Below are 57671 nucleotides of genomic sequence, written 5' to 3'. Positions count from 1 at the left end.
CAGTGATTTGATTGACCATAACGACTACCTCACCTACTTTTTATTCAACTCCTTCACAAATGGGCAATCTTCGGCCGGATCCGCGATATCGAGTTCAACCTCTGTTTGCTCCCCATTTTTAACAATTCCATCAAGTACTTCAAACCATTCTCCCAGTGCCTTAATGGTTTGTGGGGGTGCATCCTCCAACTGAATTCTCAACGCTCCACCTGCTGGTATTTTGAAATACAGATCCAGAAAATCGATCTTTGTTTTGCCGCCTTTATTATAGAGACTACCCATCCGTCGAAGAAGAGGCAATACTTTTTCGATAGCTTCATCCCCTTGAATATGGATGCGGTAGGATCGATCCTCATCAATCCACCCGTTTGCCTTTGCCTTGTCTTCGGTGACCAAAACATCCTGGGACAGCGGGACATATTGAAATGCTTTTGAACCCGCGATCAGGTTGGGCTTAGTCCCAGCATCCTCCTTATTCCGGCAGGCATAAAGCTTAGAATCCTTTAATAAGGAAACGACTGTGTCATCCAGCTCCTTGCGCGTCACTTCTCCCACACTTTCCCGGATGACCTCCTCAATCCGCTGAACACTGACGCTTCCTTCTTTATCTACTACTTCATAAATTTGTTGCTTCAACATCTCCGGATCAACCTTCCGCTCATCAAACCACCCCCGCCGTTTAGCGCCTTGAGGAGTGATGAGCGCATATGAGGCCGACATCAGGTTTACACCCATTGGTACATCATTTTTCTCGTGATAAAATTCGTCTGGTCGTGTTTGATCAGGAGAGTCCATACGAAATACACACCAGACTCCTTTTTGTACTCCACCGCGAATCAGTTGTTCCAAAATCCCCTCATTGACGAGCACTGGCCAACTTCGGATACAAGCAAAAGAATGTTTTAGCTCTTCCACAGTGACCGTGTCCCCACGTTCAAAAAACAATTTGCTGAGGTTGATAAGGTCGGACCGGTTGTTGTTTTGCTCGGTAAGTAACTCTCCGGCTTCGATGAGTGCCGCCCGAATCAGTTCGATAAAGGAAGCCCCGCTTTCTCCGCCGGTTGTTTTAATTTCCTTACGGACAATATGCCCGGCTGTAGACGGATAATACAGGCTGGTATAGATATCTGCAACAGCGGTCATGAGCGCATGCTCCCGCTCTGCCTTCCGCTTGCTAAAGCCACTCTCTTCCAGCCGCTTCGGATTAACTCCGAAGTTTTGCGGCTTCTTTATCAGATCCTGCATCGCCAGAACTTGCCGGGCAATGGCTTCCAATCGGTGACGAACATCCTGCGACTTGGCTCCCTGTCCCGGTAACAATTCCAGACTGGGGTTGGTCTCCCCGATCTTGACCGTTTCAGGAACTAGCAAGAAGATCAGATTTTGTTGCATACGCGGTTGGTTTGATCCCTTCATCGTCACCATGGCTTCAATATCAATCGTTTCCACTGTGGGCGACACAATTCCAAGAATAGGCTTTCCTTTTTCATCCGGCAGATGGTCCGGTTGGGAAACGTCATGTTCGACATGGAACAATCCGCTTTTGTCAGCCTTGATAATCCTCCGTGCCATATCTTCAAGCAAGCCTTTCACTTGCGAATGAGTCACTCCATTACGAATGCGCGCCAAGATGCTGTTAATCGTAGGTTCGTCGCTGGCGTAGTATTTTCCTTGTTCAAAGCGGAGATAGTAGGCACTTTCTGTGATCTCCTCCAAGGCGGTGCGGACCTGGGGCGGCGTCATGCCGGGGAACGAGACACTGAACAATGCCTCCGATTCCGTAATCCCGAAAATCTTGGACGAAATCCCTTCATCCCTGCCCACCAGGCTATGCAGAAATACGGTTTTCCAAGTGTACTCGAACAGCGGATGCCCCTCTGGATGAGGATTATTCCGATCTGCTCGCTCTGCGTTGCTGAGTCCTCCGTCCAACGATTCGGTGTCCACGCTGCCAATATCGGCATTAAGCACTAGTAAAAGATCGGAACTCCCCGTCCGCCCAAGAACCTCATTAACAACCCGTTCGGTCCGGAGGTCCAGATGACAGGTATGAATCATGGGAACATCAATCTGCTTTTTCCACAAACTCCGTACTGCGAGAGACAGAACGCGGAGCACTCCCCGTGTTCCTTGGAAATTTTCAGCTTCGGCCAATTTTTTATTCAGGAAATCTACCAAAGTGGGATGGAACGGGTAATTGGCAACCATCCGATCACGGAATCGCTCACTGGCAGCCTCCTCTGGAAGCAGATTACTGTTTCGGCGATACATCGCCATATACTCTTCTGCGGTTTCTCTTGCTGCCAAACGATTTACGGAGACAAACAGTCGTTTCGCTAAAACGGAAGAAATTTCAGTTGCCTGCACAGGTGTTACTTGAACCGCATCTCGTGCCACCACGCTGGTGATATCCTTGATTGCCTTTTCGCTGATTCCCACCGCGTCATCCTCTGTGATTTCTTCTCCTCGAACAACCGCAATCAATTCGGCCAGACGTTCGGTTTGTTTGGCAAATGCATCTGTGGAACTAGCAAGTGTCAAAACAATAGCGATCCCAGGATGATTTCGGACATAACCATGAAGTGTCATCAAAAATGCTGCCAATTGGTTCGCACCATCTGGTCTTGCAGCTTCCAAACGCGCGGCGTACTGAGCCAACTCATCCAGCATGAGAAGGACTTTCCTTCCACCAAATACCTTATCAAAATAGGTGCGCCCCGGTGCGGCATAAGAAGTGGCTTCTTCCTCTACTTCTTTGTAGAGAGATTCTCCACCGATTTGATATGCGATCTCACCCCAGAGCGTATAAGGAATGAGATCTTTCCCTTTTGACTTATGTACCGGGATTTCATCCCCTGCCACACCAACGACGGATACAGAGCCTGGTGCAGGAAGCAAATTCGGATCGAGAATTTCTCCTATCGATCCTTCCAGTTTTTTACCCTGATAAGCAATATGGGTACAAGCGATCAAAGTATGCGTTTTTCCTCCACCAAATGCCGTTTCCAAACGATGAATTGCAGGAACTGTCATATCCCCTGCAATTCGGCTGAAAACTTCCGTTAATGTGGTTTTCAGACCTTGCGTGGGATAGGTCGCTTCATCAAAAAACTGTTGTGCATTGGTATAAATATTATCAATTGAGCTACGTCCCGTACGATAGAAATCAATGATCGGGCTGAGCGAAGCAGTAAATACTTCCGGATTAAATGTTCCCGCCAATATCTCAGGGCGCGGTTGGCAAGTCTGTAGAACAGAAATCATATAATGTCCCCCTTGTTTGTATCTATTGGGAAAATAACTTTTGCAAGATCTTGACTTTGATCCTATTTTATCTTTTCCGTTTCTTTCTTGTCTTGTATTTTTTCTATTCTTCCAGACCAGCAAGATAAAAAGCGCCACAAGGACGCTAAGCAAAGTTCAGTATATTCTACAACTTTTTCATTCTTTCTGCCTTTAGAGATAAACCTCTCTAAAGATAAGGCTTCAACTCTTGAATCAACTCTCTTGCAAACTTTTCTTTTTCTTTGTAAAGAGCCTTGTTTTCAGGAAGCGCACAGATGAAACGATCAAGCAGCTTCTCTTCAACAATACGAATGGTTTCTTCCAGTGACTGTCCTCGCAAAGAACCTGTGATCAGCGACTTCACGATGAGAAAGGTCTTACCACCTTCAAGCAAATGAGCATCATGCAGGATTTTTCCCTCTAATGTTTCTGGAATGAAGTCTTTCTGAGATCCTTCTGCCGCTTGCAGGATCGCTTGCATTTTCTCCTTATTAACCCCTTGGGATTCAAGAAAGTTGAGGATTTGGTTTCGGTTTTCTTCCTTGTTTATGATTCCGTGAAAATAAGCACCAGCGATCAGGACTTCTTGATCGATTTGATACTGATACGGTTTGGCAATTTGACACGCCATTTTTAAAACACGATGAATATGATCCAAGTTATGCATCATATCCTTTTCCTCATAAAAGGGCCGGCAAAAATCCTCCAGCCGTTGAACATCCATCTTATTTAACCTCCCAACGTTTTTGTAATATAAGCCTAGATGTAATCTTTATACTCGTCCTCAATCCCTTCCGTTAATTGATTGAAATCAAAGTATCCGGTCAACTTTGATTAAATTACATCAGTCGGTGAGACGGAATGTTATAATTTTAAACTGCCACCAAGGCGATTTTTTATCTTTCAAATGTACCTTAACACCGTGTACAGCTTATAGTGCTCGACTTTCGAACGACAAAGGTTTATTTCTTTTAAGAGTTAAATTTTTACTATCGAAGGTTTCAGTAACAATAGGTTGGTTGTTATCATATGATAATGAGTAATCACTCTACGTTGTATAATATGTATTTAGCTTTGTTCTAGAAATCCCCCTCCATTTTTATCCTTCTCTGTGATGAAATGGATCGTACAAATATTGACACAGATTCAGCCTCACTTGTAGAATGGTATTAATCCAACTGATATTGGTCAAAATGTGAGTGAACGGTTAATTAGTTGTATAGTTAACCAAAACAACAATGATGGAGAAGAGTAAACAGGGGAAACCCTCAGAGAGAAGAATCTGCCAAACTGTAGAGCTTGGCAGCTGTGAGATTCTTCGGGTGGAATCTGTTGAAGGTAGCTCCTGAGTTGTTCCCGCCAACGCCTTCACCGGTCAGTAGTGGGAAACGTGTTCCAGCGTTAATGGAAATGAGTGAGTGGAGAAATCCATGGTTTCTTCACTAACAAAGGTGGTACCGCGAGCCCTTCGTCCTTTGAGATGAGGGGCTTTTTCGTATTGTAAGGAGGATGAAACAGATGCCAAAAGAAATTCAAATGTCCACAAAATATGATCCAAAAGCAGTCGAAAGTAAAAGATATCAATTTTGGTTGGACCATGATTTGTTCAAGCCTTCCGAGGATCAAAATAGCGAGCCTTACAGTATTGTAATGCCTCCACCCAATGTAACTGGGATGTTGCATATGGGTCATGCATTAGATTTTACGTTGCAAGATATCCTTATTCGAATGAAACGGATGCAGGGATATGACACCCTATGGCTTCCGGGTATGGATCACGCCGGGATCGCGACCCAAGCGAAGCTGGAGGAGAAACTTCGGGAAGAAGGAGTCAGCCGGCATGACCTTGGCCGGGAAAAGTTTTTAGAGAGAGCCTGGAAATGGAAAGAGCACTTTGCATCCATCATCCATGAACAATGGAAGAAAATGGGCTTCTCCATTGATTACTCAAGGGAACGCTTTACCATGGATGAAGGTTTGTCTAAAGCCGTTCGGAAGGTATTCGTCGATCTGTACAACAAAGGATTGATTTATCGCGGCAAATACATTATTAACTGGGACCCCGTTGCACGTACGGCCATATCGGACATCGAAGTCATTTATAAAGAGGTCAAAGGTGCACTTTATCATATGCGGTATCCATTAAAGGATGGTTCGGGGTATATTCAAGTCGCCACCACTCGTCCAGAAACAATGCTGGGGGATACCGCAGTTGCTGTCCATCCGGAGGATGAACGTTACCAAGGAATGATTGGTAAAACAGTGATCCTGCCCATAGTCGAACGAGAAATCCCCATCATTGCCGATGAGTATGTGGACAAAGAATTTGGTACAGGTGCGGTAAAAATCACACCCGCCCACGATCCCAACGATTTTGAAATCGGCCTTCGCCATGATTTGCCTCAAATTATCGTCATGGACGAAACCGGAAAAATGAACGAGAATGCCGGCAAATATCAGGGGCTTGATCGCTTTGAAGCTCGGAAGCAAATTGTGAAGGATCTCCAAGAAGCCGGGGTCATGGTAAACATTGAAGAACATGTTCATTCAGTCGGACACAGTGAACGTAGTGGTGCAGTAATAGAACCCTACTTGTCCACTCAATGGTTTGTAAAAATGAAACCCCTGGCTGAAAAAGCCATCGAACTCCAAAAGAGTGAAGATAAGGTAAGGTTTGTCCCCGATCGATTTGAAAAGCTCTATGTCGATTGGATTGAAAATATCCGTGATTGGTGCATCTCACGTCAGCTTTGGTGGGGTCATCGTATTCCTGCCTGGCATTGCGCAGATTGTGGAGAAATCACGGTATCCATGGAAGATCCATCTTCCTGTTCGAACTGCGGAAGCTCGAACATCACGCAAGACGAAGACGTATTGGATACATGGTTTAGCTCTGGTTTATGGCCGTTTTCAACAATGGGTTGGCCCGAGCAAACAGCCGATTTGAAACGGTACTATCCTAACAACGTCTTGATTACAGGGCATGACATCATCTATCCCTGGGTAGCACGTATGATCTTTACCGCCATCGAGTTTACGGGTACAAAGCCATTTAAAGATGTCATCATCCATGGGTTGGTTCGTGACTCAGAAGGGGTCAAAATGTCCAAGTCACTTGGAAATGGAGTCGATCCCCTGGAAGTCATTGACCAGTATGGCGCCGATGCCATGCGGTTTATGATTTCAACCGGTACAACGCCTGGTCAAGACCTGCGCTTCCGCTGGGAACGACTGGAATCAGCAAGAAACTTCATCAATAAAATTTGGAACGCTTCCCGCTTTGTCCTCATGAACCTTGATGACTTCGGGGCCGACGATATCGATCTCACTGGTTCATTGAATACGGCGGACCAATGGATTTTAACCCGCTTGCAGGAAACCATTAACTACGTCACACAGCAATTGGAAGAGTATCACTTTAACGAAGCTGGCCGGGCTTTGTATGAATTTGTGTGGGATGAATTCTGTGATTGGTACATTGAATTCGCGAAGCTATCCCTGTATGGAGAGGATGAAGAAGCGAAGAAAACAACACGCTCAGTCCTTTGTTACGTTCTCGACAAGGTCCTTCGCTTACTCCATCCATTCATGCCATTTGTGACCGAAGAAATCTGGCAAAATCTCCCCCACAAAGGAATAAGCATCATGGTTAGCAAGTGGCCGGAGCCCGAGAATCGTTTCCAATTCCCTGAAGCAGTCGAACAAATGAAGCTGTACATGGAAGTCATTCGTAGCGTTCGCAATATCCGGGCGGAAGTGAATGTACCAGTAAGCAAAAAAGTCGATATCTTCATCCGTCCAGATAATGAAAAGACATTACAATACCTGCGCCTTGGAGAGAAGTGGATTCGCCAGCAATGCAATCCCGAAAATCTCACCATCGACTCCGATCTCTCTATTTCGGAAAAAACCATGAGTGCTGTGGTAACAGGAGCCGAAATCTTACTGCCACTCGCAGGGTTAATCGATATCGATCAAGAAATCGAACGCTTGAAAAAAGAGCTCAAAACGCTGAATGCAGAAGTCGAGCGGGTGCAAAAGAAATTATCGAATCAAGGGTTTATCAGCAAAGCACCTGCCCATGTAGTCGAAGAAGAACGAAGAAAAGAAAAAGATTACCTGGAGAAACGGGAGAAAGTAAAAACACGTTTAACCGAACTGCAAAGCTAACGTTAAAAGGGATGGACTCTGGCAGAAAGTCCATCCCTATATAGTTTCTAAGGAATATTCGTCGGTTCAATGTCTGATGTTAATCGATATCCTCTTTGCTTAGCCATTTCAAGAGCAGTTTGAATATTATTTGCTGCAACGTACAGCAGATCAGTAAGTTTATCGGGTTTACTTCCCATCACCTTATCTGTAATTTCGTCAACGTTCAATCCCGGAAATGTAGATTTGAATATCTCTATATTTTGTTCAATAGTCAATTTCGTAAATTTCCTTTCACTTACATTTCTAGAGGAAATTCGACTTGGGTTATCATGAATTCGATACAAATAATAGGGTGTTTCAAAGAAATGGATTTCGTTGCCCTTGTTTTGCTTAAATCGAGCATTTAATAGTGAAACAGCAAATGACCAATCTTGCCACTTTAAAATCGACTCATTATACAGTCCTGCTTGAAAGGCATCTTCTTTCCGATAAATGATACTCGTTGCTGCATGATGTTTGTGGAGAATTTGTGTGGCCGTGACGGGGTATGCCGATATGGTGTATCCATTGAAATTTCCGAACATACATGTGATAGAGTATGTGAAGGCTACATCGGGTCTATCTTCCAAGACCTGAATCGCTCGATCTGCATACGTACCTAACTTCAATATCGTTGGGTCAGTATTTAAACAATCATCGGCATCGATCCCTAGAATGTAGTCATACATAGCTGAGCGTAAACCAACATTCCGAGCATATTGCGCTCCTTTGTTGGTTTTCATACGAACGACTTTCGTATCTCCTGCTGCCTCTATCTCCTGTAGCGCTTCTAATGTTTCTGGATCGGTTGATCCATCGTCAATTACAATACACTCATATAGACATTCGAAAGGTTGCTCATGTACGGAGCTTACAGCTTCGATAAGGTAACGCCCAGCATTAAAACATGGGATAATGATGCTTATTCCTCGTCGATTCATAAGTGACCCCCTCTCATTAAATGTTATTGGCCATAATCGTCACTCTGTTAGCTTTGAAATAAAAACTGTCCTCTTTACCTGATCGGTCTTTTTCTCGGTACTCTTCGATTTTCAGATTGACTTTCCAATTACGATAAAAATAATTAACCAAATCGACTAAATAATCCGATGTAAATCTAGCCTCGTTTTCTATTACAATCTCATTACCATCGTTTGACTTTCTCCAAATGTCAGTGAAGATGACAATATAGTGCCAGCCTTTTTTGTTTGTTTTTTCAATTAAAACATTAAGTAACTCTTCAACTTTGCTTCTTCTCAAAAAATGAAATACATCTTTGCAAACAACAACATCGTACTCTCCTTTTGGTTCAAATAAATTCAGGTCTCTTTCTATTATCGTTATATTTTCTTTTCCAGCAGTGGATTGCAGTCTCTCTTTAAAATAGTCTGGTGCAACATAGTCAACTGCCGTCACTTTAAATCCTTTTTGTGCCAGTGCTATTGAATAGTTACCATATCCATATCCCAGGTCGATTGCTCTTAACCCAATTTCACTTTCATAAGTATCCAATATTCTTTGAAAGTCTGGAGTAATACAACCCGTTAAATTTTCCTCGATAGGTATTTGGTTTTTCAAAACATGATCATAAAATGACTTCACCGAACTTTGCGGTCTAATAATACGCATAGCCTGCCCACCATTTCTTAAATAAAATCAAAAGTCACGGGATATCCTGGTTGTTGAATGGAAATGGCAAGAGCCTGTGTCAGCTTCATGGTCGGTAAATGATCCGCTAACAGGCTTCTTTCTTCTTTATCCAAGAGCCATCTCGTCATTAATTCGCGATTGCTGTCACTATGAAACAACCCGCTAAAAGTTCTGCATGTGTTATATTCGTCATTCGGAAGCAAAGATGCATTTGTTCGTGTGGAAACACGCGCAAAAGCATCGATTCGCTCCACTTCTTTGATCTTGCGAATCGGTACATCAAAACATTGGACATTAACAGAATGGAGAGTAGATAGCTGTGCTTCAAGATCGACATTCGACACTCTCCCATTTTTATTATAGACCCCCTCAGGAAAATGCCTCCAAGATCGGACCGAAGGAGTGGTTTGTTCCAGAGATATAGTTCCAAGTGTTATGGTTCTTCCTGATTGTTTCTCTTTCATACAAAACGTTGTGGTAACGTCTGTTTCGCCATATTTAGATGAATTATCTCTGATTGAAGACCATTCGGGACGATTATCCCCGAACCTTTCACTAAATATTTTTGAAATTCGGTCGTTTTGATCCGAAGGGTAGGCAACATAAGAGCTTAAGGTCAACGTAAAACCGGCGTTCGGAAAAATTAATTTGTTAAGGCTGAGAAACTGAACAGTAAGGTCTATATAATGATAACCACCATGCATAATCATCCCATAACCATATTTGTAAGGGTGATCTTCCCGAGATTCGTATTCATGATGGAGATTCCAAACACCTCCAGCATGTCGAAAGTGAAAGGATGTCAGAGGGGCCTGTAGTTCGATCATTTTTGTTTTCAACGATTCGATCACGACTTCATTGTATATTTGATGATATCGGCTTAATGTCATAACCGAATGATTAACCGGGTGTTTCTCTGATTCATCTAATAGGTATTGCATCACAGGCTCAATCAAGCGTGGCTCAAATCGGCCATTTTTCATTGGTGCCAGTATTGGTTTTTCAGTAAGGCTGGGAATTCCATTTTCCACGCAATACCTTAAGTAACCTTCATGCGCTTTCAATTCCGTGGCAATGTAAACTTTAATTGTTCCTTTTTTATCCCTCAACTCTCTAAATATGGGCTCAAAGTCTTCTCTGTTGGCCCACTGATCTTTATATTGAGGATTTGGCAGAAAAAAGGCGTTTTCCGGTTTCAACGGGATTGATTTAATCCTTTTTAAAATTTCCCCTCGTTCCGATTCCAGATCAATGACGGAATATGAATCAATCGCTCCCAGGTTAATGGCATCTTGGATACAAGATAAATATTTGTTTGAAACAATCTCATCAAAGCCAACAACAACTAAGTGAGGTACTTTTTTCAATTTGATTCCTCCCCGTTGTCCTTTTAACCAAACGGCTTCCTGTTTTTGTCACGCAAACATTCTTCCTTTATCGTTGATAAATCAATCAATGATCCCCATTCGAAATCCCAATCTTCTGGAATGAACTTTTGATATCCACTTGCATGGAAAAATGTTAATTCTCCAAATATAATCCGTTCACCTACACAATAAAAATCGACCCGAACTTCGCAAAAAGGCTCGGCCAATTTTTCTGCGATCGAGATCATTTCTTCTAAATTGACCGGTTTTTTTATTTCAAATGGAACAGGAGGATAGCGCAACCTAAACTCCATCAGATTCCAATTGATATCATATATGTTTCGGCGATGATCCCCAAATCGCTCAACATCGACTTGAATATAATAGGCTTTTCCTCCAAAGCAAAAAATCTTATAATCATGAATCGATGTGCCATCCTCATTTTGAAGGAATTTTTCACAAAGGATTTTAGGCTGGATTTTAGAGTAATTCCATTCTCCCATCCAAAGTCCACATGTTTCCTTTAGCCATCTTGTTAATTGTTTTCTTGTCTTTTTAACATCTAATTCATTTTTATTTTTACAAATAATGTTGTATCCTGAACCATGGTTACACTTTAAAACAAACTGATCTGGCAATCTTTCAAAATCAATTTCCTCGACATGATTGTATACTCCATAAAGATCGTTGAGGATGCTTCCATGGCCTTTATCTTTTACGTATTCTCTGACTAGCCATTTATCGGCACAAACTGTAAGCAAAGGATCACGCCAATTGTATTTTAGCCACTGGAGTTTTTCCGTGAATCGGACCGGATTATCCAGATTGAGAGTATAACCTGTATACCATTTGTATAAAAATTTTAGATATGCCTCATAATTGACTTTAAACAATACTGTCATGGCTTTTTTTCGGATCGAATTAAACATGAATTCTCTCCTATCTCTTCTCTTTTATCGAGATATATCGAAAAAATGGATTGAACTTAGGAACACACAGAAACACATGTTCCTATATATTTCTCTTTTTATTAGCCGTCTCCTGCGTAATAGAATTAAATTTCTGTAAATACTAGATAAAATTAAACACCTTAAATTCATTGCCATTTCGATCCACTACTATCCGCACACTATCTGTCAAACCTGCCTCGGAATCTACTGTAAACTCACACCCGAAATTCGTTACATATCTCCCAAGACAGTCCTTATAAGCTCTGGTTGCATCGAGATTAAGGTTAATAAAATCCTCGATCGACTGAACGTGACCGCACTGCGGACATTCAAAGGTCGCTTTTCTCGACTCATCTCCAGTAACCACTCATCTTCTGTTTGCTTGATAATGTTATCGTACCCTTTTCATTATTTTTCTTGCATAGTAAAAAGTCACGATTGTGTTTACAATCCCAACAACGAGAAAGAGATCGAGGAGTAGTAGCTGAATAACGTCGTCCATGTCAAATAAAAAAATCATTAGAGTCATCAAGAGTAGAAAGTAATCAAAAAATGAGGTTTTATCAGCGATTTCATATAAAAGAGGATCTTTACTTTTCCTTAGTAAGAAAATCATTTTCCCTAGAGCACATAAAACCCCAATCACACCTAAGCCAACCATCACGAGTGTTACCTCCTGGGTACATCTTCGAAGAAATACGTTGTCGTGAATCCAATGTTTTATTCCTTCAACAGACCAGCAGCGGCCCTTCCTGTTACTGAGATGATATCTCCATCCCGAATGACGTGCCCACTCAACAAATGAAAGTTTAAATACTTTCCATCCTTGGTTTGAAACGTAACGGAAATCGGTTCGTTGATTTCACTCAGCGGGATATGTCGAAAATGGCAAAGAATCTGTACCTCACCTTGTGCCAATTCATCATCTTCGTAAGGGACGGATGTAGCCAATACTTTATGTTGCGGAAGGATGGAGAAATCCTTCAAAAAAGCTCTCACTTTCTCTTCCGGTCCCTCTACCGTTAATCGCAACACCATCTAAACACCCTTTAACAGACTGGATACCCGGCATTTTGGTCCGAGTATCCAAGCCTTTTGTAATGTGTTTACCGCTTACCCATCATGACCATCCGCTTTTCCTACCACCAGAATTTCCTGAACAGCCCCAGATGATCAAAATCCCATCTAACACCCTTGCACTCTTCCAATGTGACCTGATGCACTTGCAAAAAACGTTCGATTCTTCTAGGATTTTTAATCTTTTTTCGTTTATTTCTGGAAGGACAAACAACAATAAGTTCTCGTTCTGATTCATCCCACCAGTAAATAATTTTTCCACTCTTCATTTAGGAACCTCTTTGATCTGGTTCCCTCTATCTCCCATCCATGATATAATTAGGTAAATAACTCTGCTTTGTATGAGCCATTTTTCTGGCTCTTTTTTTATCCAGAAAAAATGTCAAAGGATTTACCGGCAAGAATTGTTTTCCCTTCCTCGATTTCTGCAACAACCAAATCAAGCAGAGGCATTGTGATAATAGCTTTTCCCTCTCTCAAAAACTCAACAATTTTTACTCTACGAGATGGTTGCAGATCAATATCGCAAGTAATACAAACATGATCTTCATCCGATTGTGTCTCTTTTTGATGGAAATTAATCTTCGAATGATGATTAAGGTCAGTCATGAACGGTCCCACCTGATGCGCTTTACCTTCAACTCTCAATTTTAGCAATGATCTTCACCCCCTATAAAATTTTTAGATTCCCATTCATTCTCCCAATATTCGTGTTATTATTAAAATAACACCAACATTCTGATTTTCTTACTGGATGATCGATTACTTACATTATAAAACACAGGTGGATGTATTAGAATATTTATAATTTCGTTTCATTTTAACTCACGAATTAAAAAAACGGGCTCATTTACCCTTACAATAAGAAATACCTATATTTTCGTACTACTTTTTTAAAGAAGTGATTAAAAAACGGGAGGTAACTATGAAACGAGAGCAAGACGATATATCTTTAACCCCAGAACAGATACGTAAGGTCGGATCGGTTTTACAAAGACTTCGTCTAAAGGGTGGTCACAAATTACAAGTTTTAGCGACAATGGGTAATATATCTGTAGCAACCCTTTCAAACATCGAAAACGGAAAAGATCATGTCACCGTTGAAAAAATTGAAGTCTATTGCAAATTGCTGAATACCTCTTTGCAGTATGTCTTAGAACTCATTGAAACAGCTGAAACGCTTAACTCGAAAGACTTACGCTATTTAAACCATGTTGAACGGTTAATCGAACTCCATAGCCCTGACCGTGCAGAAGAAAAACTAATTCAACTTACATTCGACCCATACGACCCTCTTTATATCGTTCAACAACTCATCTTCGGGAAATGTCACATCTATCGTAGGAATTGGAATTCTGCTCGAAAAAAATTTGAGTATGTGCTTAATCAATTGAACAGACATTTCGAATTTGATAAGAGCAATTTAGCTGCTGTTTGTCATTTGTACTTAGCCAAAATAGCATTTTTTAAAGACAAAAACCTTATTAAGGCGTTGGACCATATACGTTTAGGAAAAGAAGTTTATCAACAAGATGGCGACCGAGCTGGTATTATATACAATTTATTGATTAGCGAGGTTATCTATTTGGAAAAACTTGATGAAGACGAGGATGCCTTAATAATTGTTCGGAAAATGCAAGAGGAAATTGGTTTAATCGATCATATTGACACCAAGTTACAAGTCTATGCCTTACACATTTTACTCCTCTTCAAAAAACGGCAATTCAAAGAAGCTCGTTCCTATGCAAATGAAGCTTTAGAAATTACACGAACCTGTAACCGTCCAGAACAAGCCTTAGAAATATATACTCTGCTTGGCGCAATCTACAAAGAGTGCGGCGATTTATATGAAGCAGAAGAATACTACCTTTATGCTCTTGACTTAGAAGAGTTAGTTAGTAATGAACATTTACTGGCTACCCCCTATATGCGTTTGGGCGAACTTTACTCTTTGAAAGAAGACTGGAACAGAGCAAAAAAAATGCTTGATAAGGCTGAAAAAATTAGCCGAGAAACGGAAGATCCATTCCGTCACATGGAAGTATTGGAATTGTACGGCGATTATTACATCCGTCGAAATGAATTACAAGAAGCGATCCCTTACTATGAACAAGTTTGGGATTATGAAGAAAGATTACATCCGGAACAGCCCTTACCTGAGGTTCGAGAAAAACTAGCCTTTTGTTATCGGGCTGTAAATGATCCTAAATTTCATAAAATCGTGGCAAGGATGCTTGAACTTGATGTACAATTGAAACTGAAAATTACAAAAGGGGTGAATAACATGCCACACCATTCAATGAAATTAGCTGGGGACCCACCGAATGACTAAGCCATATTTAAATTCCGACCTAATTCTTAAATATATTGTCGGAATCGATTTGTACTATTCACTTGAACCAGATGGCATCATTTTTATAAAGAAGGGGAGGGTATTTCCATACTCCCCCTTTTATTTATTCTATACGCTTACCTATAACTTTTTAAGGAGAATAACTTCTGCCTGCTTTTTTGTTGCTTCTAATACTATACCTACAATTTTCTCTTCATAAGCCGTGTCATAAATCACCTCCCCGTCCACCGTCACCCTATACATCGGCTTGTCCACTTTCTCTTTCAACCCAAAAGCGGCTGCCACTCCTTTCACAATGACTCTAGCCAACCCATCCAAGAACCTCTGATCCCGCAACAGCTTATTTTCCCTTGGATTATCAATAAACAAGCATTCCAGCAAAACCGCACTCATCCTCGTGTCACGCAAAACGGCGATCCGGGAATGAGCCCCTTGGGTGTCATTTTTGGCTGCATTCCCATGTGGACCAATCCTATATCCTTTCAGATATCCCAACACGCTTTCATTGATTGCCTTTTGAATCCGTTGCGTTTTGGCGGGAGCTCCTTTAGCAATATAAGACTCAAAGCCTGAACCACCCCCGGAATTGCAATGCAAAGAAAGGAACAGATCCGCGTTTTTACTATTGGCGTATTTAATCCGTTTATATAGTCCTTCTGGCGGCCCCGGATAAGAAGACGACGTGTTCCGGTTCCGCGTGAAGCTGACCACTGCGTCTGGATACTTTCCAAAGTAATCTCCCACCAATTCCGCCAAAAGCAAACTCACATCGGCTTCACGCAAACCAAAGCCGGTCGCACCGGAATCCGGCCCTCCATGTCCAGGATCAATGATGATAGTCTTCATTTTTTCTTCTCCTTTCCTCCACGTAAGATTTCAATTCCTTTTTTCAGTTCTGACGGAATCGGCAAACCCATTCGTCCTGAATTCTCCACAATAGACAAGGCTTCATTCGCCAAATAAAAAAACACCGCCCCGTCCCGGAGCAGGTGTCCATCTCCCAATAACGTATCAATTACATGGGCCACGACGACAATGGCAAAGATCATCACCTTTCTTGCAATCCCAAAGAAACCAGCATGACTGGATAGTTTCTCTTCTTTTCGGGCCGCGAGAAAACCGGTGACATAATCAATAGCAACAAAAATGAGCAACGCTTTTAAAGCATCGGACCATCCACCAAAAAGTTGAGCGACGATCCCTCCAAGTACACCCACAGTAAACTTGAGCAAAAATTCTCCCCATTCGTCGGTGGTCAACATTTGACTCCACACCTCCGTAAACAGAAAAACCGCTTTGCCTCGCATCAGCAAAACGGTTAAAGTCCCTTGGATTCCCCCAATTTCATACACCAAAAAACCGGAGAATATAGCCCCGATGCCTTAATATTCAATGTCGCTCCACTGTCATTATAAGCGGTCACATAGACATAGTCGTCCTTCTGCAAGTCAATCACCCGACGGGCAGAAACCCCCGGCCAATGCCCCACCAGAAGAAGCAAAGATCACCTTCTTGACATCCACTTTCTTGCAGATCTCAAGAACGTTGATCAGCCCCTCCACATTGATTTTCAAGTCTAAGAGCGGGTCTTCAACAGACTTTGGCACCGATTTTTGTGCAGCATGGATGTTGATCACTTCCGGCTGTTCTTCCCTCAAAACCTCTTCAAGTCGGTCGCGTTGTTCAACAATATCTAGTTCATAAAAGCGGGCATCTGGATACAGATTTTCTCGCTTTCCTGTGGATAAGTTGTCTACAACAACCACTTCATGACCTTCTGCCAAATAATGATCAACGACATGTGAAGCGATAAATCCAGCCCCACCAATTACCACGATTTTCATCTGTTTCACCCCGGAAATTTAAATTATTTGCTACTATTCTCCTCTTTTGGTGCATAGCCACTTTGACAGTTGTGAGGATGAACGTTCCCCCTGCAATAATGATACCAATCCCTTTGTAATCTTTGTGTAACAATATTTCAACAATGTAACAAAACAGACTTGTTCATTTATAAATTCTCTTATTCAGAAACACATTGACCACCCTGATATCCATGATTTCCAAAGGTCTTTTACAAGTATCTCCTCTAATGTATGATTATTCATATAATTATTAATATATTTAAGGATGGGGTTTTGCTAGCCCATACGCAAATGCCGTCGTTATTAACATTCACACGGAGTTCATCTGAACTAAACGCAAGGTTTGTGACAAAGTACGTGGCCACGAACTTATTTTGCAAAGCAATGATAAAGGAAAGGGAGGCCATTGGTGTGGCAAAGTTCATTGTTCAGTTTCGTCGCGATCGGGACTACCTTATCTGGATTGGCATGTACCTTAAACAACTGTTCCAGACCAAACGCTTTCCTGACTGGCAACGAATCAAATGCAGCCGTAGTCCCATTCAAATTCGTCTATACGATGCTCTCAAACGTGAAGGATATCGAGTCAAGGCCGAATATGAAACTTGTGGTTACCAGGTTGATTTGGTTATCAAAAAGTATCGCCTGGCCATCGAGTGTGATGGAGCCGCTTTCCACTCTAGTCCAGAACAAAAGAAACGCGACCGGAAGAAAACAGCGGTTTTGTCCAAGCATGGTTGGAAAGTGATGCGCTTCAAAGGATGGCAGATCAATAAACAAGTGGAAAAGTGTGTAGAGCGGATCAATGAGTATACTAGTATTCACCGCAAACGGTGGTGGCAAAAATAGTTAAGTATTTTTCGATGAGGATTCATTGTTTGGACCCGTTCATTTTATGTGACGTTAAGAGATGCGGCCGTAGTACCGATGAGACTAATTTTCGAGAAACATCATTCTCCTCCCCATTTCTGGCCATAACCTTTATATAAACTCCCACGATCTGCTCCAGTATTTAGTTCATTTAATCACCTATATGCTTCAAGTATTACAAGCAATCCATAATAAGAAAAACAAATCATAATCTTTGTAGTATGTTTATTAGAAAAAATCTATCTTAAAAAAGGGAGGAGAAATATAAACAATATATAGTTAGTGGAATAAATTGCAATACACACTTTGAAAGGCTCCCAGAAATGGGAGCCTTATTTTTTATGTTACTTTTCCCATGGATTTTTTTTCTTGGGGGAAAGTGAATCATCCGCTTTGGCTTGCAAATATTGGCGTGGTACGGCATCATAATCACCGTTTGGCCCCTTCACCCAAGATGACTTCGGATGTTTCGGATTGAGATCAGACTTTGCATTTTTAAACCATTCATTCAAAATTAACCATCTCCTATCCACTTAATTTCACTGAATAAAATATCAATTATGACGAAACGGGTTAAAATCCTCTTTTAATCAAAAAACTTAATGAAAACTCAATTATGCTGTCTCAAGATGATGTACAAAGGGAAGAAGATTTAACCTCTTCCTTCCCTTCTCACCAATAAATTTTAGCAGTTTCAATAAAAGGGGATTGAGGTTTTATCCCCAATCCCTTCTCTCAATTCTAATAAATTCAATTGTTCTGTGATCACTTTAGCTCCCTCAGGCAATGATGGGAACTTTTCTAACCTTTCTATCCCAACATTTGCTTGCGCTCTTCGATTTCAATTCAATTAATGAGATTTTTCTTTATTGACACTGCATTCGTCAAAAAACATACATACTAAGACAAATGCTACTGATTGCGAACAGCTCGCCATAAAAAGCCAATGTCGTCACTTCTACCAATTTAACCTCTAGAAAAAACCACCTTTTATTAAGGCTACTCAAATCTTACTCTTTTGTGGAGCAACTTAGCTTCATTAGAACCATGCCAACTGATCGCTACAAGTAAAAGCGGCGGAAAAACCTTTTCCCGATGAGCGCCTCGTCACGTGTGAAGCACATGGGAAAACGATTCCTCCGCCGCTACCTATTCCTCAGACAACCTTACTCCACTTATGACTCAGATCATCGTTCCGCTTCCATTGCGTCTGCTTTCGTTCTATGAACCGTACCAAAGGGATGCTCAGGCGGCGCATAAATGGAATAAAGCTTCAATGGTTTATTGCCTGTGTTTGTTAAATTGTGCCATTTGCCAGCAGGTACCATGATCGCATAATCATCATAAACTTCTGCTCTAAAATCCAATCGATCTTTGCTATCACCCATTTGAACCAATCCTCGCCCTTGTTCAATCCGTAAGAATTGATCCACAGTGGGATGAACCTCTAAACCAATGTCATCGCCAACACCGATACACATCAAGGTCACTTGCAAATGATCTCCTGTCCATAAGGCAGTGCGATACGTATTATTTTGCTTTGTCGCCTTTTCAATATTCACAACAAATGGTGTTTTTCCATAATCTTTTAATTCAATGCCGACTTGATTGAACGATAACGAACTTAAACGGTTAGCATGATGCATCTCGTTATGACAAGCGCTTAAAAACACCTCGCCCACTGGCGAATGTTGGGTAAGTAAATAACTATTCCAATTTTCTTTATAATCCCTCGTTGCCACTTCATAAGCTTTTTGTATTCCCTCTTCATAAGAGTCAAATGGAACTTGATCGATTTGATAAACAGGCTGTCTTCCTGTGAGCATAACATACAGATCAGTCAATTGATGCAAATAGGCTTTTTCATCTTCTAACGTTTGAAGGATCTCCCTTTTATGCTTTTGATTAGGCGCAAATTTGACTAGCCGTCCCAATAAATCAATCTCCGTCGCTTCTCTTTTTATTCCAGCAAGTATGGCATCACACACTTGGCGGTTAGGCTGTGGTAAGTTGCCGTAATAAAGGTATGGATTCATATCATGGGGATAGACCACTCTGCTCATTCCCTTCACCGTTTTTATAAAACATCCTATGCACTCTGGTCAGGGAAAATACATTACTACATTCCCGAAGCTAGTGTTTAGAACAGGTGTTCCATACTCAGCTATCCTTCATGAATACGCCTCCTCGCTGCTACTACCATGTCCGCCGCTACTTACCAGTAATGATTGTTCAACAATCCAGGCCGCATTGAGGAATATTGGGAACAATAAACTGGTTGCTTGTTCACTTCAGGGTAAAACAATAACCAGTTGGCAAATTTCGTATTCAAAGGCGGCGCCAAAGATTCCCTTAGTAAGTGGGTTGGTCATTGCTCCGTCGATTATGTTGCTCATGCTCAGTGCCATTATCTATATCTATTTTATTGCAAGAGATATTTTTAGCTGCATTTAGCATTTAATTAGGTGAGAACTGAAAAAAGCGGGAATATAATGTAGGAAGTTGTCGTAAAGGTAGGGAGGATAATGAGATCACAGAAACACTAAAAGGTAAAGTGAAAGATGTAGTTGAGAAGTCCGGTAATCTGGAAGAAGCCGATTAAGACACTAATTGGAACAATAGAATATATGGTTTACTTTATCGCAAACCATAAATTCTTATTTAAGAGGTGATTAAATTGAATTCATTTTATGTCAAGGTGGTAAGTGGTCTCGTTGTCTTTTCTGTTGCCATTGCTGGTTGTTCCACACCCGTCTCCAAGACAGAAGAGGGAGTAACAGCAGAGCAAAACAAAGAAACTAAAAAAGCGTATGCGACAGAAGTCGAAGAAATGTTAAAAGAAGGTCCCGGCAAATATGCGGGTGATGCCTATCATAAAGAAAATGCCAACAAAGAGTTAGATACGCTACCTAAAAATCTCACGGGCGAACAAGCATACCAAAAGTTAGTTGAGCTTTTTGCAGAGGATTATCAACCCTATGTGAAAAAACTGGATGCGTTTGATACTACATATACCGTTAGTGGCGACCCAGGTGACTTAAAAACGCCTTCAGGCAAGCAGTTGAATGTCATGATCCTGATCGACTCCTCAGGAAGCATGGCTGGTAAGGTTGATGGCTTTTCCAAAATGACCCTTGCGAAAAACGCGGTTTCCCGTTTTGCATCTTCACTTTCTACACATGCAAACGTCTCTTTAAGGGTGTATGGCCATAAAGGTAGCAATGCTGATAAAGATAAAGACCTCTCTTGTAAAAGCACCGAAGTCGTTTATCCTTTGGGTAAATATGATCAACAAATGTTTGGCAAGGCGTTGGACAAGTTTAAACCCACCGGATGGACACCGATTGCATTGGCCATGAAAGAAGCAGCCAATGATCTATCGAAAATAAATGGCCCCTCGGAAAATTTGGTTTATGTAGTAAGTGACGGCATTGAAACTTGTGGCGGGAACCCGGTTCAAGTGGCGCAAGAGTTGAATAAATCCAATGTCAAAGCCGTGGTAAATATTATCGGATTTGATGTGGATAATGCAGGTCAAAAAGCATTGCAGGAAGTCGCTAAGGCTGGCGGCGGCGAATATGCAACAGTCCGTAATGATGAAGGGTTGCGGCGATATTTTGATACCCAAAGAATGAAAATCTGGGAAAAATGGTTAATGTGGAAAGTTAGAAATACTAGAAGCATTATTCATCAATTTGTTCAAAAGAAAGGTGAATTGCAAAGACTTACTTTTAGTGGGCATGGAGTAGATAAACTATCTTCTACAGAGTCACGACACATGAAAGATGCCTTGAGTCATTTGGAGGATTCAGGGAAATTATCCAGTGAAGAAGCCGATAAAGTTAAAGAATTGATCACTAATCGTGCGGATAAAATTGATGAATATAGAAAGAGTCGTTATGACTCTATTATGGAACTCTTGGAAGAAAACAAAAAGAAGATAAGAGAAATCGTAGAGAAAAAAGGTAAGAACAAAATGGATGAATATGATACCAACTAATTAAGAAGACAAATCGATATTTTAGAGGTGGTTCGGACATGAAAAATTATGTAGATAGCTTATCTTTGTACAAAGATAAGCTATTGTACATCCTTCTTTTTGGATTTACCATTGCGTTTCCACTCTTTTTTATCAATCAATTTGTATACACATTTTATAATAATCTCTTTGCATCGGTAGGCGTTTCGGAATTAGGGAGTTACCCACAGTTCATCTTTTCTACCATTACTATCTTTATCAGCCAAATTCCATTTATTTTGTTAAAAGTAAGTTGATCGAAGTTTATACTTATTATGATAAGAAGAATAAAGGAGATGATGATGATTAAAGAGGAAATCAAAAAAGATTCGGCTGATAAACTTTTCGATTTTGGAGCGAATGTGATGATTGTGGCGATCGTTGTAGCTGTTGCATTAATTGGATTAGGTTTAGCACTTGAATTGATCTAAATAGGTAAAAAACGACGATGAGAGTCATCACTTTTCTCATCGTCGTTTCATAACCAAATGCCTTTATTTATTATTGCATCCTCATATGTACTCAACTTTTAAAATCGGTGATCGGCGTTACTGTTCCCTTTTCTACTCTATAAACTTCATCACACAACTTCTCGATTTCTTCCATATAATGACTTGCCAAAAGAATACTTACCCCATCTTTGCGTAAGTTTAATAGAAGTTGATGAAGCATTTCCACTCCATCCGTGTCTAATCCATTTGTAGGTTCATCCAACAAGAGGAGTTTTGGTTGTTCCATGATGGCTTGTGCAATTCCTAATCGCTGGCGCATTCCCAATGAATACTTACGGACGGCCTTTTTATCACGGGGATCAAGACCTACTTGCTCCATTACTTGTTCAATGTCGGCATCAGATATTTTATTTCTTAGTGAAGCCAACATTTTCAAATTCTTAAAGCCACTATATTCAGGAATAAACCCTGGTGTTTCGATAATCACACCTACGTCTTGCGGGAAGGTTCCATCTTTGCCTACTTCTTTATCAAAAACAAAAATGCGCCCTTCTGTTGGATAAACAAAACCACTAATCATTCGAAATAACATCGTTTTACCTGACCCATTTCTGCCGACTAAGCCGACAATTTTCCCTTCGGCAACTTCAAGATTGACTTGGCTAAGTATCTGCTTTTGATCAATGATCTTCGAAACGTTTTCTAATTTCACTGCCAATTTCGATTCCATCATGAAAACCTCCGACTACGTTTTTATTGCAAACTATCTTTATGCGCATATCCGAATATATCGGCTTTTTTCACATACAAATAACCCATATACATAGAAAGCATCAAAACAATCGCATTATAAACAAAGGACCAAGACAGGCTAAAACTGGGAACATACGGATCTACCATGGTATGCCGAAGAAACATCCCCTGATTGCCTGGGAACCATTTTATCAACTGCTTGCCAAATAAAGGACTAAAACAAGAAACGACATAAAGCACAGAAATAAAAAGAATTGGCTTAAATACACTCTTCCATTTTACAGCCAACGCTAGCTGTAGGACTGCCATCGCTAAACTGGTACTCCAGCATAATACAAATACCCATGCTAGCATGGTAAATGGATGGATACCGGTAAACTGCAATGGCCCGTCAGTTCCTTGCCATTTGCCCAAATGAGCCGCCCATGAAAATTGGCTAGATCCTATCACTAAAATCGTACAGATAGCCATGAAATAATAAACAAATGAAGTTACCCCTAATGCAAGAACCTTCTTTATCCACCATTTGTTGCGCGTAAAATAACGCGGCAAAACAAATATTGCACGCTCCACCCATTCACTGCACGTAGCGTTCCCAATTAATACAAGGAACAATAAGTTGAGAATAAGCCATTTTGACCATTCATAAAATGATACATCATCCTGAGCAATGGGTCCCCCCAATGAAACCATAACAAGATCCCATACAGTGATTAACTCTTCATGACCACCTGATGAAGAACGGAGTATAGTGGCGCTACTCCAACTGACCAAGGCGAAGAGACCACATGCAATGATCGCGTACCATCTTTTTTTCATTCTGCCACTCCTAGATTTATGTCTTCCTTCGAGATTTTAACACTACCCCATATCCATAATAGAGCGGCTACTACCATCCAGTACCCAATCGATATACCTACTTGAGACCAAGATGAGAAAAGATCATTTATATCCAATAGGTGATACACAAAATGTCGCGGAAATAAAAATGCACTCTCTACTAACGGAATCCGAAACAACAATAAGACATAGCCCAAAAATGGAATACACGAAGAGATAATAAGCCCCCACACTTCACTTCGTGTATACATGGATGCAATGAAGGTTATAAGACCAAAAGTAAATAACCCGAAATATAACAAACATCCTATTTGAAACAAGACGATACTCGGTGCCATGCTCCCTATGATCTGTGGTTGTACTGGCAAAGGGAACAAATGCTGTACCTTAGCCACGCTCCATCCCTCATCCCACGGAAGATATAAGAATCCAATCAAATATGCATACGCCATTAGAAAAAAAACATAACACAAGGTTAATAAAGCAAGAATAACCACTTTACCAAACCACCAACCCGTACGACTACCAATGCGTAACATCCACTGTTCTTTACTATCTTGATCAAACATTAAATCGCTGACCAAGAATAAAAAAAACGGAATCATAAAGATGAAAATATAGCTATAGCTGAACAAATCAAATAAGATGTCCCATATATTTAATACATGTTGTTGAATTCCCATATTGTTTAGCTGAATGATAAATCGGTTCGCTTCCTGGTAAAATAAGACAGGGCAAACTATCAAAAATACATACCACCTGACTTTCGTAAATTGACGCTTAAGTCCAATCCAAATGAAATGAGTATATGAAGCACCCCAAAAATTCATTATTCCACCTCATGACTAGATACTTTTTTCCAAACAAACACTAAACTAACCATAAATATAATTAGTAGTTCGCCAAAAGCAGTCCACCCGGTTGAAAAGTTCGCAGTGTGAGGTAAAAACGTTGATGGGGGCTTTAAAGCACTAAGCGTTTCAATTTGTGCAAACAAAAAGTTAAATACATGATAGAATATAAAGGGAATCGTTAAAATCAGGTAGCGCTTCTGTATATAGAGTGATAACCCAAAGCCAAAAGTAGCATAAACGACACCAAATACAAAATGAAGGAACACATAAACGAACATATAAAGCACGACATTCTCTGGTAACAAGCTCGAAAACGCCCCACCTATTTGGTTATCTGCATCAAACGTCTTCGGATAAATACTTAGAGTAAAAATAGTGAGCATCAATGTGGGAACACTAGTAACTACCCCACCAACCAACGCATTGATTAACAACTTTATTCTCACATAAGTACGATGTTCCATCCGCATCCGCACAAAATTTAGATACCCGCTATTACGCTCCATAGCATATGTATCCGCAAATGGCCAAACACAAATGATCGGTACCACAAACGAGTAAATCTCTAATCCAAATACCCAAGGAAAATATGCCTGTTCAGCAACGATTGGTCGTGGTAAACCAGCCATCATTATCCCAACACTGCAAAGAGCAATCGCCACAAATAAAGCTAAAAAGAAGTTTTTCCCCAAAAATGCGCGTGATAATTCTTGTCTAAAAACAGCCATCTACTCGTACACCCCTATCTAAAGATAAACCGCATTCAACGTTGAATGCGGTTTCTAATTAAAATGAATAATAGTACTTCTACATCACTTAAAAGCGGACGTAAATAGAATCAAGCGAAAGAAGGTAAACTTTACAAAGTCACCTCGCCAATTGTAAATAAAAACAACAAGTCTATATAATATAAAATTCAATCTAAAGTCAATAAAAAAACGCAATAATCATACATATTCGCGAAGACTCCTCCTCACCTCTGGAAGGGGAGAATGCAGGAAAATCCCCCTTTGTCAGCGCCGTTTTATGATTTGCGCATGCTTTGCCACTCTCGCAATGAAAAAGAGACATCCCCGCCTTTTGAGGCGACTTCTTCATCTTCCAATGTCAAAAATCTTGCAATGGTGAAATCCAAACGATCCACCTCTCTCACTGTTTCTGGGCTTACGCCATTTAAGTTAATCAACATGAAATTATCAACAGGGACATTCGGCTCAATAATCTCCGTCAAATCATCATTCGTCCAAGCGGTAAACACCTTGTCTTGGCTAATCACATTAAAGGTTCCTTCACGGAGAATGGCTTGACCCCTTATCAGTTTGAGGTGGCAAAAGGGATAATGATAACCGTTAGTGCTGTCTATTTTAAGTGGCACTTCCGTTTTGTTTTCCACTCTGTACTTGACATACAGAAAGAAATCTGTCATTTGCGGGTTGTTGTCCAACGCTCTCTTGATGCGCACGTCTCTGATGTCTGTGGCCCGCAAGAGTTTGATCTGTAGAAAAGAAACGGCCACATTGCCATCATTGAGCATGCGATCTTCCATCTTAGCATCAGTTACTTTTTGCACGGTAAAATCTCCATATGCCGGGTAGTGAATCATAGATTTGTCTTCATCAAACGGAATATTCTCATCTGTTACATAAAGTGTCTCATTGCTTCTCAACGTCCCTCCGCCTTGGTCACTTAAACATTTGGTGAACCGATTGCTAAATTGCGTCACCTTGATGGGCTTTAGGACATCCGGCTCCGGATCGCGGTTGGCGCACGAGCTTAAACACAAAGCCACTGCCACAAGCAACACAGGGAGGCCGTTCATTTTATTCCTCCTTCGGTTTCTTTAAAGGAAATGGTTCAAAGTCCATTTGCACATGATGCAAATACTTGTAATCATATTCTCTCACAACCCCGTATTTGAGCCTTAATCTCACGAATTTTATCTCTTTCTGTTTTTCCGTTCCTGCTGCGACCCGTTTGCCAGTAGCATTGGTGATAGTGATGTCCACTTTGGGGCCATCTTCTTTGATCGGCATAAGCTGATATGTGTCATCGACAGTGTAAAATTGCCTTTGCCCATATCTCGTCTTCATGGTCCGCTTTTTATTTGTCAGGTGAACGACGAGATACTGGTCCTGATAGGTACCCACAATCAATTTGTTGGTCACTTTCCCATCCTCAATGACGAATGGATAAACCTGATTATACATTGCGGCGCCTTGGCCTTGAATCACTGAATGGGAATAGGTGAGTACCAAAAAGAAAAAAAGGGAAAACAAAAATGTGAAAAAGCTGACCCAATACATGATGTGCTGTGATCGATCGGGCATGGTTCGCTTTTGGAAAAAAACATAAAGCGAAATGACAATCAATGTAATTAAGGGAATTTCATTCAAGGTGGACAAGTCTTGAATCATGAACTGCAAATCAAAATCACTTTGCGCATTACCCCAGATGGCAAACAGCCGATCAGTTTCTTTTGAGAAAATGAAATAGGCCCCAAGGAAAAGAACGAAACAGACGATCTGCGCCAGCACATGGATTCTGCGCTTTTTCCATGGCGGTGAGGTGGCAATCCCCATCTGATTGACAATATGATATGTGCAAATAGCCATAATCCCATAAATGGCAAACAGCAACATCTCGATGAAGGTGACAATCAACCAACTGCTATTTAGCATTTCAGCGATGGTCACTTCCGTATAATAATGAGGAATGCCAAAATAGGATAAATAACTGGCTTTATAAGAGTACACATACAGATACGTGAAGAGCGCGATCACAGCCAGAATAATTTCCACTGTCAAGATACGCATGATAATGGGATGTCTTTCAGAGAAGCGCACTTCTTGCGTATCCGGGCTGACGAGGTTGATTTTCAATTCGTTGTTTCCACGATACCATGAAAGAGGGCGTGTTGAGTGGCGGCTTGGTCCGTACCTTTTGTTTCGCAAACGATCCACCCCTAAGTATGCCGTTTATCATTTGTTTCCATTATATTCAGTCTTATCTTATCATTTCTTGAAAGCGGGGTCTAATATGAAGCATTGGCATATCTGGCTCCTAGTCTCCCTTCTAATCATTTCAGGTTGCACACTGTGGGGAAATGAGCCAGTACCAAGCACACAAGGGCGGCTTGTAGAACAGGGGAAAATCATCTACAAAGATCCCATCTACTATGAGAGTGGCGAATATTATGACCTAAAGCCAAGCGATCTACAACCGCTCCCTTATTCAAGGATAACAAAACCAAATCCGAGCCTGATGGAAGCCAAAAAGATTTTAAGGGATTTGACCAGCACCTACTTATACATGTATCCAGAAGTGCAAATCATCGATCTTGACAACAACAATCAACCGGAAGTGGTCGGTTTCTTTGAAAACATTGCAAACTTCGATGAAAACGGAGCCATGCGAATCTATGTAGCCAAATATAAAAACAAAAAGTGGGTTCTGGAACAAGGCTATTTGTTTGTTGATATTTTCTGCAAGAATAGACGTTTCTTCAAAGGCAAGTTAACCGCAAACAAGCATGCGATTTTCTTGGCCTGTGAAAATAACAAGCATGAAAAATGGACCTACTATATTGTCACGCTGAAAAACGGAAAGCCTGTGTTTTTAGCGGAAGATGTGCCTTCCCCTTCATGGGCGGTTAACGCTCCTCAAGCAGAGGACGAACCTTATTCCGATCTGCTTGGTAGCCATGTGCCTGTCTTCCCCAAAGACATAAACCAGGATGGGATCATGGAGATTCCCGGTCTTCACTTCCCAATGGAATACAAATCCGGCATCCCGCTCATGGAAAAAACAGATCAACCTCCGCAAGTGGCTTGGTATCAAGTCCGGCCAAATAACACATTCACATTGGTCAAAACGACGCCATATGATGTAAGCAAAGAAGTCGGCAAAATAAAACAACCATCACACCTTTTCGACCGTTATTTGCCTGAAAATCTCGTCATCAACACGCCAGCATACCAAAAGGTGCTCAGCGAATTGGCAAAGTTAAAGCAGGAACCGGTGCGGTTGGCCACATTTCAAAAAGGCCTAGAAGTGGGAAGCCATATCCTCATCGAAGGGGCATTGAAAGAAACGTCTCCCCATTTCCGAGGTTTACAGGCCGGCCAAGATTTGCTTATCATCCGCTCCGGTAAAACATACGCACTTATGCGCTTTGGCAACTACGCCTTCGCGATTGATCAGAATGGAGACACTCAATCTCTTAGCGCATTGAACAACATCAACGTCCTCAAGCCTCTAACGCAGCAAAATCCCTTTCCTTACACAGATGATCCCGGATATAATTCCTTACTTGATTCCCCTGAACTCTTTTACGCCCATCTGGAGAAATTTATCAACACCTTCTCGCAAAAAAAATTAGAAGCTTCTAACAAGGGGAATTATGAGATCGTGCAAGATCTGATTGCATGGGATTCGCCCGCGGAAAAGGAAGTGAAGAAGGCCATTACCAACACACGTGGAAAAAAAGAGGCGCCAATGAAACTGCTTAAGGCCAAGATCGATCGCCACAGCCATGTCATCCTGAACAAATCCCAACATAGCATACGGGTGTTGGAAGAATATCAACTAGCTCAACTTGGCAACACGACGAAGATAAAATTGACAAACAACTATATTTTATCTATGGATGCATTCGGATTTAAAGTGATCCAACTAGGGCGTGTCTGGTGAATCAAGTTAGTAGGGAAGAAGCGGCGAAAAGCACCAACACAGCATCCAGAGAAATAATATACTTGATATCAAGGGTGGATAAGTCTCTCTTCCTCCCTCCTATCCATAACTAGAAACTAGGTGAAACCATGATCGAATCGTATGTACAAAACGGTGTGAAAACCACCCTGATCGATCTAAGCCAATCTTTGAGCAATGATACGTCCTCCTTTGAACCCAACCCCCATCACATTCAGTACTTTGATCATCAGCATGGCACCAGCGTCTCCAATCACCTGTTAGGCCTAAACGAATCGCATTGGCCGGAAGGAAAAGCATGGGCGGTAGAAGAAGTGAAGTTGTCCACTCATGCTGGGACGCATGTGGACGCCCCATACCATTATGGACCGACTGTCGGCGACCAGCCAGCCAAAACGATTGATCAAGTACCCCTGCGCTGGTGCTACGGGGACGGGGTGGTGCTGAACATGACCCACAAAGGCAAAGGAGAAGGCATCACCATCGACGACATCCAAACTGAACTCACCCGCATCCGTTATGAGTTGAAACCTTACGACATCGTCCTCATCCGCACCGACACATCAAAACGGTACAACGAAGCGCACTATGATCTAAGCCACCCGGGCCTGCTGGCTTCTTCAACTGAATGGCTGATTGATCAAGGTGTGCGGTTGATTGGCATCGATGCTTGGGGGTTGGATCGCCCCTTTGACGTCATGGCGCAAGAAGCCAAGCAAGGGAAAACACAATTTTGGGAAGCCCACTTAGTCGGCCGGAAGAAAGAATATTGCCAGATTGAGAAATTGTGCAACTTGGACAAGATCCCCGTGTCCCATGGCTTCAAAGTAGCGGCGTTCCCAATCAACATCCAAAACGCCAGCGCCGGTTGGAGCCGTGTCGTGGCCATCTTGGAGGAAAATGTCTGAAGCGCGCCAGGAGATCATTCACCTCCGCAAATCATGGAGCTGCTTCGACGCCGCTTTGCTCCACTGTGAAGCTTGCGGGGCAAAGCGGGAACATCCCACCCTATCCGGTGTCTGACTTCCCGGCTTCTTTCACCGCTATCTGTTAAAATGATCCAGTGTTTGCCATTTGTCATAGACTTCCGTCTTACCCACACGATACAATAATGAAAGATCATTTGTTTGATTGTTACCCATCCTGCGAGGAGGGCTGGAGATGAAGCCGTCCTATTATTCAATTCGCCGTCATGTGATCCATGGAATCAACGCGTATTGCCTAGAGCAGTATCCGTATGAAGGATACGGCTTTTTGGCCGGGCGCGACTTTACGATCACCCATTTTTTCCCGATTCAAAGCCAGAATCATCGTACTTGCTCTTGGGAGTTGGAGCCAAGGTCTTACAGGGATAACATCAAGCAGATGCGCCAACTCCAGTTGGACTGGCTCGGCGTCGTTCATTCTCATCCCGTTACCCAAGCCTATCCTTCGGCCCGCGACCTGACCGGTTGGCATTTCCACGACAAAAGCTTGTGGATTATGTCGCTCAAGGATAAAGAATTCCAACTTTGCGCTTACTATATACAAGAAAAAAACATCCTTCCCATCATGTTTGAAATTATTGAATAGCACACCATAGGGAGAAGATGAATCATGTCTTTATCCATTTCCGCATTACATACTGACAAATACCAACTGACGATGATGTACGCCCACTACAAAAACGGGACGCACCAAAACCGGCGGGCTTTTGACTTGTACTTCCGCAAACTCCCTTTCGGCAACGGTTATGTCGTGTTTGCCGGCCTGGAAAGGGTGGTTCAATACCTAGAAGGCCTTCGTTTTCAAGAGGAGGACATCCGTTTTCTTGAGCGAGAGATGGCATTTGAACCGGAATTTCTGGATTTGCTCCGCTCTTTTCGCTTTACAGGCACGCTCCATGCTATGCCCGAAGGGACACTCGCGTTTCCGGGTGAACCCTTAATCCGGGTAGAGGGCAATATCATGGAACTTCAACTGATCGAAACAGCCCTCTTGAATTTCGTTGGTTACCAATCCCTGATCGCCACCAAGGCTGCCCGGGTTCGCCATGTAGCTGGACAAGATACCCTCCTCGAGTTCGGCACGCGCCGGGCGCAAGAAAAGGATGCGGCGGTTTGGGGCACGCGGGCGGCTTACATCGGCGGATTCGACGCAACATCCAATACGTACGCCAGCCAACGCTTCGGCATACCTAGTAGCGGCACGCACGCACATGCATGGGTACAAGATTTCCCCACTGAGCTGGAAGCATTCCGAGCATACGCCGCCGCCTTTCCCGAAGCCACCACGCTGTTGGTCGACACCTACGATACCCTGAAAAGCGGCGTGCCCCATGCGATTAAGGTGGGGCTAGAGCTGAAACAGCAAGGAAACAAGCTGGCTGGCATTCGTCTGGACAGCGGCGACCTCGCTTATCTGTCCAAACAAGCGCGGATCATGCTAGACGAAGCAGGACTCACCGATACCAAAATCACTGCTTCCAGCGATTTGGATGAGTTCACGATCCTCAACCTGAAGTCGCAGGGAGCCAAGATCGACGCTTGGGGTGTCGGCACCAAATTGATTACCGCGTTTGACCAACCGGCATTAGGGGCTGTCTATAAAATGGTGGCCCGCCTGGAAGATGGGGAATGGGCACCCACGATCAAAATTTCGTCCAACCCGGCAAAAATCACCACGCCGTGCCGCAAGAACGTCTACCGCATCATTGACCGCAAATCGGGCAAAGCGAGAGGCGATCTAATCACCGCCGTCGAAGAGACGATCGATGAAAGCAAACCACTTCACTTGTTCGACCCTGAACATCCATTCAGACGGAAGAAAGTGAAGCATTACCAAGCAATGCCACTATTGCAACCGATCTTCCAAAACGGCAAGCGCGTTTATCAACTGCCTCCCTTGTCGGAGATCCGCAAACACCACCAGCAACAACTCTCTTTGTTCTGGGAAGAGTATTTGCGCATTCTGAACCCTGAAGTATATCCTGTCAGCTTGTCGCGACAATTGTGGGACACCAAGCAGCAGTTGCTTAACCGCATCTACGATTCCATCAAAGCAGAAGAATGATTCATGTCTAGCTTCCTTGACCAAATACTGCCGCCTCCTTGGGAGGCGGCAGTATTTTTGCCTTGATCTCATGGGCGCATAACCCCATAATGAAATGAATCCCTACTTAAAGGAGCGTGAAAAGATGATCGTGATCCGCCCCGCCACGCTTGCCGATTTGCCATCACTCGTCGACATTTACAATTACGCCGTCTTGGAGACGACCGCCACCTTCGATTTGGAAGCACAGACCGTGGCCGAACGCCAAGCTTGGTTTGCCAGCCACTCCCCTGACGTCCATCCGCTCATCGTCGCCGAAGAAGATGGAACCGTTCTCGGTTACAGCGGGCTCTTGCCATACCGTACCAAACCAGCTTACCGCCACACAGTGGAACTCTCCATCTACGTCCATCCTGAGGCGCAAGGCCACGGACTTGGCAAACAGCTGATGCGATCCATCATTGCGCGGGCACAGGAAATTGGCCACCATGTCATCATCGCTGGCATCACTGGGGGCAACGAAAGCAGTTTTCGGTTGCATAAGCAATTTGGATTCAGAGAAGTGGGAATCCTGCGCGAAGTGGGATATAAGTTTGGCAAATGGCATGATGTCCACTTTTATCAATTGACCTTGCCTTCCCGCTAAACGATCAAGCGGTTAGAGACGATGCAAAGTACAACCCGCCTTTCCCCATCCTGTAACAGGGGAAAGGCCTCCCCGTCGCGAATACCTAAACATTGCAATCCATGCGAGAAAGGGCGAGCTGGCTTGAAATGTTACGAAGAGTATTGCGCACACATCAAAACGTTGTGGCGTGAGAAGCAGGTGATCCTGCACCTTGTTCATCCTGAGCGGCTGGAGTTGCGGTTTGACCCGTCCGCCGTTCAGTCGCTGATCCACAAGCACCAGCTGGAGGAAAAAGCATTCTACCAATGCCTTGAAGAAATTCCACGTTATTTGCTAGCCATCCTGAATCAAGACGAGGAACTCCTAATCGACATGGAGTTAAAATATTACGAAGAGGAAGGCATCCCATTGGCAGAAGGCGAGCAATTGAGCCGCGAAGTACAGGAGAAACTGAAAACGATCGAAAAGCTCTTCTACCATCCACAATTGTCGCAATCCCTCAAGATCAAGCAAACAGCCAAGACCAAATTGCTAAGCGGATTCAGCTGGGAAATCAATCAAAAGACGTTCGACCACCAACAAGGCAGGCTGGAACCGCTCTGCTATGCCCAATTAAAAATTGAAATCGCATCACCGCCCAACCACTCACGAAAACAGCCTTGGCTACGCTATATTTTGGACAACGAACCCCATAAAGATGAAGTGGCACTAACTTTGACCCCTGATGACATCGACTATCTGCTGATGGAGTTGACAAAAATGAAAAAGGTGATGTCACTTGAATAAACGCGATGGCCACTTCCCCTACCGAAGAGATAAAACGCGCACCAGCGAAGAAAAACAAATCACCGCCTTGCTCAGGTTTCTTCATCATTCCGCCGTCAAACAGGGTCTGTATCCCGGGCTGGAGGAAGAGCGGGCGCTATCCAAAGATCTGCTCACCCTCCGTCGGCAAGCGCTGTTTCCCCAGTCCCCGGCCAAACAAAATGCCAACTCGCTGTGGCGCTTCATGCATGCAGACACCTTTAGCAAGCTCCGCAAATATTTCACCCTTCTGGAAGAGCGTTTCGATGACATGCATGATCGCGTCCAAACGCTAGGCATTATCAAAGACCTCCTTCATCAGCTCAAAAACGACCTCCACCCCGATTTGCACAAATACGAGCGGCGCATCTGCCTCATCATTCACGACGCCATTCACAAGACCAAAGCGGAACGGCTGACTGCCGAGCATCTCGATGTTCTGTCCCGCTCCATCGACACGTTGTTAAACGGAAACTGCAACAAGAAAACGTTTCGGCGCGTGGATCAGTGGTTGCGTCACCACGGTCTCAATTGGATTATGGGGGATGACGGCGAATGAAAACACTTTTTTTGGACACCACCATTTTGGCGGACCGGTATTTAGCCAACACCGAGCGCCAACGGCAAATTCGGCAGCAACTAAACGGCAAATCGCTCACTACCTCCAATTATGTCATCGGCGAATTGAAAAACAGCTTTTTGAAAAACAGCATCACCCTTCATACTCTCTTGCTAGAGGAAGCGACAGTAGAAGACGCGCTGGCTCGGCTCGGACAGCGTTGCTTCAGTACGCGGCAATTTGACCGTGTGTTAAAAGTGTTCGCCTATCTAGCTAAAAAGGTGGGTTATGACAAGGAGGAATTGCTAGAGCGCCTTGACATCCTGATTGAAGATGAATTTGAAATCCTATTCATCGACGGCATTGATGAAGTGATCGACGAATGCCAATGCATTCGGGCCCATGCCACACCCGTCAAAGAAGGGAAACGGTGGATTCTAGATCTCGGTTGCCGCCAACAACCGCAACCCTCTTGCGACATTGAGGCATTTTACGCCAAATGCCGGGAAGAATTGGCCTCGCTGACGCAAATCGCAGAAGCAGAGCGCAGTATTAACGTCGACAATCTCACCGGCATGCTATCTGGTCAAAAAAGCAAATACGGGCGCAATTGTTGGAGCGTGGGCGATGCTATCATTTGCGCAGAAGTTCCTGCCGATCAGTGGATTTACACCTCCAATCTGAAAGATTACGGCCCGCTCAGCAGACACTTGGGAAAGAAATTATGGAGGGAAGGAACCGCACATCCCCCTTCATCACGAGACTCCATGTGATGCGTTCGCCACATGCAAAACGGCGCCTGTACCCAGTTGCTCAAGATGATGATTTAACTGGTCAATTCATTAAAAAAAGAAGCCGGGGCTCACCCAGCTGGCTGGTTGCAAGTGGTGCGAACAATATTGCGGGCTTTTCATTATTGAACGTTCGGTCGGTAAAGCTCTTTATTCACCTTTCGCACCCGTTTAGGCTTGTCAGCAGCCTGAAACCCGGCTCCCCAGCTTTGTTTAAAAATCAAGCTCAATGTTAATGCCATCCTCATCCGTATCAATCTCTACCTCTCTGGTTTCCCCATCCAATTCCCCATGATTCCATTCCAAATCCATCGGATCCCAATCTTTCATCATTATTCCTCCATCTCATTAATTGTCCTAATAATTTATTAAATTTACTGGTGAAAGTATTGGCTATGAATAAACAGATTCCTCCTATATCCCTGTTTTTAATTAAATATCAATTCGTCGGCAACAATGAAACATTGCATCCCCCCAGCCCCTATCTTGTTTCATTCCCTTTCTTCCACAAAAATATCTGCAATCAAACTGAAAATTGTGATTTATTCTTTAACATTTCCCCTGCACGACTTCCCATCATGAGGGCGTAAAAAACCCCCCGCTATGCACCACGGGAGGTTGTTGTTTAAGACTCTTCTTGCTTGCTCATCGCACGTAACCGCACCAGCCGGTACAGGTGGCTGACCACAACTTTCAACACCGCATAGGTCGGCACCGCCAACAACAGTCCCAAAAATCCGCCCAGGCTGCCGGCTACGAGCAATAACAATATGATGGTTAAAGGATGGACATCCAAACTTTTGCCCATCACATACGGGGAAACCAAGTTTCCCTCCAATTGCTGGGCTACAAAGGCCACCACCAACACCCAGACCACCATCATCGGTGAATCGATGAGGGCCACGATCACTGCCGGGATCGTCCCGATAAACGGACCAACAAGTGGGATCACATTGGTAAACATGGTTACTAGCGCCAAGATCAGCGAATAATCTAAACCAATGATCAAATAGCCGATATACACCAACACACCCACCAACAGGCTGACCAGCACTTGGCCCTTAATGTACGAACTGAGCGCAAAATCCATATCCCCGAGAATGCGGAGCCCCTGTTGCCGCTCTTTCTCAGGCAATAACCGCAAAAGGTACGAGGGAAACCGTTCCCCTTCTTTCAACATGTAATACAGGATGAACGGGACGGTCACGAATACGAGAATAATATTGGTGATCACTGAGAAAAAGTTGGCAATGTTAGTCCCAATCGTAGAAATGCTGCTCCGCAAATAATTGGACGCTGCCGTCGCCACTTGATTCCAGTCGATATAACTGGCCACCCAGGGATGATGGCTCCAATTGATCAGTTGCGTCTGTACGGAGTCGATCATTTGCGGAAAATTGGCCAACAAGCGGTTAAATTGCTCTTTGAGCAACGGACCGATCAGGAAGCCGACGAGCACCAACAACCCCAGCACCACTACATAAATCAGCAAAATACCCAATCCCCGCGGAATACCCCGCTTTTCCAAAAACCGCACCACCGGACGAAATAGGTAAAACAACACACCCGACACAAGGAACGGAAAAAACAGTGTTTGCACCAAAATGACCAACGGCTGGAAAATGAACTTGACCTTGTTTGCCAACAATATGATCAGCAACACCATGATCATTCCGTATCCTAACCGAAACAGCTTCGACTGCGGCATCTCCTCACCTAACTTTCTATTTGCTCTTTCGTTTTACATATGGCCGCATTCAACAGCCCTCCCAATATTAATACCATAGAAGAGAGGTAAAACCATCCTACCAATACGATAATTCCTCCCAAATTCCCATACACCAAGGAGTAATTGTTGAGGGAAACATAAAATGAAAACGCCAGTGAACTGGCTTGCCACCCCGCCATCGCAAAGAGAGCTCCTGGCAACGCTTGCCCAAAGGTGACATGGGTGTTGGGGGTGAATTTATACAAACACAAAAACACCATAAAAATAACCAGGCTACTCAACACCCAGCGAATCCATGTCCACACTTCATAAAACCATGCTGTCAAACCAAACATCCGAAATGCATATTGTCCCAACACTTTGCCGAAAATGGGCAACATCAGCGAAATCACCAGCGCTCCAAGCAAACCGAACATCAAGAATATTCCCAGCAAAACCTGCATCCAAAACGGCCTTTCTTTATGGACACGATATGCATTGTCCATGATACGAATAATTGATTGAAAAACAACTGAGGCCAGATAAATGGTGATCACCAAGCTAAGTGATAACACCCCTTCGCGTCGCTCATCCAAAATCACCGCCAGATTGGATTCCAACAATTCATAAGTGGAAGGCGGGGCGTAAGGCTGGATCATGGCCAGAATATCGGAACTGGTGAAAGGCAGAAAGCCCAACACCGTAACAGCAAGCAACAAAAAAGGGAAAATGGACATCAAGATATAATAAGCGAGTTGCGCGGACATATCAAAAACGTGCTCTTCTGCGATTCTTTTTTTTAATTCTTTCAGCACAGGAGTTAGTCTCATTGTTCCTCCTCAAGGCGCGAAAACATGGATGTCAATTATTAATGTATCCTTTTTTATACATAATTAACAACCCTTCGTCTACATAATCCTCTTCTCTTCTTTTATATTTAAGAAAATTTAAATATAATAGTTCCCAATTTTTTTAATAAGGTGTAATATAATAATAATCCACTACTTGTGAGGTGATCGGCATGAAAACATTAGCATTGCATGAGATTGGGGAAGTGATCCGCAAGGTCAGAAAAGAGCGTGGACTAAGACTAGAAGATTTGGCTGACGAGAACATATCCCCTGCCACGGTCAGTAACATCGAACGCGGTGTCGCCCACGTCAGTCCCGAAAAAATTTCATATTTATTGGAAAAATTAGATCTGCCGATGCATAAACTTCCAGAAATGCTGGTGAAAGAGCAGTCCGAGTTAAAAAAAGTAAAATTTAAGATGCTCACGGTTGCTACGCTACGGCAGATCGGTCTCGTCGACGAAGCACTCCAGCAGTTGGAAGAGTTGGTGTTGGATGAATCGCATCCGTACATCGCCCACGCCTATTATTTAAAAGGCAAATGCTATATGTCAAAGAAAAAGTGGAAACAAGCAGAACGTGCACTGTACAATGCCCTACGCCTCTCCCAACAAAACTCTTACAAAGAGCAAAATATGGAAGCGGCCAGCTACTTGCTGTTAAGTCTCAGCAGCTACTACCAGAACCAGATGGAACAAGCCCTCTCATTCACTGACAACGGGCTGGAAGCGTTTTTGGAAAACGGAACCAACCAGCACATCAAAATCCTGCTCTACAGAAACAAAGGCATCTATTTGCATCGGTTGGGTCGGATCACCGAAGGCATGCGTCTGGTTCAAGAGATCTGGAGCCAAATTCCGAATATTGCAGATGCCGCAACTTTGCTTGGTTTCTACTGGTTGCGTGCAGAATTTTCGAGATTAATCGGCTTATACGAGGAGTCGATCGAATATGCCGAAGAAGGCATTGAAATTGCAAGACGTAACAAATTGTACGACAGCATGTGCGATCTGTGGATCGTTTTAGGGAGCGCCTACACGGCGACCAAAGACTGGTCCATGGCTGAAACCTCCTTCAAAATGGCGCTGAAAGTTGAAGAAAAGCACAAGGAAGAACAGCGCATCACCAAAGTGTACAACCGCTTAGGCACTTTGTACATGAAGCAGAACAGAATGGAAGATGCCCGAAATGCCTTGCTAAAAGCGATCCAACAAGCGGAAAAATATAACGACTCCAAGCATTTGAGCACCAGCCTTCTCACCATTGGCGAGCTCTCGTACACCGCCGGCAACGTGGAGGATGCGATCGCATACTATAAAAAAGCGTTGGATTTAACCCAAAAACATGGATATAAAGAGAAAGAGTACAAAGCATGGTTTAATCTGGCCAAATGTTACGATGGCGTGGACGAGCAGGAATTTCAGAATTGCATGCGAAATATGTATAATGTAAAGAGAGACTTTACTAGGATGGAGGTAGAAGAGCATGATTTTAAAGATTAAATATCTGTCAACTGCTATGGTCGTCCTCGGGATTGCTACCTCTACCGTATTTGGGCTAACTAGCCAGGTAGAGAATATCACAACCGCGAGCCAAGAGCCCGGCTGGCCGGCTCCCGGTTTTGAGAGCCAAGAACCGGGCTGGCCCATTCCGCCTTTGGCATAACTTTGTCTGTACAACGGAACCTAGTCTCAACTTCAGCCTATAGCGGCAACGCGGGCTGATCGATAGGGCAACAAAAGCGTCGTCACAGCTCAATTCCTATTACGCATGCATGCTACTTTTCGCAGGTAGCATCTTGCGGAAAATTTTTCCCATCAGCAGGGCTCCCATCTGGAGCGCTGCTTTTGTCATGATTGCAAGCGATTACAACGCCCATGCGGCTAACACATAGATACTGTTTTCTCATTATCTGCGGCGCCGATTGCAACGGTGTTTATCTACAAGCCCTTCACTCTGCAAAAGCGGTTGTGATATACTTTCAGTGAACTTGTACCTTCCCACAGAAAGGATGCCTGTACATGAAAGAAATGAACGCTCACCAAATCATCGAGTTCATTCAAAAAAGCGAAAAGAAAACTCCGGTTAAGATACATATCAAAGGTCAATTGGATCACATTGATTTCGGGCCAAATGTCCAAACGTTCATCACTGGGCAAGTGGGCGTTGTCTTTGGAGACTGGAAAGACCTTGAACCGGTGTTGACCGCTAACAAAGAGCACATCGAAGACTATGTAGTAGAGCATGACCGTCGCAATTCGGCGATTCCGCTGTTGGACATGAAAAACATTCCGGCGCGGATTGAACCTGGCGCAATTATCCGCGACCAAGTGGAAATCGGACCGAACGCTGTCATTATGATGGGTGCTGTCATCAACATCGGCTCTGTGATCGGTGAAGGCACCATGATCGACATGAACGCGATTATCGGCGGCCGCGGCACCATCGGCAAAAACTGCCACATCGGTGCTGGTGCGGTCATTGCCGGCGTGATTGAACCGCCATCCGCTACCCCAGTTATCGTGGAAGATGATGTTGTGATCGGTGCCAACGCGGTTGTGCTGGAAGGCGTGCGCATCGGTAAAGGCTCTGTTGTAGCCGCTGGAGCGGTCGTCACCAAAGATGTACCGCCCAATGTGGTTGTTGCCGGCACGCCGGCTCGCATCATCAAAGAGATCGATGACAAAACCCGTTCCAAAACGGAGATCATCCAAGCCTTGCGCGATCTCTAAACCCTTCTCCACAGGCCCTTCGGGGCCTCCTTTTACTATCTGGCCTTCTTAGGGAGTGAACCACCATGCAAACATGGCAACAGCTGGACCAAGCTTACATCATGTCCACCGTTTCGCGTTACCCCATCGCCATCGGCAAAGCTGAAGGAAATTATCTCTACGACACGGAGGGGAAACGCTATCTAGATCTGTTCACGGGGCTGGCGGTCAACACCCTTGGCCATTCCCACCCCCGAATCTTGGAAGCGCTAGAAGAACAGGGGCGCCGCTTCCTCCACATCTCCAACCTTTTTTTAAATCCCCCGGCAATCCGACTCGCTGAGCGTTTGGTAAAGCATACGTTCGGCCAAGGCAAGGTCTATTTCTCCAATTCCGGGGCTGAAGCGACGGAAGCCGCCGTCAAACTGGTCCACAAATGGATTCAGCGCGAACAGCATGGGCGCCAAGGCATTGTCGTCTTGAATAACAGTTTCCACGGCCGCACATTGGGCGCATTGCGGCTCACCCGGCAACCTGGGGTCTACCAAGACTTCCCGCAACCAGACTTCCCCGTCTTTGAAGTAGAACCCAACCAGATTGATTCGTTGATGGAAGTTTGCCGCACGCATCGTCCAGCCGCTATTTTGGTGGAACCGATCCTAGGTGCGGGTGGGGTCGTGTCTCTGGAGCGCGCTTATTTGGAAACAATCGAGCGGTTGTGCAAAGAGGAGCAGATGTTGTTCTTGGTCGATGAGATCCAAACTGGAATCGGCCGCACCGGAAAACTATTTGCCTACCAGCACTTCGCCCTCTCTCCCGATATCATCCTCTTCGCCAAGGGAATTGGCGGTGGGTTGCCGCTGGGAGGCCTGATCGCTAGCGCGCATGTAGCGGACTTGTTCCAACCCGGAGACCACGGAACGACGTTTGCTCCCTCCCCGTTGAGCGCCGCTTTGGGCAATGCAGTGCTAGATGTCTTGTTGGAAGACGGCTTGCTGGAACAGGGGCGCCAGGTGGCCGATGCTCTTTGGGAAGAGCTTTATCGGTTGCAACAAGCACATCCCCGTGTTTTCAAAGGCGTGGATGGCCGCGGAATGATGCTAGGGATACGCACGCATCTATCCGCTGAGCAAGTGAAACGCTTGCAAAGCGAATTGCTGGAGGCGGGAATATTGGTTAATGTGACGGCCAAAACCGTTGTGCGCCTGTTACCCCCGCTTACCCTAACTCGCACGGAAGTCACATTTTTCATAGAAACATTGGAACGCTTAATCACGCAGATGGAACCTGCCTAGGAGGTAAACTGATGTCCCGGTCACAATTAGAAACGCTCATCCAGGTGCGCCGCGAATTGCATCAGATTCCCGAACCTGGCTTTCAAGAGTGGAAAACCCAACAATTTCTCTTAGATTACCTACGCACCCTACCGAACCGATTGCAGATCAAAACATGGAAAACGGGCATTTTGATCAAAATTCCCGGAACCCAACCGCAAAAATGCATCGCTTACCGGGCCGATATGGATGGATTGCCGATCACCGAGCAAACCACTTATCCGTTCCGCTCTCGGCATGAGGGCTATATGCATGCATGTGGACACGATATCCATATGACCATCGCCCTCGGCTTGATCAGCCACTTTGCGCATCAGCCGTTGCGCGATGATCTGCTCTTCCTGTTCCAGCCGGCAGAAGAGGGGCCGGGTGGTGCGCAACCGATGTTAAATAGCGAACCATTCAAGGAATGGAAACCCGACATGATCTTCGCTCTACACATCGCCCCAGAGTATCCGGTGGGCACCATCGCCACCAAACCGGGCATCTTGTTTGCCAACACCTCCGAATGCTTCATCGATCTCACCGGTACCAGCGGTCATGCAGCCCGTCCGCATCTTGCCAATGACATGGCGATTGCCGCCTCGCAGTTGGTGATGCAGTTGCAGACGATCGTCTCGCGCAATGTGGACCCGATCGACTCGGCCATCATCACCATCGGCAAAATGTCCGTCGGCACCAAACAAAACATCATCGCAGGACAAGCCCGCCTCGAAGGGACCATCCGCACACTGTCTATGGAAACGATGCACAGGGTGAAGGCACGCATCGAACAACTGGTGCAAGGCATCGAACAAGGATTTGCTTGCCAAGCTACCATCGACTGGGGCGCCAATTACTGCCAAGTAGATAATGATGAAGCCTTGACCCTTGCTTTCATGGATTGGGTCAAAACCGAGACGCCCTACACCCTGATCACCTGCCGGGAAGCGATGACAGGCGAAGACTTCGGCTATTTTCTGCGGGAGATTCCCGGCTTTATGTTCTGGCTTGGGGTGGACACTCCCTACGGGCTACACCATCCAAAAATCGAACCGCAAGAGGAGGCCATCAGCGTGGCCGTGGATGTGATGTCTCGTTACTTGACGAAGTTGGGCCAAGCATAGCCTTTAGATGAAAGGGAGCCTACCCACCTACTTGATTTGCTTGATACGCCCTACTCGAAATAACGTCCGTTTATCTTTCCCTTCGCGGCCGGATAAGCCGCAAATGCAAACAAGGCTCGTTGCCGCGCTCAGTAAGCGCGCAACGAGCCTTGTTGTCTCTCACCAGGTTCTTTTGGTCATGCCATGTCCATTTCTTTGATAAGCCCTTAATACTTTGGCGATTGCATAAACAAACACTCCCCGCCTAAACCCAGCGGGGAGTTGCACAATTTGCGATTAACCGATAGAGCCTTCCATCTCAAATTTGATCAGGCGGTTCATCTCCACAGCGTACTCCATGGGCAATTCTTTGGTAAACGGTTCGATGAAGCCCATGATAATCATCTGCGTCGCTTCGTTTTCTGACAACCCGCGGCTCATCAGGTAAAAGAGCTGCTCTTCACTCACTTTGGACACGGTCGCTTCGTGTTCAAGCGTAACATTGTCCGCTTTGATCTCGTTGTACGGAATCGTGTCCGATGTGGATTGGTCATCCAAGATCAGCGTATCGCACTTCACATTGGCTTTGGAGCCTTCCGCGTTTTTGCCAAATGCCGTCAAGCCGCGGTAAGTCACTTTACCGCCCTGTTTGCTGATCGACTTAGAAATGATCGTAGATGTGCAGTTTGGAGCCAAGGCGACCACTTTCGCACCCGCATCTTGGTGCTGCCCTTTTCCGGCTACAGCGATGGACAGAATGTCAGCTTTAGCACCTTCCCCTTTCATGATGACGGCGGGATATTTCATGGTCAATTTAGAACCGATGTTGCCATCAACCCATTCCATGTGGGCGCCTGCATGAGCTACCGCCCGCTTGGTTACCAGGTTGTAAATGTTGGGAGCCCAGTTTTGGATGGTAGTGTAACGGCAACGCGCGTTATCTTTCACCACGATCTCCACTACTGCGCTGTGCAGGGAGTCCGTGCTGTAGATCGGCGCCGTACAACCTTCCACATAATGCACAAACGCGCCCTCATCCACGATGATCAGTGTCCGCTCAAACTGCCCCATGTTCTCCGAGTTGATACGGAAGTAAGCTTGCAGCGGCACTTCGCAACGCACCCCTTTGGGGACGTAAATAAAGCTTCCACCGCTCCACACCGCACTGTTCAATGCGGCAAACTTGTTGTCCGTAATCGGAACAACCGTACCGAAGTATTCTTTCAACAGCTCTGGGTACTCGCGCAAAGCGGTATCCGTGTCGCAGAAGATAACCCCTTGCTCTTCCAACTCTTTTTGCATGTTGTGGTATACAACCTCAGACTCGTATTGCGCCGACACCCCGGCCAAAAACTTCTGTTCCGCCTCGGGAATGCCCAGCTTGTCGAAGGTTTGCTTGATCTCATCCGGCACTTCGTCCCAAGAACGGCCTTGCCGCTCAGATGGTTTGACGTAGTAGGTGATGTCGTCGAAATCCAGTTCATCGAGGTTTCCCGGCAACAGGGAGAACCATTTGCTGTTGGTTGATTCCGGCATGGGCATTTTGTAGAATTGCTCCAATGCCTTCAAACGGAATTCCAGCATCCATTCGGGTTCGCCTTTCATGCGGGAGATCTCCTCCACTACTTGGCGGCTCAGCCCTTTCTTGGACCGGAAAACCGAGACGTCCTTATCACGAAAACCGTACCTGTATTCCGATATCTCGGGAATGTTTTGTGCCACGGCCTTCTCCTCCTCTTCGTTTATCCATATGCCATCAGGAGCCGGGGCCCTTTGGCGCTGATCCAGTCGTCCTGCGCAAAAGGGCGATCCCGTTCCTTCCATCAGGTCAATGCTTTTCTTTCAAACCTTTCTCCAATGCCTTCCAGGCCAAAGTCGCACATTTGATCCGCGCGGGGAATTTGGCCACTCCTGTCAATGCCTCAATATCCTCAAGCGGAAACTGTTCCATGTCGACTTCTTCCCCTTGCATGAGGCGTGAAAAAAGGTCAACCAGCTCCAAACCTTTCTCCGGTGACAATCCGATCACCGCTTCCGTCATCATCGAAGCGGAAGCCAGGCTAATGGAGCATCCTTCTCCCAAAAACTTCGCATCTTGGATCACACCGTCTTCCACGCGCATTTGCAACGAGATGCTGTCACCGCAAGTGGGGTTGTTCAGATCAACAGTAACCGCCCCATCTTCGATCCGTCCCCGGTTGCGCGGGCGTTGGTAATGATCCATTATCACCCGGCGATACAGATCATCTAATGACATGTCCGAAGTACTCCTTTGTTTTTTGTAAACCTTTCACCAACAGGTCAATATCGGCTTCATCGTTGTATAGATAAAAACTCGCCCGGGCGGTGGCCGTCACTTGCAATTGACGCATGAGCGGCTGACAACAATGATGCCCAGCCCGCACAGCGATGCCCTCCGCATCGAGCACCGTCGCTACATCATGGGGATGAACGTCGCCCAAATTGAAGGTGACCACGCCCAACCGTCCTTCACGCGGACCAAAGATGGTCAACCCTTCAATCTGGCTTAAGCGTTCTACTGCATAGCTGGCCAACTTCCGGTCGTGCTCTTCGATCTTATCAAGTCCAATCGCTTCCAAATAGTCGATGGCTGCGCCCAAACCGATGGCGCCAGCGATGATCGGGGTTCCCCCTTCAAACTTCCAAGGCAACTCTTTCCACGTGGCATCATACAGATCCACATAATCGATCATCTCGCCACCAAATTCGATCGGTTCCATCTGCTCCAGCAACTCTTCCTTGCCGTACAGCACCCCGATTCCAGTCGGACCACACATCTTATGACCAGAGAAAGCGAAGAAGTCCACATCCAACTCCCGCACATCCACTTTCAAATGGGGAGCGCTTTGCGCACCATCGATCACGATGACGCCGCCTTGGGCATGAACGAGCTGGGCAATTTCTTTGATCGGATGTACCGTTCCCAGCACATTGGACACATGTTGCATCGCGACGATCTTGGTTTGGGGCGTGATCATCTCTTTCACTTTCCCCATCTCCAGTGTACCATCCGCTGCAAGCGGAAAATACTTCAACGTCGCGCCAGTCGCCTTGGCCACTTGTTGCCAGGGAATCAGGTTGCTGTGGTGCTCAGCCGGGGTCAAGATGATTTCATCCCCAGCTTGCAGGCGTGGTTTGGCGTAGCTTGCGGCTACCATGTTGAGCGCCGTGGTGGTGCCACGCGTGAAGACGATTTCCTTAATGGAGCGAGCGTTCACAAAGCGGCGCACTTTTTCGCGCGCCCCTTCATACGCGTCAGTCGCTTTGGACCCAAGGGTGTGAACACCCCGATGCACATTGGAATTGTATCCGCGATAATACTCTTCCAACGCTTGAATCACTTGCAAGGGCTTTTGCGAGGTAGCGGCACTGTCCAAGTAAACGAGCGGGTGCCCATTCACCTCTTGCTGCAAAATCGGGAAATCCCGTTTCAGGCCGTTCATGATTGGAGCTTCCTTTCAATCAGGCGATGGATGCTGGCTTGCAGGCTTTCAGAAGGAATCTGGGAAACCACCGCATCCAGAAACCCGCGGATGATCAACTTTTCAGCTTCGCGGCGGCTGATTCCGCGGGACATCAAATAATAAAGTTGGGTCGGATCGATCCGCCCCACACTCGCAGCGTGCCCTGCAGTCACATCATTCTCATCGATCAAGAGAATCGGGTTAGCGTCCCCCCGTGCATCTGGGCTCAACATCAGCACCTTGCCCGACTGTTGGCCGTCAGACTTACTCGCACCTTTTTCAATCTTGGTGATACTGTTCAAAATGCTGGTAGCCGAATCTTTCATCACCGAACGCGCATTGATGTCGCTGGCCGTGTGACGACCCCAATGATGAATGGACGAAGTAACGTTGGCTCTCATCTCATCCGTGCCTAACACGACGGTTTTCACATTTACCATACCGCCTTCGCCCTTTAAGTGCGTGGTGTTATCAGAAATCACGCGACCTTCACTCAAGTCGGCTACAATCCACTCCAGTTGGCCGTCACGGCTAACAAGGGAACGACGGTAAATGACATCGACGGTCTCTTTGCCAAGGCTACTCACTGTCGCCACGCGCACACGTGCCCCGTCGCTGACAAACACTTCGATTGCACTATTGTTAAACGCCGCTTCGTCACCGGGACGAGCGATGAAATTGGCTACAAAGTCGATGCGGCTGTTGGCTTCCGCCACAATGATGATATGAGGCATCATCGCCGCTTTCTCACCAGCGAGCCAGAACAATCCTTGGATCGGCACCTTCACTTCCACATTGCGCGGCACATAGAGGAACACGCCACCGCTGTTTAAAGCCGCGTGAAGCGCCGACAGGCGATGTTCATCCCGCTTGATGCCGTCAGTCATGAAAAACTTCTTCACTAGCGCTTCGTTTTCCCGCGCCGCACTAGCCAAATCAGTGAACAACACGCCTTGTTCAGCCAAGTCATCGCCTAAGCGGCGGAAAATGACACTTCCGTTTTTCTGAACCATGACATGGGCTTGCTCTTTGTCAAAGATGAACTCCTGCACATCTTCGGGCAACTCAGTAAGCGAACCAATCGCCGCTTCTTCAGTGAATGGCGTAAAGTCGGTGAAATTCCAACGGTCGATATTGGTGCGCTCCAGTTTGGGTAAAGGCAAATTAGGGACATCTTTAAATGCTTCTAGACGGGCATTGAGCATCCAAGCCGGTTCTTGCGTTTTGGCGGCAATTCCCTTCACAACGCTTTCATCAAAAAGCACGCAGGTTTCTACACTCATCTTATGCACCACCCCTTACGCCTTTTGACCGACGGTCTCGTCTTCAATGCCCAGTTCTTCTTTAACCCAATCGTAGCCTTCTGCTTCCAAACGCTCCGCCAATTCCGGTCCACCCGATTTCACGATGCGCCCTTGCATGAATACATGCACATAATCTGGCTTGATGTAGTTCAGCAAACGTTGATAGTGGGTGATCATCAACACGCCCAACTCATCGCTCAACATCGAGTTTACCCCTTTGGCTACCACTTTGAGCGCGTCGATATCCAAACCGGAGTCGATTTCGTCCATAATGGCGATGCGGGGTTGCAGCATCATCATTTGCAGAATTTCATTTCTTTTCTTTTCCCCACCGGAAAAACCTTCGTTCAGGTACCGGGTCGCGAACTTCTCATCCATTTCGAGTAGTTCCATCTTCTTATCCAGCTCGCGGATGAATTTCATCAGGGAAATCTCATTGCCTTCGCCGCGTTTAGCGTTGATCGAGCTACGCAAAAAATCGGAGTTGGTCACCCCGCTCACTTCTGCCGGGTACTGCATCGCCAAAAACAGGCCTGCACGGGCGCGCTCATCCACTTCCATCTCCAGCAGGTTTTCTCCGTCCAAGGTCACTTCCCCTTGAGTCACTTCATAACGCGGATGGCCCATCAACGCAGATGCCAGCGTACTTTTACCGGTTCCGTTCGGACCCATGATGGCATGCACTTCGCCACCTTTGACCTCGAGGTTCACCCCTTTCAAAATCTCTTTCCCATCAACGGAAGCGTGCAAGTTCTTTATCGTCAGTTTTGGTGCTTTCGACATCTTCATTCCTCCATCGTTCATTCGTTATATATCTCCTGCTGATTGGTGCGGGATTATTTTCTGGAGATATGATTTGCGAACCCATGGATGGTAAAATAAAGTGGAATAAAAACCATGGGTGTGTTATACCAGAACCACCTTCTACCACCCGCTTACTAAATTAGAGTGATTATCATGTGATTCTCATTTTATTTTACTTCACACATATCCCTATAGCAAGCGAAGTTTCGCACGTTCCGTGGAAATCCTTGATATTAGGATATCTTCCCCTCTCGCGGTTCACTCTCCAGCCGAGGAATTTGTTATTTTCGCAATCGTCCGCATCCGTTCATCCATCAAGAAAGGAGTTTTTTCATGAAACCAATCCGTTGCCTCGCATGCTATGAAAAACGGCCGGGCGGCCGATGCGATTTCTGCCCGTTGCACAAGAAAAACAAGTCGTCGTATCGCCATATCGGGGAAGGTTGGTACGTCCCTCTCCCGCAAACAAACCCCTTCGAAATACCAGCCCCCCACACCGCCAAACCCACCTCCAACAAAAAGGAAAAGCCATGAACGTGGGTATAGCTATGGAATCGCGGTGAGGCTTTTTTCGCAGTCCTTACGTATCGACACTAACACATTTGTCAAAAAAAAGAAAACCGCAGCTTTATGATAGCACCGCGGTTTGTGTATTTCGTTCTCTCCAGATGAACCATGATGTAGCCGCTAGCAAAACGACCGTACATGCGACACTCCCTTCCGGGCCAAATGCACCACCCGACAAAAATGTCCCGCCTTGCGACCTGGTTTGCAAAAACGACTGCATTTCCAACCCAGACACCTTAAATCCGTATACAGGACCTTGGAAAAAATTCCACGTGAAGTGAAAGCCGATGGGCGCCCACAATCCGCCCGACACATCCCGATAGACGCTGAGTAGCACTCCCACCAAAATGAGGTTTAGGATAGGAAATCCGTGGCTCCAAACCCCAGGGTTGAACCCGTGAAGCAGAGCGAAGACAAGCGCCGAAACACTCCATGCCACCCACTTGTTAAACCGATGACGAAGCAAGCCTTGTACATACCCGCGGGACATCAATTCTTCCGACAATCCCACCAACAGGAACAAAATTAACGTTTGCCATGCACTCTGCAATACCGTAGGCGTAAATCGCGCTTCCATGATCTGGGCTCCCCCGAACACAAAGATCATCAGCACTACCATGCTGATCAGCGCAATACCGAGCCCGGCCCCTTCGGCAAATCGCACCCATCCACATCGTTGCCCCAAGCCGAGCTTCCAACCCCGGCGCCTCTCAAATAGCCCATACATGGAGAAAACCGCTAGGATGAGAGCGACATCCTGCCAGGCGAGGCTGAGGTTCGCATTGCCGGTGTTCAGCATAAACGGCATAGAAAAAACAGTTGCCAAACCAATCAGCAACAACAGCTTCCCTATAAATTCCAATATTTTCACTATAACCGATTCCCTCGCTCTCCTAATTTTAGGGAAAACAGGAATTTTCCCGTTGCATACGGAAATACTATGATGAGACGTTCACAAACCACATTTTAGGCCGCATACATTTTACATTATATTACGAAAATAGACAAACCTTACTGAAAAAATATCTAAGAATTGTTCAAATATCAGGCGAAATTCAGCTGATATTCACTTGCTTAAAACACATTTTTAAGGCAGAATATTCTATAGAAGGCGCGATTTGAACGCCTTTCATCTTTTTTATCATTTTATTCTGTCTTCATTCGTTTTTTTATTTTTTACCACTTGTTCGTCTGATGCAGAAGTGCACTTGTAGGAGGAATAGTTATGGAAAAAAACAATATGCTATTGTCGAGAGGCCATCTTTCCATTTTGAAATCTATTGCTTCACCGGTTGATTTTTTAAGCAAAAAAACCTCTTCAGCAGCGTTGAGTGCCGACCCCTACAAGAAGTCTGAACGATCCTTTTTTTATGAAAACAAGGCGCGTGAAAATAAACCTTCTTTTCGCGTCCCGCTCGATTCGAAGGATCAAGACAGATACCGCAACAGCTTCCTAAAAAAACGCATGCTCCACATTTGGAAAAAACAGCGCCCCTTGGTACACGCCGCAGCGAAACTACCGGAAACGCTTGAAATCACCATTCTGAAAAGTGCTTACCGCGAGTTGGAACCCATCTTGATGTCTTGTTATAAAGAGGACTTTTCTTTTCCATTCATCCCCTTCTCCTTCTTTGGGTGGCTACAATACGTCAAATTGACTGCGCAAATCACTGAACGGCAACAAGAAGCTGCTCTTTGGCAAGAATTGAGCCAGTTTTTCCAGCAGTGCCATCAGCATCAACTGTTGAATGACCTGTTTGTGGAAGTGAAAAACTGAACAAACGCATGGTACTTATTATTTTTTATGTTTATTCTTTTTATTTTCTTTATGTAGAAAAACATGCCGCAGATCAGAGAAAACCGCCCAATCAAATTGGAGCGGTTTTCCTTTCCCCCATCTTAACTCCGGGTCTTTTAAACGTTAAATTTGATCTGCCACTGTATTCATATATTCTTCTTTGAAATATTCAATCACTTGTTCCATCATGACCTTTCTGGTCAAAATCCCCACAAACATCCCTTTTATATCAATGATGGGAATATATGATCGATTGATCAACACCTCAAAGGCGAATGAAAAAATCGAGTTGGCCAGAATGCCAGAATGGTTTTTGTTCATCGCTTCCTGCACTTTATACTTGCTAAGTTGGCTGAAGTCAATTTCATTTCCTTGGCTGATTTTAAACATGAAATCAAGTATTTCTGTTTTGCTGATCAGACCCTCTACTTGACCCACCTTATTGATCACAGGAACCGAATTCGTCCCCTTGCGTGTCAATACTAGAAGCGCCCTTTCCAGTGACCAATCCGGATCAACGACTACCACTTGCTCTTTCGGAATGATGAAAGGGGTAATCTTGCGTTCAAACAAATAGCCGGCTTGATCTCGTTTTAGCATGTGCTCAAACTCCCTTACTCTCGGTAATCAAACGCAAACTACCATAGAGTAGCTCAACACGGAACGCCCCGGGCTTCTCCTTGCTAATTCATTCTCCCGGAAGCCCTTATTCCCCAATATGGCTAAACTTAAACCGATTTGGAGCCATTTTTGTGTATGCGCAATTCCTTTCCCATCGTACTCTGGACTTTCCCCCTTGTCAACAAGCATTTCTCTATTTTAAAAAAGTTAATAATCCTACCATAACATCAACCGACTTTCTCGAATTGTTGTTGTTTTTTTAAATTTTATAAACCTCCCCTGTTAATTGTAAAAGCGCAACAAAACTTTTCTTGTTAACATATTTTTATATGAATAAAAATGATCAATCCGGTTCCATACCGAAACCGGATCAATCCACTCATTTTCCTTTCAATTCATCAAGCGCCTCAAGCAGAACCGTTACCGCTTGGGACATCGCCATGCCGCCCCCAAACGCGGCACTCACTCCAGCCGCTTCCAACACTTCTTGTTCGCTCGCCCCATTGTCCACCGCACCTTTGGTGTGATAAACGATGCAGTATTCGTCATTGGAGAACACGCCCAGCGCCAACGCGATGAGATGCTTCTCCTTCAGGGACAAGGCACCTTCACTGAAGCAAGCCCCAGTAAACTGATTATAAGCGTGCGCCACTTCAGGAAGATGCTTCGCCAACCGGCCAAGTCCTTCCTTGTATTCATGTAGCGCTTGTTCAATTCCTCGCTCCACCATGCTTGCCACCTCCTGATCCAAGATGACCCTGATGAAACCGTAGGGTGTCTACCCTAGTTTCTCTCTTTCCGGAAAAAAAATGCAAACAGGAGACCACAAGGATCAGGGGCACCTGTTTGCACGGAGCAAGCGAAGGAACCAAATCAATCTTCTATTCGCAACACAATCTTGCCTTTGTTCTTATTCAGTTCCATATAGCGGTGGGCTTCTTGCACTTCTGACAACGGATAGATAGTATCAATGACTGGCTTTAATTCTCCGCTGACCAACCGGGGGAGCGCGAACGAAGCGAAATCACGGTTTAGTGCTTCTTTGTACGCCAATGAACGGGAGCGCAGAGTCGTGCCGGTAATTGTCAAGCGCTTGCCCAATATAGCGCCAATCGAAGCTTGGTCCAGCTTGGTACCACCCAACGCACTGATGAAGACCAAACGGCCATCCATCTTCAGCACACTCAGGTTTTGTTGCCAATAAGGGGCACCCACAAAATCCAATACCACGTCAACGCCCTGTCCATCGGTAGCTTCTAGCACTTTGTCGGAAAAATCCCCTTCGCGGTAATTGAAAGCGTGTTTGGCTCCCAAGCGCAGGCAGAAATCCCGCTTTTCCTCCGAACCGACGGTGACCAACGCCTCGGCCCCAACCGCCCGCGCCAACTGGATCGCTGCTGTACCCACCCCGCTGGCGCCAGCGTGAATCAACACCTTTTCCCCTTTTTGCAGACGCCCGATCCAAAATAAGCACTGATATGCGGTCAAAAACACTTCGGGAATGGCGGCCGCTTCTTCAAAAGATAACGACTCCGGAATTGGGAGCGCCAACACACCGGGCAACACGGCATATTCCGCATACCCCCCGCCCGACAGCAGTCCAAACACTCGGTCTCCTACCGACCATCTGTCCTGGCATGCCTCCCCCACTTCCTCCACAATCCCGGCCAACTCCAACCCCAAGATGGAACTCGCCCCAGGAGGCGGCGGATATGCGCCTTCCCGTTGGGCGATATCGGCGCGGTTCACGGCGGTCGCTTTCACACGAACGAGTAATTCATCTTCTTTGCATGTGGGTTTGGCAATTTCTTTAATCTCTAATTGCTCCGCCCCGCCCTTTTCTTTGATCACGACTGCTTTCATGGATTGAACCCCTCCTAATTGGCAAGTTAACCGAAATCAAGTGCAGAAATTCAATTTAATCTGTTATAATACCTTTTAGTACCATTATAAAGAAAGAAGAAAGGGAGTTAGAATGGATCAACAAAAAAAACACCTCATCGGCATTATACTTAAAATGGTCAAAGATATTTATCATAAGACAAGTCAGTTGGAAACCTTATTTCAATCAAACAGCATACATATCTTAGCTCGTGATTTTGACCCATTCAACGAGCTTTTGGAAACCTTGAATCTGCCAGAGGACAAAAACACCCTTTTCCTCGAGCTGGTTCAGTTGTATTTGGAAAACCAAATGACTTTGGAAGAACTGTTGCTTGAATTTGAAAATCAAGTAAACTCCTTACAAAACGCCTAAAAAACGGACTCCGCCAATCTGGAGTCCGTTTTCATGTAGTTGCCAACAAAAGAAAAGCTTAAGCCAATGCGGCTTTAATCACTTTCACTTCGCTTTCAAACGCCTCATCCGACAAAACGGGAACTCCTTTCAATCCGCGCAGCTCTTCCGGCAATTGATGCCACGATTTGCATCCAAAATACGCATCGCGAACTGGAATGGCAAAGGGCTGTTCCAGTTTGTACACTCGCAACAGCAACACGTGCAGCGGGTGTTTCTTCTTCCACTTCAACCGCTCCGTCGCAAACCGGTCATTCCAGATATGATAGGGGGACAAGCGCAGTAACACTTCTTCTTCGCGCACTTCGATATCCTCATGCAATACGGCGAAATATTTGATGGTCACCATTTGTTGCCCATCCGTCCACTCCTTGCGGGTTTCTGCGATTCCTCCCTGATATTGGGGCTTCAACAGCTCTTCTTTCTGATGTTCATATGCCGGAAACAAATAAAACCGATCACTTTGGACGGTAAAATGGCGTGTCTCCTCGGCAATGCCCCCTTTGCGCATGACCAGTATTTGCTTACCGGAACCCAACGCTTCAACAGCTACCGTCCAATCTTTCAAACCCACCGTGGTCTCTGCAATGATCCCCGCCGCCATGTTGCTCCCCCTTTCTCATTCTCCATCGCGATATCGTACCGCTTCAATCAAGCGGTTCATAGCCGCCTCTCCATTTCCTTCCCGATACAACCGCTCTGCTTGCTCCACGCCGGCTTCGTCGACGGAAGTAGCGTACGGAATCATGCTGTTCGCTTTTTCATATGCGCGGTCCCACTCGCCCTCCATCGCATAGAACAAGGCCCACTGATGCAATGCATAACACAAGCCGGGGCCCACCAATGCCTTCGCATCACTGGGCTCCATCTCCCGAAATGCTTGCTCCTCACGCGCGCAGAGCGCAGCGATACTCGACAGCGCTTCGTCTTTTCTGCCCGCTTGATATTGGTAATAAGTCAAATACACTTCCAGATGAACTCTGCTCATCATATATCCCATCGATTCGGGATACTCGGCCAACGCCGTGGCCATATGTTCAGCCGCCTGCGAGTAGCGTTCGTTTTCAGCATCGATTTCAGCCATCTCCACCAAACTCCGCACATAAGCGAAGTGATGGTTGGCATTCTCCTTCGGCCCTTCCTGCGCAATCGATTCAAACAAGCGGTAAGCTACATTCACCGCCCCGACCCGCAGACAGGTGACCCCGATTAACAGGCGGTTGTTCGGATGTTCCGCATCCCTAAACGTTTCTTTCGGTAGCCGCTGACCGACCAAATCGTATGCTTCTTGCAACAACTCATCTATGGTTTGCACGTTCTTTCCCCCACTCTTTTTTATCTTTAAGCATGCCTGTCCACCCTAGGGGTTGTCAACTCCCGCCCGGTGGGCAAATATTTGCCGCCCCCAAATATAAGAATAAGAAGGAGTCTCCTACTGGTAGACGTGATAAATGAGTCACGTTATCATGGAATCGTTGTCGCAAGCAACGGCATTATCATTGACACGAACCGACACAGAAAGGAATATCGCTCCATGTGGTTCATACTTGCACTGTTCAGCTCGCTCACCTTCGGCTTGGCGGGTTTCATGATGAAAATCAGTTCCCACCATAAAGGATCCAACAATTATCTGCTGCTTGGCTTATATGTCAGCGGGGCTATGGGTTTTTTGTGGTGGATGTTGCACACGGGGGCGACGTTGTTCACTTGGCCCGTGGTGTTATTCGGATTAGTGATCGGCATCGGTTCCGCCGCAGGCAATCTGTTGTTCATGAAGGCGCTAGAAGTGGGACCCGCTAGTTTGACCGCTCCTTTGACGAACAGCAACATCTTGCTCACTGTCATCATGTCGATCTTGTTGTATCAGGAAACCATCTCTTGGACTGAGATGATCGGCGTGATTCTGCTGGTGGCCGCGATTTCCCTGTTGCCGATTGACCCCAACGAAAACTTACGCATCCGCAATATCTCATGGTATGGATTGGTGTTAACAGCAACGCTCCTCTTTTTCTTGCGCAATGGCGGTCTCAAAATCACGGAAGAGCTTCACCTGCCAGGCGCCACCATCTTATTCGTCAGCTATGTGGTGGGAATCGCTTGGTTTGGCATCAGCATCCTGCGCGACCGCCCCGAGCCACCACGAACCCGGGCAATCGGCTGGTGGTGGGGTCTTGGCGCAGGCGTGTTCTCGTTCGCTGGATTGCAAATCTATTCCATCGCTTTGTCAAAAGGGCCGGCAAGTATCATCGCTCCCATTTTCGCCACCAACAGTTTGGTTGTCGCACTGCTGTCGATCTTGATATACCGCGAGCGCTTATCATGGATGCAACGCCTTTGCTTACTCTTGTTGTTTGCTGGGTTGATCTTGATTCGGATGTGAGGGGGAGTTTCTATGGACAAGCCACAGGCTCCTTCGTTCGCCCTGCTTGATCTAGAAGGGAGAACCCATCGCTTGGAGCATTACGCTGGCCAATTGATCTGGCTCGAATTTTGGGTGACATGGTGTTCGGCATGTCTTGACGCTCTACCTAGGAAAGAAGTATTGTATCGCACCATGCAACACCCGAAAGTTACATTTTTGACCATTGATGTCACTGGCAGAGAAGCGAGTCCTGATCGCATCGTTGCATTTATGAAGCAATCATCTTTCACATTTCCTGTGCTACGGGATGAGGGAACCAAAGTAACCGATGCTTATGGGGTTACCTCTGTCCCTACTACCGTTTTAATCGATCAACAAGGCCGCATTCACGGCAGATATGATGAGACCGTTCCACTGCCACAAATCATCAGCGAAATAGGCAAGCTACTCTCCTGATTATTTGCGCAAAGTGCAGGGAGCATGCTATTCTCCGCCGATCTCTGTCCTCTTATGGCCTGATGCACCAATTGCCCCCCGGTCACCACAGGCCCCCTCCGGCCTGAGTGACCGGTTGCTCACTATTATCAGAACATTGCGTAAGATAACCCCTTTGGTCAAACTAGCAATAGAAGAGGCCTCCAATGGCTTTAATCGATTGTTCACAAAAAGGAGTTGCCCTTTCATCTTCCTCCCCTTATAATGGAAACATAAGAACACTTGTTCGATATTTTATGGTAGGGGGTCTGTTGATGAAATACCAATCTGAATCGTTACTCACTCTCTGCCAACAACTGTTGCCTGAAGATCCCACATTGGTCACGGAAGTGGAATGGAGCGTCACCTCCCCCATTTCCTACTTATACCATCACCCGATGCAGGCCTTGTGGGGCAAACGACTTACATTGCACAAGCCATTAAGCAATCTGCCATGGTTTGCATTGTTGTATGGGCTGAAACAACGCAAGCTTACTTTTCGTCTGCATCAACCCCAAGCACAAAAACGAATGGCTTGGGTCATTAGAGGGGGGCGGTTTGATGGGAGTCATGCAACTCGCCACAGGCAACCGGGATCAGAGACAGATTTATTCATCCAATTAGCCAGCCAATATCTGAAATCATTCGATTATGTACTATGTGAATTCTCCCCTTCGCCCGCAGGAGTCACCATGGGCATCCTCCCAACTGCGGGGATGGAAGATTGTGTCGCCTTGGCTCAAGCCTCAGGCTACGGCACCATCATTCCCTATACCCCCGGAGAGTCTTCCCTGAACTGGGCGATCCCCGACACGCTACCATCCGCCCTACCCTTATACGAACATCTCACCAGCCTGTGGAAAGCATAAACTACAGGTTGGCATTTTTTATCCACTTTCCATCACAATGGTGAATGCTCATAATCAACATAAAAAAGCTCCAGCCTAAAGCTGGAGCTTAATCGTATTCCCTGAAAACTAAAGAGTGAGTGTCACGTGACCCAAGAAAATGATCGATAATGCTCTAGAAAGAGCTCCTTAGAAAGGAGGTGATCCATCCCCACCTTCCGGTAGGGATACCTTGTTACGACTTCACCCCAATCATCTGCCCCACCTTCGGCGGCTGGTTCCATAAAGGTTACCTCACCGACTTCGGGTGTTGCAAACTCTCGTGGTGTGACGGGCGGTGTGTACAAGGCCCGGGAACGTATTCACCGCGGCATGCTGA

The 57671-nt window shown here is 45.3% G+C and carries 60 protein-coding genes, 1 rRNA gene and 1 other annotated feature (1 of these 62 running past the window's edge); of the genes, 24 read left to right on the top strand and 37 right to left on the bottom strand.

Features of this window, described 5'->3' with window-relative positions; translation table 11 throughout:
* From QQZ12_RS00300 to QQZ12_RS00290, 3 genes are all read right to left on the bottom strand, one after another.
* Positions 1–19, bottom strand: the 5' end (the start) of a protein-coding gene (locus QQZ12_RS00300) for a DUF7680 family protein (RefSeq protein WP_102991503.1). The gene continues 593 nt to the left of window position 1, outside the view; the window shows 19 of its 612 coding nt (coding positions 1–19); it begins with the start codon at positions 17–19; its stop codon lies beyond the left edge, outside the window.
* 14 nt (positions 20–33) lie between these two features.
* The gene (locus QQZ12_RS00295) at positions 34–3264 is read right to left on the bottom strand and encodes an ATP-binding protein (RefSeq protein ID WP_102991502.1); all 3231 of its coding nucleotides are present in this window, start codon (positions 3262–3264) and stop codon (positions 34–36) included.
* Between the two features lie 208 nt (positions 3265–3472).
* Complete coding sequence (locus tag QQZ12_RS00290; protein WP_102991501.1) at positions 3473–4009, bottom strand: HD domain-containing protein; 537 nt, start codon at positions 4007–4009, stop codon at positions 3473–3475.
* A gap of 505 nt (positions 4010–4514) precedes the next feature.
* Positions 4515–4764 (top strand) — a binding site (T-box leader).
* A gap of 30 nt (positions 4765–4794) precedes the next feature.
* Here QQZ12_RS00290 and QQZ12_RS00285 point away from each other — a divergent pair.
* Positions 4795–7455: a valine--tRNA ligase gene (locus tag QQZ12_RS00285; RefSeq protein ID WP_102991500.1), complete on the top strand. Its 2661-nt coding sequence runs from the start codon at positions 4795–4797 to the stop codon at positions 7453–7455.
* Positions 7456–7502: 47 nt separating this feature from the next.
* On the opposite strand, the gene QQZ12_RS00280 is transcribed toward QQZ12_RS00285, so the two are convergent.
* From QQZ12_RS00280 to QQZ12_RS00245, 9 genes are all read right to left on the bottom strand, one after another.
* Positions 7503–8417 (bottom strand): glycosyltransferase family 2 protein, encoded by a 915-nt coding sequence (locus QQZ12_RS00280; protein WP_102991499.1) that lies wholly within the window; start codon positions 8415–8417, stop codon positions 7503–7505.
* A gap of 16 nt (positions 8418–8433) precedes the next feature.
* Positions 8434–9105 (bottom strand): methyltransferase domain-containing protein, encoded by a 672-nt coding sequence (locus QQZ12_RS00275; RefSeq protein WP_102991498.1) that lies wholly within the window; start codon positions 9103–9105, stop codon positions 8434–8436.
* A gap of 17 nt (positions 9106–9122) precedes the next feature.
* Positions 9123–10493 carry a hypothetical protein gene (locus tag QQZ12_RS00270; RefSeq protein ID WP_102991497.1) on the bottom strand — a complete coding sequence of 457 codons (1371 nt, stop codon included), beginning with the start codon at positions 10491–10493 and terminating at the stop codon, positions 9123–9125.
* Positions 10494–10516: 23 nt separating this feature from the next.
* Positions 10517–11422, bottom strand: coding sequence for an ATP-grasp fold amidoligase family protein (locus QQZ12_RS00265; protein WP_102991496.1), 906 nt, complete (start codon positions 11420–11422; stop codon positions 10517–10519).
* 142 nt (positions 11423–11564) lie between these two features.
* A complete protein-coding gene (locus QQZ12_RS17030; RefSeq protein WP_425436587.1) occupies positions 11565–11810 on the bottom strand; it encodes a VVA0879 family protein in 246 nt (81 codons plus the stop codon).
* Positions 11811–11834: 24 nt separating this feature from the next.
* The gene (locus tag QQZ12_RS00260) at positions 11835–12107 is read right to left on the bottom strand and encodes a hypothetical protein (RefSeq protein ID WP_102991495.1); all 273 of its coding nucleotides are present in this window, start codon (positions 12105–12107) and stop codon (positions 11835–11837) included.
* 56 nt (positions 12108–12163) lie between these two features.
* Positions 12164–12481 carry a hypothetical protein gene (locus QQZ12_RS00255; protein WP_102991494.1) on the bottom strand — a complete coding sequence of 106 codons (318 nt, stop codon included), beginning with the start codon at positions 12479–12481 and terminating at the stop codon, positions 12164–12166.
* 101 nt (positions 12482–12582) lie between these two features.
* A complete protein-coding gene (locus QQZ12_RS00250) occupies positions 12583–12789 on the bottom strand; it encodes a hypothetical protein (protein WP_102991493.1) in 207 nt (68 codons plus the stop codon).
* A 97-nt stretch (positions 12790–12886) separates the two neighbouring features.
* Positions 12887–13177: a hypothetical protein gene (locus QQZ12_RS00245; RefSeq protein WP_102991492.1), complete on the bottom strand. Its 291-nt coding sequence runs from the start codon at positions 13175–13177 to the stop codon at positions 12887–12889.
* Positions 13178–13445: 268 nt separating this feature from the next.
* On the opposite strand from QQZ12_RS00245, the gene QQZ12_RS00240 reads away from it, so the two are divergent.
* Complete coding sequence (locus QQZ12_RS00240; RefSeq protein ID WP_102991491.1) at positions 13446–14852, top strand: helix-turn-helix domain-containing protein; 1407 nt, start codon at positions 13446–13448, stop codon at positions 14850–14852.
* Positions 14853–14993: 141 nt separating this feature from the next.
* Here the strand turns inward: QQZ12_RS00240 and QQZ12_RS00235 are convergent, their stop codons facing one another.
* The 3 genes from QQZ12_RS00235 to QQZ12_RS00225 all read right to left on the bottom strand — a co-directional run bounded on the left by QQZ12_RS00235 (position 14994) and on the right by QQZ12_RS00225 (position 16717).
* Complete coding sequence (locus tag QQZ12_RS00235) at positions 14994–15719, bottom strand: N-acetylmuramoyl-L-alanine amidase (protein ID WP_106343116.1); 726 nt, start codon at positions 15717–15719, stop codon at positions 14994–14996.
* A complete protein-coding gene (locus tag QQZ12_RS00230; RefSeq protein WP_102993750.1) occupies positions 15716–16135 on the bottom strand; it encodes a phage holin family protein in 420 nt (139 codons plus the stop codon). Before QQZ12_RS00230 ends, QQZ12_RS00235 begins: the two co-directional genes overlap by 4 nt.
* A gap of 186 nt (positions 16136–16321) precedes the next feature.
* Positions 16322–16717 (bottom strand): NAD-dependent epimerase/dehydratase family protein, encoded by a 396-nt coding sequence (locus QQZ12_RS00225; RefSeq protein WP_102993749.1) that lies wholly within the window; start codon positions 16715–16717, stop codon positions 16322–16324.
* A gap of 432 nt (positions 16718–17149) precedes the next feature.
* Here QQZ12_RS00225 and QQZ12_RS00220 point away from each other — a divergent pair, with 432 nt between their 5' ends.
* A complete protein-coding gene (locus QQZ12_RS00220; protein WP_102991489.1) occupies positions 17150–17587 on the top strand; it encodes an endonuclease domain-containing protein in 438 nt (145 codons plus the stop codon).
* Between the two features lie 365 nt (positions 17588–17952).
* On the opposite strand, the gene QQZ12_RS00215 is transcribed toward QQZ12_RS00220, so the two are convergent.
* Both QQZ12_RS00215 and QQZ12_RS00210 read right to left on the bottom strand, forming a co-directional pair.
* Complete coding sequence (locus tag QQZ12_RS00215) at positions 17953–18120, bottom strand: hypothetical protein (protein WP_154986355.1); 168 nt, start codon at positions 18118–18120, stop codon at positions 17953–17955.
* Positions 18121–18795: 675 nt separating this feature from the next.
* Positions 18796–19671, bottom strand: a complete 876-nt coding sequence (locus QQZ12_RS00210; RefSeq protein WP_154986354.1) for a cupin domain-containing protein — start codon at positions 19669–19671, stop codon at positions 18796–18798.
* Between the two features lie 614 nt (positions 19672–20285).
* Here QQZ12_RS00210 and QQZ12_RS00205 point away from each other — a divergent pair.
* Genes QQZ12_RS00205 through QQZ12_RS00195 form a run of 3 tightly spaced genes read left to right on the top strand, consistent with a single transcriptional unit; the run spans position 20286 to position 22057 of the window.
* Positions 20286–21608: a vWA domain-containing protein gene (locus tag QQZ12_RS00205; protein ID WP_284723800.1), complete on the top strand. Its 1323-nt coding sequence runs from the start codon at positions 20286–20288 to the stop codon at positions 21606–21608.
* Between the two features lie 38 nt (positions 21609–21646).
* Entirely contained in the window at positions 21647–21883 is a 237-nt protein-coding gene (locus QQZ12_RS00200) for a hypothetical protein (RefSeq protein WP_284723799.1), read from the top strand.
* 45 nt (positions 21884–21928) lie between these two features.
* Positions 21929–22057 (top strand): hypothetical protein, encoded by a 129-nt coding sequence (locus tag QQZ12_RS00195; RefSeq protein WP_284723798.1) that lies wholly within the window; start codon positions 21929–21931, stop codon positions 22055–22057.
* A gap of 91 nt (positions 22058–22148) precedes the next feature.
* On the opposite strand, the gene QQZ12_RS00190 is transcribed toward QQZ12_RS00195, so the two are convergent.
* From QQZ12_RS00190 to QQZ12_RS00165, 6 genes are all read right to left on the bottom strand, one after another.
* Positions 22149–22808, bottom strand: coding sequence for an ABC transporter ATP-binding protein (locus QQZ12_RS00190; RefSeq protein WP_284723797.1), 660 nt, complete (start codon positions 22806–22808; stop codon positions 22149–22151).
* A gap of 23 nt (positions 22809–22831) precedes the next feature.
* Positions 22832–23650, bottom strand: coding sequence for an ABC-2 family transporter permease (locus QQZ12_RS00185; RefSeq protein WP_284723796.1), 819 nt, complete (start codon positions 23648–23650; stop codon positions 22832–22834).
* Positions 23647–24501, bottom strand: coding sequence for a hypothetical protein (locus QQZ12_RS00180; RefSeq protein ID WP_284723795.1), 855 nt, complete (start codon positions 24499–24501; stop codon positions 23647–23649). Before QQZ12_RS00180 ends, QQZ12_RS00185 begins: the two co-directional genes overlap by 4 nt.
* Positions 24501–25253: a hypothetical protein gene (locus tag QQZ12_RS00175; RefSeq protein WP_106343142.1), complete on the bottom strand. Its 753-nt coding sequence runs from the start codon at positions 25251–25253 to the stop codon at positions 24501–24503. Before QQZ12_RS00175 ends, QQZ12_RS00180 begins: the two co-directional genes overlap by 1 nt.
* A 296-nt stretch (positions 25254–25549) precedes the next feature.
* Complete coding sequence (locus QQZ12_RS00170) at positions 25550–26344, bottom strand: hypothetical protein (protein WP_284723794.1); 795 nt, start codon at positions 26342–26344, stop codon at positions 25550–25552.
* 1 nt (position 26345) lies between these two features.
* Complete coding sequence (locus QQZ12_RS00165; RefSeq protein ID WP_284723793.1) at positions 26346–27404, bottom strand: hypothetical protein; 1059 nt, start codon at positions 27402–27404, stop codon at positions 26346–26348.
* Positions 27405–27561: 157 nt separating this feature from the next.
* Between QQZ12_RS00165 and QQZ12_RS00160 the strand changes: the two genes are divergently transcribed.
* The 8 genes from QQZ12_RS00160 (at position 27562) to QQZ12_RS00125 (ending at position 35026) form a co-directional block, all read left to right on the top strand.
* Positions 27562–29214 carry a TcaA NTF2-like domain-containing protein gene (locus QQZ12_RS00160; protein WP_284723792.1) on the top strand — a complete coding sequence of 551 codons (1653 nt, stop codon included), beginning with the start codon at positions 27562–27564 and terminating at the stop codon, positions 29212–29214.
* 128 nt (positions 29215–29342) lie between these two features.
* Positions 29343–30140 (top strand): cyclase family protein, encoded by a 798-nt coding sequence (locus tag QQZ12_RS00155; protein WP_284723791.1) that lies wholly within the window; start codon positions 29343–29345, stop codon positions 30138–30140.
* A gap of 253 nt (positions 30141–30393) precedes the next feature.
* Positions 30394–30804, top strand: coding sequence for a M67 family metallopeptidase (locus QQZ12_RS00150; RefSeq protein WP_102991485.1), 411 nt, complete (start codon positions 30394–30396; stop codon positions 30802–30804).
* Positions 30805–30828: 24 nt separating this feature from the next.
* On the top strand, positions 30829–32283 hold the full coding sequence (locus tag QQZ12_RS00145; protein WP_102991484.1) for a nicotinate phosphoribosyltransferase: 1455 nt from the start codon (positions 30829–30831) through the stop codon (positions 32281–32283).
* 124 nt (positions 32284–32407) lie between these two features.
* Positions 32408–32908 carry a GNAT family N-acetyltransferase gene (locus QQZ12_RS00140; RefSeq protein WP_284723790.1) on the top strand — a complete coding sequence of 167 codons (501 nt, stop codon included), beginning with the start codon at positions 32408–32410 and terminating at the stop codon, positions 32906–32908.
* A 123-nt stretch (positions 32909–33031) separates the two neighbouring features.
* A complete protein-coding gene (locus QQZ12_RS00135; protein ID WP_102991482.1) occupies positions 33032–33676 on the top strand; it encodes a hypothetical protein in 645 nt (214 codons plus the stop codon).
* Complete coding sequence (locus QQZ12_RS00130; protein WP_102991481.1) at positions 33669–34253, top strand: hypothetical protein; 585 nt, start codon at positions 33669–33671, stop codon at positions 34251–34253. Before QQZ12_RS00135 ends, QQZ12_RS00130 begins: the two co-directional genes overlap by 8 nt.
* Complete coding sequence (locus tag QQZ12_RS00125; RefSeq protein ID WP_284723789.1) at positions 34250–35026, top strand: hypothetical protein; 777 nt, start codon at positions 34250–34252, stop codon at positions 35024–35026. The genes QQZ12_RS00130 and QQZ12_RS00125 overlap by 4 nt, the downstream gene beginning before the upstream one ends.
* Positions 35027–35669: 643 nt before the next feature.
* Here the strand turns inward: QQZ12_RS00125 and QQZ12_RS00120 are convergent.
* Complete coding sequence (locus QQZ12_RS00120; RefSeq protein ID WP_106343153.1) at positions 35670–36752, bottom strand: AI-2E family transporter; 1083 nt, start codon at positions 36750–36752, stop codon at positions 35670–35672.
* 8 nt (positions 36753–36760) lie between these two features.
* Positions 36761–37582 (bottom strand): YihY/virulence factor BrkB family protein, encoded by an 822-nt coding sequence (locus QQZ12_RS00115; RefSeq protein ID WP_102991478.1) that lies wholly within the window; start codon positions 37580–37582, stop codon positions 36761–36763.
* A 191-nt stretch (positions 37583–37773) separates the two neighbouring features.
* Here QQZ12_RS00115 and QQZ12_RS00110 point away from each other — a divergent pair, with 191 nt between their 5' ends.
* The 4 genes from QQZ12_RS00110 (at position 37774) to QQZ12_RS00095 (ending at position 42754) form a co-directional block, all read left to right on the top strand.
* Positions 37774–39105 (top strand): tetratricopeptide repeat protein, encoded by a 1332-nt coding sequence (locus QQZ12_RS00110; RefSeq protein ID WP_102991477.1) that lies wholly within the window; start codon positions 37774–37776, stop codon positions 39103–39105.
* Positions 39106–39624: 519 nt separating this feature from the next.
* A complete protein-coding gene (gene dapD / locus QQZ12_RS00105) occupies positions 39625–40335 on the top strand; it encodes a 2,3,4,5-tetrahydropyridine-2,6-dicarboxylate N-acetyltransferase (protein ID WP_102991475.1) in 711 nt (236 codons plus the stop codon).
* A gap of 65 nt (positions 40336–40400) precedes the next feature.
* A complete protein-coding gene (locus tag QQZ12_RS00100) occupies positions 40401–41609 on the top strand; it encodes an aspartate aminotransferase family protein (RefSeq protein ID WP_284723788.1) in 1209 nt (402 codons plus the stop codon).
* 11 nt (positions 41610–41620) lie between these two features.
* Positions 41621–42754: an N-acetyldiaminopimelate deacetylase gene (locus tag QQZ12_RS00095; RefSeq protein WP_284723787.1), complete on the top strand. Its 1134-nt coding sequence runs from the start codon at positions 41621–41623 to the stop codon at positions 42752–42754.
* A gap of 276 nt (positions 42755–43030) precedes the next feature.
* On the opposite strand, the gene sufB is transcribed toward QQZ12_RS00095, so the two are convergent.
* From sufB to sufC, 5 genes are all read right to left on the bottom strand, one after another.
* Positions 43031–44455 carry a Fe-S cluster assembly protein SufB gene (gene sufB, locus QQZ12_RS00090; RefSeq protein WP_102991472.1) on the bottom strand — a complete coding sequence of 475 codons (1425 nt, stop codon included), beginning with the start codon at positions 44453–44455 and terminating at the stop codon, positions 43031–43033.
* A gap of 106 nt (positions 44456–44561) precedes the next feature.
* The gene (sufU, locus tag QQZ12_RS00085) at positions 44562–44990 is read right to left on the bottom strand and encodes a Fe-S cluster assembly sulfur transfer protein SufU (RefSeq protein ID WP_022738544.1); all 429 of its coding nucleotides are present in this window, start codon (positions 44988–44990) and stop codon (positions 44562–44564) included.
* Positions 44977–46197, bottom strand: coding sequence for a cysteine desulfurase (locus QQZ12_RS00080; protein ID WP_102991471.1), 1221 nt, complete (start codon positions 46195–46197; stop codon positions 44977–44979). Before QQZ12_RS00080 ends, sufU begins: the two co-directional genes overlap by 14 nt.
* Positions 46194–47501 carry a Fe-S cluster assembly protein SufD gene (gene sufD, locus QQZ12_RS00075; protein ID WP_102991470.1) on the bottom strand — a complete coding sequence of 436 codons (1308 nt, stop codon included), beginning with the start codon at positions 47499–47501 and terminating at the stop codon, positions 46194–46196. The genes QQZ12_RS00080 and sufD overlap by 4 nt, the downstream gene beginning before the upstream one ends.
* A gap of 15 nt (positions 47502–47516) precedes the next feature.
* Positions 47517–48305 carry a Fe-S cluster assembly ATPase SufC gene (sufC, locus tag QQZ12_RS00070; RefSeq protein WP_029072113.1) on the bottom strand — a complete coding sequence of 263 codons (789 nt, stop codon included), beginning with the start codon at positions 48303–48305 and terminating at the stop codon, positions 47517–47519.
* 354 nt (positions 48306–48659) lie between these two features.
* Between sufC and QQZ12_RS00065 the strand changes: the two genes are divergently transcribed.
* Positions 48660–48860, top strand: coding sequence for a hypothetical protein (locus QQZ12_RS00065; RefSeq protein WP_146130652.1), 201 nt, complete (start codon positions 48660–48662; stop codon positions 48858–48860).
* Positions 48861–48954: 94 nt separating this feature from the next.
* Here the strand turns inward: QQZ12_RS00065 and QQZ12_RS00060 are convergent, their stop codons facing one another.
* Entirely contained in the window at positions 48955–49764 is an 810-nt protein-coding gene (locus tag QQZ12_RS00060; RefSeq protein WP_102991468.1) for a CPBP family intramembrane glutamic endopeptidase, read from the bottom strand.
* A gap of 354 nt (positions 49765–50118) precedes the next feature.
* Here QQZ12_RS00060 and QQZ12_RS00055 point away from each other — a divergent pair, with 354 nt between their 5' ends.
* A complete protein-coding gene (locus QQZ12_RS00055) occupies positions 50119–50670 on the top strand; it encodes a hypothetical protein (protein ID WP_102991467.1) in 552 nt (183 codons plus the stop codon).
* Positions 50671–50814: 144 nt separating this feature from the next.
* Here QQZ12_RS00055 and QQZ12_RS00050 read toward each other — a convergent pair whose 3' ends face one another.
* From QQZ12_RS00050 to QQZ12_RS00040, 3 genes are all read right to left on the bottom strand, one after another.
* Positions 50815–51291, bottom strand: a complete 477-nt coding sequence (locus QQZ12_RS00050) for a CBS domain-containing protein (protein ID WP_022738535.1) — start codon at positions 51289–51291, stop codon at positions 50815–50817.
* 400 nt (positions 51292–51691) lie between these two features.
* Positions 51692–52042 (bottom strand): carboxymuconolactone decarboxylase family protein, encoded by a 351-nt coding sequence (locus tag QQZ12_RS00045; RefSeq protein WP_102991466.1) that lies wholly within the window; start codon positions 52040–52042, stop codon positions 51692–51694.
* Positions 52043–52185: 143 nt separating this feature from the next.
* On the bottom strand, positions 52186–53175 hold the full coding sequence (locus QQZ12_RS00040) for an NAD(P)H-quinone oxidoreductase (protein WP_284723786.1): 990 nt from the start codon (positions 53173–53175) through the stop codon (positions 52186–52188).
* A 112-nt stretch (positions 53176–53287) separates the two neighbouring features.
* Here QQZ12_RS00040 and QQZ12_RS00035 point away from each other — a divergent pair, with 112 nt between their 5' ends.
* Positions 53288–53569 (top strand): hypothetical protein, encoded by a 282-nt coding sequence (locus QQZ12_RS00035; protein WP_022738529.1) that lies wholly within the window; start codon positions 53288–53290, stop codon positions 53567–53569.
* Between the two features lie 58 nt (positions 53570–53627).
* Here the strand turns inward: QQZ12_RS00035 and QQZ12_RS00030 are convergent, their stop codons facing one another.
* Both QQZ12_RS00030 and QQZ12_RS00025 read right to left on the bottom strand, forming a co-directional pair.
* Positions 53628–54212 carry a DUF1802 family protein gene (locus tag QQZ12_RS00030; protein ID WP_102991464.1) on the bottom strand — a complete coding sequence of 195 codons (585 nt, stop codon included), beginning with the start codon at positions 54210–54212 and terminating at the stop codon, positions 53628–53630.
* A 15-nt stretch (positions 54213–54227) separates the two neighbouring features.
* Complete coding sequence (locus tag QQZ12_RS00025) at positions 54228–54923, bottom strand: tetratricopeptide repeat protein (protein WP_284723785.1); 696 nt, start codon at positions 54921–54923, stop codon at positions 54228–54230.
* A 219-nt stretch (positions 54924–55142) separates the two neighbouring features.
* Between QQZ12_RS00025 and QQZ12_RS00020 the strand changes: the two genes are divergently transcribed.
* From QQZ12_RS00020 to QQZ12_RS00010, 3 genes are all read left to right on the top strand, one after another.
* Complete coding sequence (locus QQZ12_RS00020) at positions 55143–55988, top strand: EamA family transporter (protein ID WP_284723784.1); 846 nt, start codon at positions 55143–55145, stop codon at positions 55986–55988.
* Positions 55989–56000: 12 nt separating this feature from the next.
* Complete coding sequence (locus QQZ12_RS00015) at positions 56001–56426, top strand: TlpA family protein disulfide reductase (RefSeq protein WP_284723783.1); 426 nt, start codon at positions 56001–56003, stop codon at positions 56424–56426.
* A 293-nt stretch (positions 56427–56719) separates the two neighbouring features.
* A complete protein-coding gene (locus QQZ12_RS00010) occupies positions 56720–57313 on the top strand; it encodes a DUF6630 family protein (RefSeq protein WP_284723782.1) in 594 nt (197 codons plus the stop codon).
* A 172-nt stretch (positions 57314–57485) separates the two neighbouring features.
* Here QQZ12_RS00010 and QQZ12_RS00005 read toward each other — a convergent pair.
* Positions 57486–57671: ribosomal RNA gene (locus tag QQZ12_RS00005) — 16S ribosomal RNA — on the bottom strand; the annotation flags it as partial.

The sequence above is a fragment of the Laceyella tengchongensis genome (assembly GCF_900182735.1).
GTDB lineage: Bacteria > Bacillota > Bacilli > Thermoactinomycetales > Thermoactinomycetaceae > Laceyella > Laceyella tengchongensis.
The sequence above is the reverse complement of the archived record's forward strand: the minus strand, read 5'-3'. Positions and strand labels throughout refer to the sequence as shown.

Bases quoted from the DNA above. Each gene is read 5' to 3' on its own strand.
- QQZ12_RS00295 (WP_102991502.1), bottom strand. From the start codon at position 3,264: ATGATTTCTGTTCTACAGACTTGCCAACCGCGCCCTGAGATATTGGCG.
- QQZ12_RS00290 (WP_102991501.1), bottom strand. From the start codon at position 4,009: ATGGATGTTCAACGGCTGGAGGATTTTTGCCGGCCCTTTTATGAGGAA.
- QQZ12_RS00285 (WP_102991500.1), top strand. From the start codon at position 4,795: ATGAAACAGATGCCAAAAGAAATTCAAATGTCCACAAAATATGATCCA.
- QQZ12_RS00280 (WP_102991499.1), bottom strand. From the start codon at position 8,417: ATGAATCGACGAGGAATAAGCATCATTATCCCATGTTTTAATGCTGGG.
- QQZ12_RS00275 (WP_102991498.1), bottom strand. From the start codon at position 9,105: ATGCGTATTATTAGACCGCAAAGTTCGGTGAAGTCATTTTATGATCAT.
- QQZ12_RS00265 (WP_102991496.1), bottom strand. From the start codon at position 11,422: ATGTTTAATTCGATCCGAAAAAAAGCCATGACAGTATTGTTTAAAGTC.
- QQZ12_RS00255 (WP_102991494.1), bottom strand. From the start codon at position 12,481: ATGGTGTTGCGATTAACGGTAGAGGGACCGGAAGAGAAAGTGAGAGCT.
- QQZ12_RS00250 (WP_102991493.1), bottom strand. From the start codon at position 12,789: ATGAAGAGTGGAAAAATTATTTACTGGTGGGATGAATCAGAACGAGAA.
- QQZ12_RS00240 (WP_102991491.1), top strand. From the start codon at position 13,446: ATGAAACGAGAGCAAGACGATATATCTTTAACCCCAGAACAGATACGT.
- QQZ12_RS00235 (WP_106343116.1), bottom strand. From the start codon at position 15,719: ATGAAGACTATCATCATTGATCCTGGACATGGAGGGCCGGATTCCGGT.
- QQZ12_RS00230 (WP_102993750.1), bottom strand. From the start codon at position 16,135: ATGTTGACCACCGACGAATGGGGAGAATTTTTGCTCAAGTTTACTGTG.
- QQZ12_RS00225 (WP_102993749.1), bottom strand. From the start codon at position 16,717: ATGAAAATCGTGGTAATTGGTGGGGCTGGATTTATCGCTTCACATGTC.
- QQZ12_RS00210 (WP_154986354.1), bottom strand. From the start codon at position 19,671: ATGAGCAGAGTGGTCTATCCCCATGATATGAATCCATACCTTTATTAC.
- QQZ12_RS00200 (WP_284723799.1), top strand. From the start codon at position 21,647: ATGAAAAATTATGTAGATAGCTTATCTTTGTACAAAGATAAGCTATTG.
- QQZ12_RS00195 (WP_284723798.1), top strand. From the start codon at position 21,929: ATGATTAAAGAGGAAATCAAAAAAGATTCGGCTGATAAACTTTTCGAT.
- QQZ12_RS00190 (WP_284723797.1), bottom strand. From the start codon at position 22,808: ATGGAATCGAAATTGGCAGTGAAATTAGAAAACGTTTCGAAGATCATT.
- QQZ12_RS00185 (WP_284723796.1), bottom strand. From the start codon at position 23,650: ATGAAAAAAAGATGGTACGCGATCATTGCATGTGGTCTCTTCGCCTTG.
- QQZ12_RS00180 (WP_284723795.1), bottom strand. From the start codon at position 24,501: ATGAATTTTTGGGGTGCTTCATATACTCATTTCATTTGGATTGGACTT.
- QQZ12_RS00175 (WP_106343142.1), bottom strand. From the start codon at position 25,253: ATGGCTGTTTTTAGACAAGAATTATCACGCGCATTTTTGGGGAAAAAC.
- QQZ12_RS00170 (WP_284723794.1), bottom strand. From the start codon at position 26,344: ATGAACGGCCTCCCTGTGTTGCTTGTGGCAGTGGCTTTGTGTTTAAGC.
- QQZ12_RS00160 (WP_284723792.1), top strand. From the start codon at position 27,562: ATGAAGCATTGGCATATCTGGCTCCTAGTCTCCCTTCTAATCATTTCA.
- QQZ12_RS00155 (WP_284723791.1), top strand. From the start codon at position 29,343: ATGATCGAATCGTATGTACAAAACGGTGTGAAAACCACCCTGATCGAT.
- QQZ12_RS00150 (WP_102991485.1), top strand. From the start codon at position 30,394: ATGAAGCCGTCCTATTATTCAATTCGCCGTCATGTGATCCATGGAATC.
- QQZ12_RS00145 (WP_102991484.1), top strand. From the start codon at position 30,829: ATGTCTTTATCCATTTCCGCATTACATACTGACAAATACCAACTGACG.
- QQZ12_RS00140 (WP_284723790.1), top strand. From the start codon at position 32,408: ATGATCGTGATCCGCCCCGCCACGCTTGCCGATTTGCCATCACTCGTC.
- QQZ12_RS00125 (WP_284723789.1), top strand. From the start codon at position 34,250: ATGAAAACACTTTTTTTGGACACCACCATTTTGGCGGACCGGTATTTA.
- QQZ12_RS00120 (WP_106343153.1), bottom strand. From the start codon at position 36,752: ATGCCGCAGTCGAAGCTGTTTCGGTTAGGATACGGAATGATCATGGTG.
- QQZ12_RS00115 (WP_102991478.1), bottom strand. From the start codon at position 37,582: ATGAGACTAACTCCTGTGCTGAAAGAATTAAAAAAAAGAATCGCAGAA.
- QQZ12_RS00110 (WP_102991477.1), top strand. From the start codon at position 37,774: ATGAAAACATTAGCATTGCATGAGATTGGGGAAGTGATCCGCAAGGTC.
- dapD (WP_102991475.1), top strand. From the start codon at position 39,625: ATGAAAGAAATGAACGCTCACCAAATCATCGAGTTCATTCAAAAAAGC.
- QQZ12_RS00100 (WP_284723788.1), top strand. From the start codon at position 40,401: ATGCAAACATGGCAACAGCTGGACCAAGCTTACATCATGTCCACCGTT.
- QQZ12_RS00095 (WP_284723787.1), top strand. From the start codon at position 41,621: ATGTCCCGGTCACAATTAGAAACGCTCATCCAGGTGCGCCGCGAATTG.
- sufU (WP_022738544.1), bottom strand. From the start codon at position 44,990: ATGTCATTAGATGATCTGTATCGCCGGGTGATAATGGATCATTACCAA.
- QQZ12_RS00080 (WP_102991471.1), bottom strand. From the start codon at position 46,197: ATGAACGGCCTGAAACGGGATTTCCCGATTTTGCAGCAAGAGGTGAAT.
- sufD (WP_102991470.1), bottom strand. From the start codon at position 47,501: ATGAGTGTAGAAACCTGCGTGCTTTTTGATGAAAGCGTTGTGAAGGGA.
- sufC (WP_029072113.1), bottom strand. From the start codon at position 48,305: ATGTCGAAAGCACCAAAACTGACGATAAAGAACTTGCACGCTTCCGTT.
- QQZ12_RS00065 (WP_146130652.1), top strand. From the start codon at position 48,660: ATGAAACCAATCCGTTGCCTCGCATGCTATGAAAAACGGCCGGGCGGC.
- QQZ12_RS00055 (WP_102991467.1), top strand. From the start codon at position 50,119: ATGGAAAAAAACAATATGCTATTGTCGAGAGGCCATCTTTCCATTTTG.
- QQZ12_RS00050 (WP_022738535.1), bottom strand. From the start codon at position 51,291: ATGCTAAAACGAGATCAAGCCGGCTATTTGTTTGAACGCAAGATTACC.
- QQZ12_RS00045 (WP_102991466.1), bottom strand. From the start codon at position 52,042: ATGGTGGAGCGAGGAATTGAACAAGCGCTACATGAATACAAGGAAGGA.
- QQZ12_RS00040 (WP_284723786.1), bottom strand. From the start codon at position 53,175: ATGAAAGCAGTCGTGATCAAAGAAAAGGGCGGGGCGGAGCAATTAGAG.
- QQZ12_RS00035 (WP_022738529.1), top strand. From the start codon at position 53,288: ATGGATCAACAAAAAAAACACCTCATCGGCATTATACTTAAAATGGTC.
- QQZ12_RS00030 (WP_102991464.1), bottom strand. From the start codon at position 54,212: ATGGCGGCGGGGATCATTGCAGAGACCACGGTGGGTTTGAAAGATTGG.
- QQZ12_RS00020 (WP_284723784.1), top strand. From the start codon at position 55,143: ATGTGGTTCATACTTGCACTGTTCAGCTCGCTCACCTTCGGCTTGGCG.
- QQZ12_RS00015 (WP_284723783.1), top strand. From the start codon at position 56,001: ATGGACAAGCCACAGGCTCCTTCGTTCGCCCTGCTTGATCTAGAAGGG.
- QQZ12_RS00010 (WP_284723782.1), top strand. From the start codon at position 56,720: ATGAAATACCAATCTGAATCGTTACTCACTCTCTGCCAACAACTGTTG.